The organism is Nisaea sp. (assembly GCF_017640745.1).
In the GTDB taxonomy this organism is placed as follows: Bacteria; Pseudomonadota; Alphaproteobacteria; order Thalassobaculales; family Thalassobaculaceae; genus Nisaea.
This window is the reverse complement of record NZ_JAEPQA010000028.1, coordinates 1-56,577: the sequence shown is the minus strand read 5'-3', so window position 1 is coordinate 56,577 and position 56,577 is coordinate 1. Positions and strand designations below refer to the sequence as shown.

The following is a 56,577-nucleotide window of genomic DNA, read 5'->3' as shown; positions in this document are numbered from 1 at the left end:
CGGCAGCCAGCTCGTGATCGAGGCGAACCACATCTCGAAATCCTTCCCGCTGCCGGACGGCGGCGAGAAGAAGATCACCTCGGACTTCTCCACCATCGTCCGGCGCGGCGACCGCATCGGGCTCGTTGGCGCCAACGGCGCGGGCAAGACGACGCTGCTGAAGATGCTGATCGGCGAGGAGAAGCCGGACAAAGGGCGGGTCCGCGTCGGTTTCGGCGTCGAGACGGTTTATTTCGACCAGTACCGGGAGACGCTCGACGGCGAGGCGACACTCTGGTCGACGCTCTGTCCGGGTGGCGGTGATACCATCTTCGTGCATGGCAAGCCGAAGCATGTGGTCTCCTATCTCCGCGACTTCCTCTTCGAGGAACGCCAGGCCCGTGCGCATGTGAAGAACCTCTCCGGCGGCGAACGCAACCGGCTGCTGCTGGCGAAGCTGTTTGCCGCCCCGCACAACCTGCTGGTGCTCGACGAGCCGACCAACGACCTCGACATCGAGACCCTCGACCTGCTGCAGGAGGTGCTTGCCGACTATGACGGCACCATCATCCTGGTCAGCCACGACCGCGACTTTCTCGACCGGGTGGTGACCTCGATCATCGCCGTCGAGGGCGACGGCAGGATCGAGGAGTTCGTCGGCGGCTTCAGCGACTACGCCGCGCTGCGCAGCCGGGAGGAGCCCGAGGCCGCATCCGCGCCGAAGAAGAAAGACAGCAAACCCGCCGCCCAGCCCGAGAAACCGGCACAGGCGAAGACGAAACTGAGCTACAAGGATCAGCGCGCGCTCGAAATGTTGCCCGGCAAGATCGAAAAGCTGGGCGAGGAGATCGCGGCGCTGGGAGCCAAACTCGCCGATCCGGATCTCTTCACCAAGGACCCCGGCAGCTTCCAGAAGACAAGCGAACGGCTCGCGGCGGCCCAGGCCGAGCTCGACGATGCCGAAACACAATGGCTCGAGTTGGAGGAAATGCGCGAAGATCTGGAGAAAGCACGCGCTTCATGAAGCCACTCGACATTCTGATCGGCGTCATCGTCATGGTCGTCTGGGGGATGAATTTCGCCATCGGCAAACTGGCGATGGCCGAGTTTCCCCCGATGATGCTTGTCGGCCTGCGCTACCTGCTGACCGCGATCCTGCTGATCCCATTCCTCAAACCGCAGGGAATGAAGTTCGCGCATATCTTCGCGCTCTCGATCTCCCTCGGCGTTTTGCATTTCGCCTTCATGTTCACCGGACTCGAGGGCACAGACGCCTCGCTCGCGGCGATCGCGGCGCAGATCCAGGTGCCTTTTGCCGTGATCCTTGCCGTCATCTTCTTCCGCGAGCGGCCGAGCAAGAAGCAGATCCTCGGCATCGCCATCGCTTTCGCGGGTGTCGCCATGCTCGCCGGCGCGCCGAAGACCTCGAGCAGCCTGTTCCATCTTGGCCTCGTCATCATCGCCGCGCTGCTCTGGGGCCTCGCCCATATCCAGGTCAAATGGATGGGCGCGGTGAACCCATTCGTGCTGAACGCCTGGATGGCCGTGCTGGCCGCCCCGATGATCCTTTCGGCCTCTCTGGTCATCGAGGACGGTCATTGGGACGCTCTCCAGAATGCCGGGCTCGCGGGCTGGGGCGGGGTCGTCTACATGGCGGTCGGCGTCACCGTCTTCGGTTACGGGCTCTGGTACCGGATCCTGCAGAAATACGACGTTTCGCAGACCATGCCGCTGACCATCCTGGCTCCGCTCGTCGGGGCCGCCTCCGGGATCGTCTTTCTCGGCGAGCATATGGACGCCTTCCAGCTGACCGGCGCGGCGCTTACAATCGTCGGGGTCGGTGCCGTGACCACGGGCGGTAAGACCAAGGCGAAAGTGGAAGCCGAAAGCTAGGGGCCGCATGACGGACGCTCTTTCCATTGCCGAACGGCCGTCTCCCAACCACGATGCGCGTCCCGACGGAACCGGCGTCGATATCCTGCTGCTGCATTATACCGGGATGCAGAACGCCGAAGCCGCGCTCGACCGGCTGACGGACGCGAATGCAAAGGTCAGCGCGCATTACCTGATCGCCGAGGACGGCACCTGCTGGCGCATGGTCGCGGAGGACCGCCGGGCCTGGCATGCCGGCGTCGCCTCCTGGGCGGGCGCATCGGACATCAATGCCCGTTCGATCGGCATCGAGCTGGTCAATCCGGGCCACCAGTTTGGCTACAGGCCGTTTCCAGAACCGCAGATGGAAAGCCTGAAAGCGCTCTGCCATGACATCCTCGCGCATCATCCGATCCCGCCGTCGCGCGTGCTTGGCCATTCCGACGTGGCGCCTGAGCGCAAGGAGGACCCGGGCGAGTTGTTCGACTGGGCCGGACTCGCGAAGAACGGCATCGGGCTCTGGCCGGAACCGGAACAGACCGGCGATCCGGAGATGCCATTCGGGGAAGCAATGCGTCTGCTAACTGAGATCGGCTACGCGGCGCCGGAGACAACGGTCATGACCGGCCCCGCGCGCAATGTCCTGCTCGCCTTCCAGCGGCGCTGGCTGCCGTCGGATCTTTGCGGGGCGCTGACGCCAGGGACGGCGGCCCGTATTCTTGAGGTTCACGCGGCGCTGACGCGCACTTAGTGAACCACCCTCCTTTCGAATTCTCCACTTCCGCCGTCATTCCGGCCGCAGAGCCTGGACCTTTTCGAGCAAAGGTCCGCACTCTTCATAGGAAAGTCCCGGATCAAGGTCCGGAATGATGAATTATCTGATCACTCCATCACCGCGAGCACCACCGGCTGGGTCGCGCGGCCGAGATAGCCCTTCGTATCGTAGAGGTCGCTCGTCGTGATCCCGAGACCGCTTGGGTTCCAGTGCGGTTGCGAATCCACCGCCAGCCACTCCCCCTCGATCGGCCGTTGCAGATGGATGGTGATCTCGGGGTTCGGGAACATCACCTTGTTCCGGTCGACCCAGTCCGGACGCGATAGTCCGGTCGCCCAGTCAGCGAGAGAGAGCACGCGTGCGAGACCACCCATATCCTCGACCACGGGATTGCGGTGCCGCATCCAGATCCGCCCGCTCTCCTCCCGGCGCATCTCGCAGGCCTCGAAGAACCAGGGCGCGTCGGTGACGCGGCCGACATGGAAGGGCTCGCCGCCGACCTCGGCCGGGATCAGGTCCCGCTCGGGAATGAACGGGAGCAGCTCCTCGGTCAGGAACAGGCCGGACGCGACGGCGCAGAGCTTGCCCTCCGAAGTCAGCTCCGCCGAGAGCTGGAGCGAGCGCCGCCCCTGACGGAGCGTGCGGACGGAGACCTGGATCGGCGCCATCGGGGTCGGGCGCAGGAGCGACAGCGACATCTGCAGGCCGTCACCGGCGCCGAGCTCGGCGGCCTGCCGTTCCATCGCCGCCGCGAGCAATCCGCCGGAAACGCCGCCATGCAGGCCAGGGAACGGCCCCTTGGCGAGCGGGCCCGGGATCCAGTTATCACCGTCGAAAATACAAACGGGGGAAGCTTTCATGGCGAAAGCTTCCCCCGCTTTAAGTCTTCAAGTCCAGTGCCCGGACGGAACGGTATCTATCGACTGAAACGCCATACCGGCGAAGGCCGGTACCCAGAAGATCGCGGATATCGTCCTACGATCCCTGGGCCCCGGCTTCCGCCGGGGTGACGATCCAGATTCTTACTCGGCCGCGACAGCGACCTCGGCCGCATGGGCGCGGACGGTCTTCTCATAAGCCTCAACCAGCGTCCGGGTCATGTCGCCCGGCGTGAAGCTGTAGGTGCCGATCTTGCCGACCGGGGTCACTTCCGCGGCCGTGCCGGTGAGGAAGCATTCGGTGGCGCGGGTCATGTCTTCCGGACGGATGTGCCGTTCGACCACTTCGTAACCGTTGTCCTTGGCGAGCTGGATCACCGTGCGGCGGGTGATGCCGTCGAGGAAGCAGTCCGGCTTCGGCGTGTGCAGGCGACCGTCATCCATCAGGAAGAAGATGTTGGCACCGGTCGCCTCGGCGACATAGCCGCGATAGTCGAGCATCAGCGCATCGTGGAAGCCGCGCGCCTCGGCGTCGTGCTTGCACATGGTGGCGATCATGTAGAGACCGGCCGCCTTGCTGTTGGTCGGCGCCGTGTCGGGGGCCGGGCGGCGCCATTTTCCGATGTCGAGGTTGATCCCCTTCATCTTGGCTTCCGGATCGAAATAGGACGGCCATTCCCAGGCTGCGATGGCGAGGTGAATGGTGTTCTTCTGTGCGGAGACCCCCATCATCTCGCTGCCGCGCCAGGCGACCGGACGGACATAGCCGTCGACGATGCCCATGGAGTCGATCACGGCCTGCTTCGCGGCCTCGATGGCATCGACGTCGTAGGGGATCGTGAAGCCGAGAATACCGGCGGAGCGATGCAGGCGCTCGGTATGTTCGCGGGACTTGAAAATGCGCCCGCTATAAACCCGTTCGCCCTCGAAGACCGAACTGGCATAATGCAGCCCGTGGCTCAGTACATGAAGTTTGGCATCGCGCCAGTCAAGCAGCGCACCATCCATCCAGATGGCGCCGTCCCGATCGTCAAAAGGAAGCAGGCTCATGAGGTTTCATCCCGGCAAGCTCCAAAGTCTAACCCGTTCGATTTATTCAACTTGACGGGCCCTTTGGATAGATTGTTACCCAAACATGGCCTGAGAACTAACATTCAGAAGGAAATATGTCAACATGGTTGACGTAAAAAGCATGGCGAACCCGCTCTTCCTGCGGGAGGAGGAATTGAGGCAGGGCATCGAGATGCTGTTTTTCGCCTATCGCGACTTCACCGGGGAGCCGGACGCGATCCTCGGCGAGCTCGGTCTCGGGCGGGCGCATCACCGGGTGATCTATTTCGTCGGGCGCAATCCCGAGATCACCGTCACCGACCTTCTGAAGATCCTCAAGATCACAAAGCAGAGCCTCTCGCGGGTGCTGAGCCAGCTCGTCAGCGAGGGCTATATCAACCAGGAGACGGACCAGGCGGACCGGCGCAAGAAGCTGCTGACCCTGACCGAAAAAGGTGTCGATCTCGAACGCAGCCTGACGGCGAACCAGCGGGCACGGATCGCCCGCGCCTACAGGGCCGCGGGCGCGGAGGCGGTGCAGGGCTTCCGCGAGGTGCTGCGCGGCATCATCGATCCGGCGGACCAGGAACGCTTCGAGATCGCCAGCCCGACCATGCCGGTGCCGCGGCGCAGCAAGGGACGCGGCTGACCGTGACCGAGGGCGACGATCTCGCGCATATCCTCGTCGTCGACGACGACAGCCGGTTGCGCGACCTGTTGACCCGTTTCCTCAGCGAGAACGGCTTCCGTGTGACCGCCGCGGGCGACGCCGCTGACGCGCGGCGCAAGCTGGCCGCAATCGAATACGACCTGATCGTCCTCGACGTCATGATGCCGGGCGAAACCGGGTTCGAGCTGACCCGCGCCCTCCGCAAGACACGCGAACTGCCGATCCTCCTGCTGACCGCGATGGGCGAGGTCGAAAACCGGATCGAGGGGCTGGAGACCGGCGCCGACGATTACCTGACCAAACCGTTCGAGCCGCGCGAACTGCTGCTCCGCATCCGCACCATCCTGCGCCGGACCCGCTCCGTGCCCGAGATCGCCGAGACGGGCAACGAGGTCACCTTCGGCCCCTACAGCTACAACCGGGCCCAGGGCGAGCTGACCAAGGGCGGACAGACCGTGCATCTGACGGAATCGGAAGCCCTGCTGCTCGGCTGCTTCGCGCAGGTGCCGGGGCGTACCCTCAGCCGTGAGGATCTCGTCGCCCGCAACGCGGTGAACGGGCACGAGCGCGCGGTCGACGTGCAGATCAACCGGCTGCGCCGCAAGATCGAGAAGGATCCGAAATTCCCGCGCTTCCTGCAGACGGTGCGCGGCAAGGGCTATGTCCTGAAAGCCACACCGCCAGGCACGTAAGCGCTTGATGGCGGGCCGGTTCCTATCCGCGGGCCGGAATTTCGCCTAATATGCGCCCCGTCCGGCCCAACCGGACCGTGCGAACAGAAAGAGCTGCAATCGCCTCATGGCAACGCTTGCCGAAAACCCTCCCAGAACCCGCAAACAGTCCTGGCTGAAACGCCACTTGCCGAAAACGCTGTTCGGTCGGGCGCTGGCGATTTTTCTGACGCCGCTGATCCTGATGCAGGCGATCTCGACCTTCGTCTTCTACGACCGGCACTGGGACACCATGGTGCGGCGTCTGGCCAGCTCGCTTGCCGGCGAGGTCGCGATGCTGGTCGACGAGGTCGAGGAGGATTCGAGCCCGGCCGCGCTGGCGCGGATCGACCGCAAGGCCCGCAACAGTCTCGCCCTGGTGGTCACCTACAGGGCCGGGGCGATCCTGGAGAACCGAACGAGCGATCCGCTGTTCGATCCGACGCTGCGCCAGATGCTCCGCTCCATGGAGGAACAGGTCCGCCGGCCCTTCGTCGTCAACCTGGATACGGACGAACGGCAGATCGCAATCGAGGTCCAGCTGCCGGACGGGGTCCTCGAGGTCCTCGCGCACGAGAAACGGCTCTACAGTTCGACGACCTATATCTTCGTCATGTGGATGCTCGGCAGCGCGCTGATCCTTTTCGCCATCGCGCTGATCTTCATGCGCAACCAGATCCGGCCGATCCGGAGGCTGGCGATCGCAGCCCGCGCCTTCGGTCTCGGACGCGAGGTCCCGGACTTCAAGCCGGAAGGCGCCAAGGAAGTTCGGCAGGCGGCCGAGGCCTTCCAGCAGATGCGGGCGCGGATCCGTCGCCAGATCAAGCAGCGCACCGACATGCTGAGCGGCGTATCGCACGATCTTCGGACCCCGCTTACGCGCATGAAGCTGCAACTCGCGATGCTCGGCGACGACACAGCGGTGCGGGAACTGCAGGCCGACGTGCAGGACATGGAGCGGATGGTCGAGGGTTACCTCGCCTTCGCGCGCGGCGAAGGGACGGAAGCCACCGTCACGACCGACATCAAGTCCCTGCTCGGCGATTTCGCCATCGGCGAACGGCGGGGCGGCGCACCTTTGGAACTCGAACTGACGACCCAGCCGCTTGCCCCCGTCGAACTCAAACCGCAATCGGTGAAACGGGCGCTTGCGAACCTGGTCTCCAATGCAAGGCGGCATGCGAAGACGGTACGGATCACGCTCGAAGCGAGCGAGGACGCCTTCGAAATCTTCGTCGACGACGACGGTCCGGGCATCCCGGAAGAGGACCGCGGCCGCGTCTTCAAACCTTTCTACCGCGGTGATCCCTCGCGCAATCCGGAGACCGGCGGTACCGGCCTTGGCCTCACCATCGCGCGCGACATAGTGCACAGCCATGGCGGCGAGATCGGTCTGGAAGACTCGCCCCTCGGCGGGCTAAGGGTGCGGATCCGGATTCCGGTCTGATCCGGCGCTAGAACAGGCGCCCGCCGTTCGGCACTTTCAGATCAGGACCAAGCAGGACGACGCCCCCCTCCTCGTCCGGAAAACCGACGACCAGGCATTCGCTCATGAACTTGCCGATCTGCTTCGGCGGGAAATTCACCACGCCCGCGACCTGTCGGCCTATGAGCGCTTCCGGCTGGTAATGCTTGGTGATCTGGGCGGAGGTCTTGCGCGTGCCGATTTCCGGGCCGAAATCGACCCAGAGCTTGATCGCCGGATTGCGTGCTTCCGGGAAAGGCTGGGCGTCGATCACGGTGCCGACGCGGATGTCGACCTTGAGAAAATCGGAATAGTCGATGGTCATGCTCTGCTCCCTTTTGGAGCGGACCTTAAGCGGCTGGCGCCGGCAGGTGAAGAGGAATTGCCGCCGCACAAACAAAGAGCCGCCGGCGCGAACACGCCGGCGGCTCTTGGTCAGATCCCTGGAAGAAGGATTACTTCTTCGAGGAGAGGCTCTGCACTTCGTCGAGGCTTTCGGCGATGCGCTTGTTGATCACGTCGAAGGCTTCCTGGTTCGACTTGGCGAGCATCTCGGAGATCTCGCGAATGTTCGCGACGGTCCGCTCGATGGTCGTCTTGACGGTCTCGGCCTGCTTGGCGACCCGATCTTCCGGCGCACCCTGGGCCATCAGCTCGCCGAGCGCCTTCTGGGATTCGGCAATCGCCTGCTGGAACAGTTCGGCCTGACGCTTGCCGATCGCCTGCATGCCTTCGGCAGCCAGCTGGTTCGCGGCAGTGATCGCCTCGATGTTCTTCTGCTGCGCGTTCATCAGCGCGTCGGCGTCGATGCCCGGCATCTTGAATTCGGTCATGATTTTCTGGAAATCGATATTGAGGAAGGGGTTTTCCTGCTTAGCCATTGGACGTCTCCACTTTTGCGCTTTGCCGGCCGCCCATTGCGAGAGGCCAGACTGTTGACCCGGCATTTTCTTACTGCATTGCAGCGCAGCTGCCGCACGTTGTGATTGGCGGTATATCGGGATATTTACTGAAAATGTCAAGAATAAATGTTGCACCGCAACAAAACCGTCGCGTGCAAAAAGGCACTTAATGCATACGGGATTTCTTCACCCCGAAAGGCGCGGAAGCGACCAACTCGTCGAGCTTCCTGAGACGCTTGTCGAGCGCCGCCATGGTGGGGCCGAGATCTTCACTCTTGTCTTCCAGCCACACGTTGAGAACGGAAATATAGAGTGCAGCCAAAACCTTGCGGCGCAGGCATCCGACCGGGCCCCGCGCGCGAAGGCCGCTCAGATGGAGCACATCCCCCATCGCTGAGTACAATCGTGGCAGCCCACCGAGCGCCATGCAGGGGTCCCGGCGCGCAGCTTTGAGCAGCGCCGCATAGCCGTCGCGATGTTCCTGAAGCAGTTCGAAGCGGGTCATCAGCGCGTCAAAAAGCCGCTCCGGCGCCGGCAGGTCAGGGTCTTCGGCATCAGGATCGACAGCGGCCACCGCTTCACGGTCGAACCGGTCCGCGATCCCATCCAGCAAGGCACGCTTGGTCCGGAAACTGCGCTCAAGTTCGACCGGCGGCAACCCCGCATGTTCGGCGACATCGTGCAGGGTCAGAGCGAACCAGCCACGCGCGCCGGCGACTTCAAGCGCCGCGTCGAGGATCTTGTCGGTATCTGCAGAGGACATCATCCGCTCTCTTGCCGGTTACCCCCTCGATATGGGCCGGCAAGAGACGGAAGCAAGATCGCCGGAGCTAGCCGGCCAGCTCGCGCGACCGGTCGGCGGCGGCCTTCAGGGCGCGCTCGAAGACCGGGCCGATGCCGTCCTCTGCCATCAGAACCTTCAGGGCCTCGGCCGTGGTTCCGCCGGGGCTGGTCACGTTCTGCCGAAGCTGCGCCGCCGGCTCGTCCGAGAGCCGTGCGAGCTCACCCGCTCCGGAAACCGTGGCCGAGGCGAGGCGCATCGCGAGATCGGCCGGCAGACCAAGCTTTTCGCCCGCCGCCGCCATCACCTCGATAAGAAGGAAGACATAGGCCGGGCCGCTACCCGAGACGGCCGTCACGGCATCGATCAGATCCTCGCTCGGCACCTCAAGCGCCTCGCCGACGGAGGAGAGCAGGTCGCCCGCGAGATCCATCTGAGCCTGGTTTGCCGCCTTGTTGCCGACATAGGCGGTAATCCCGCGCCCGACAGCGGCAGGCGTGTTCGGCATCGAGCGGATGATCGCGGCATCCGCCCCGAGCAATTTTTCGAAGTAGGAAATGGTCTTGCCGGCGGCAATCGAGAGGAACGCCGTTTCCGGGCCGACATAGCGCGAAAGAGGCGCCGCCTCGTCCATGACCTGCGGCTTCAGCGCGAGAATGACCATACCCGGATGGAAATCAGCCGGGATTTGCTCCTGGTCGCGGACAATCGTCACGCCGTCGATATTCACGAATTTTTTCGTCGCGGCCTCTGCGCGCTCGACCACGCAGACTCCGTGGGCGGCGTAGCCTTTTTCAAGCCAGCCTTGAAGAAGGGCACCGCCCATTTTGCCGCATCCAAGCAGCAGGAGAGATTTGTTCATTGGGAGCTCAAGCTTCTCCGACAACATCCAGCAGGGAGGCCTGCATGGCCTCTTCCGCCGATTTACCGCCCCAGATCACGAACTGGAACGCGGGGAAGAAACGTTCGCATTCGGTCAGGGCCACATCAACCAGATCCTCGAGCTGCTCGACGCTCGCGGAATGGGCACCGCGCAGCAGGCTGGTCTGACGGAACATCGGCGTTCCGTCCTCGGTCGAAAGATCGAAATGACCGAGCCAGAGCTTCTCGTTGATCATCGCCAGGAGGGAATGCACCTCGCGCCGCTTCTCGACCGGCACCCGGCTTTCGAAGATGCAGGAAAAGTGAAGCGCCCCCATATCCTCCTGCCAGAGGAAAAAGAGCCTGTAGTCCGCCCAGCGGCCCTGGATTTCGACTGCAAGTTCGTCGCTGCTCGCGCGCTCATGAGCCCAGTCGTTGGCTCCGACTATCTCCTCCATCAGATCTAACGGATTACGGGGAACTTCAACCGTTTCGACGTAAGTCAGAGACATACTATCTAACCCCCCTCTGAGAGGTGCGCTGTCCGGCGCTCCGGGGCGATCGTAGACAGGAAGGCTTGGTCTCGCGGACCGCCGAACACAGCCCGACTAGATCTAGCGTGGTGCCAATCGCCAAGCACCACGACAAGTAGACTCTCAAATGAGAGTCACGCGATCAACCTATATTTCGTGGGTCGTTCCTGAAAACTAGGTATATTTAGTTTTCATTACAAAACAGTAGGTTATTTCTCTTTTGTCGCATTCTGGGTTGCCGCCTTCGCGGAAGCCGCTGTTTTGGCCTGCTTAGGCGCCCTGCGCGCGGTTTTCGCCTTGCCGTCCTTCAGCGCCGCGATTTCCTTCTCCAGCGCGGAAATCCGCTTGGCGAGAGCCTCCTGCTCCTTGCGGGCGGCCGCGGCCTGATCCCGCACCGCGGCGAACTCCTCGTAGGTGACAAGGTCGTGCTCGCCGAGGAATCGCTCGAACTGCTGACGAATCATCTGCTCGAATTCCTCGCGGACGCCCGCCGCCGCCGACATCGCGCCGCTCGCCATCTTGGCGAGATCGTCAAAAAACCTGTTGCTCGTCTGCATCGGCGGCTCCTTCCGTCCGGCTTCGGCACCGTTCGGACCCAGACCTACTACTTTCGGGCTTGCGAAAGCAATCGGCGTCGGGCCAGAACAGCCATATGGTGTCATGCGCCGCGGTGGAAAAGGCAGAGGGCCGATTGCCGCGGCCGGGAAGGAAGCGCTCATGATTGTTGTCACCGGCGGCGCCGGCTTCATCGGATCGAACCTGGTCGCGGCGCTCAGCGAGCGCGAGGATACCGCCCGCGACCTCGTGGTCTGCGACACCCTCGGCAGCGGCGAGAAGTGGCGCAACATTGCGAAGCGCGAACTTGCCGACCTGATCCCGCCGGAAGACCTCTTCAGCTTCCTGGACGAACACAAGGACATGGTAAAGACCGTGTTCCATCTCGGGGCCAGTTCCTCGACCACCGAGCGGGACGCGGACTTCATCGTCAAACAGAACTTCCGCACTTCGATCGATCTCTGGAAATGGTGCGCCGAGAACGACGCCAGCTTGATCTATGCGTCTTCAGCGGCGACCTACGGCGACGGCACCGAGGGCTTCGACGACGATGCCAGCCTGGACGGGCTCGCGCGGCTGCAGCCGCTCAATCCATACGGCTGGAGCAAGCACCTCTTCGACCGCCGCATCGCCCGGCTCGTCTCAGAAGGACGCAAGACACCGAAGCAGTGGGCCGGCCTGAAGTTCTTCAATGTCTACGGCCCCAACGAGGCTCACAAGGGCGGGCAGAAAAGCGTCGTCGCGCAGATCTATCCGCGCGCCGCGGCGAACCTTCCTGCCACCCTGTTCCGCTCGCACCATCCGGATTACAAGGATGGCGGGCAGCTCCGCGATTTCGTCTGGGTCGGCGACTGCGTCGACGTGATGATGTGGCTGCACGATACACCGGAGGTCTCCGGCCTGTTCAATCTCGGCACCGGCCAGGCGCGTTCCTTCGCCGATCTCGCCCGCGCCGTCTATGTCGCGCTCGGCAAGGATCCGCGGATCGATTTCGTCGATACCCCGGTCGAGATCCGTGACCGCTACCAGTATTTCACCCAAGCCAACATGGACAAGCTGCGCAACGCCGGGTACCCGGGCCAGTTCACCTCGCTCGAGGAAGGCGTCCGGCGCTACGTGCAGGACTTCCTGGATTCCGACGATCCCTATCGCTGACCGCGGGAGCCCGGCCACATGGAGCAGAGTTTTCTGCAGTTCCCGAACATCGACCCGGTGATCTTCTCCATCGGTCCCTTCGCGGTCCGCTGGTACGCTCTCGCCTATATCGCCGGGCTGCTTCTCGGCTGGCGCTACTGCGTCCATCTCTGCCGGCAGGCGCCGCGTTTCATGGAACCGCAGGCGCTCGACGACCTGCTCGTCTATGCCACCCTCGGCGTCGTGCTCGGCGGGCGGATCGGCTACGTGCTGTTCTACAATCCGGCCTATTATTTCGAGAATCCGGCGCAGATCCTCCAGGTCTGGCAGGGCGGCATGGCCTTTCACGGCGGCATGCTCGGCACCGTCCTCGGCCTCGTCGTCTTCGCCCTGCGCCGGGGGATCAATCCGCTCGCCGTCGGCGACATGGTCGCCGCGGCGGCGCCGATCGGGCTGTTCTTCGGGCGCATCGCCAACTTCATCAATGGCGAGCTGTTCGGCCGGCCGGGCGACGTGCCCTGGGCGATGGTGTTCCCGAACGGCGGGCCGGAACCGCGGCATCCGAGCCAGCTCTACGAAGCGGCGCTTGAAGGTGCCCTGCTCTTCGGCCTGCTCGCCTTCCTGATCTGGCGCACGGACATCAGGCGCTATCCGGGTGCGGTCGGCGGCCTCTTCCTTGCCGGCTACGGGATCGCACGCTTCACCGTCGAATTCTTCCGCGAACCGGATGCCCAGCTCGGATACCTCTTCGCCGGCGCCACGATGGGCCAGCTTCTCTCCCTGCCGATGATCGTCGTCGGAATCGGCATCGCGCTCTGGGCCCGGCGCCGACCGGCCATGACCGAGGGCGCATGACGGACGGACCGCTCGTCCCGTATCTGAAAGACCTGATTGCCGCCGAAGGACCGCTGAGCCTCGCGCGCTACATGCGAGAGGCCCTGCTGCATCCGGAGCATGGCTACTATACCGGCCGGGAGCCTTTCGGAACGCAAGGCGACTTCATAACAGCGCCGGAAATTTCCCAGGTCTTCGGTGAGCTGATCGGGCTTTGGTGCGCCGCGGTCTGGCAGCAGATCGGATCGCCGGAACGCGTGGCGCTCGTCGAATTCGGGCCCGGGCGCGGCACCCTGATGGCGGATGCTCTGAGGGCGGCCCGCATCGTCCCAGGATTTGCCGAGGCCATCGAGGTGCATCTGGTCGAGGCCAGCCCGCGCCTTCGGGAGATCCAGCGTACGGCGCTTCCCGGCATCCGGGTGACCTGGCACTCCGCCCCAGACACGCTCCCCGCCTGCCCCACGCTCATGATCGGCAACGAGTTCTTCGATGCCCTTCCGATCAATCAGCTCGTCTATCGATCCGGCATGTGGCAGGAGCGCTGCATCGGATGGAACGAGGAGAAAAGCGCGTTGAGCTGGGTCGAGAAGCAGGCCACGGACGATCTTGAAGCATGCGTTCCGGCCGCGGCCGGAGCGCCGGACGAAGGCGACATATTCGAGATCTCGGCGGAGGGGCGTGCGCGTATGGATGAGATCGCCCGGCACATCCGCCGGCACGGCGGCGCCGGGCTGTTCATCGATTACGGCCACGGCAGCAGCGCTTTCGGGGATACATTCCAGGCGGTGAAGGCGCACAAGCCGGTCGACCCGCTTTCCGCGCCGGGCACGGCGGACCTTACGGCCCATGTCGATTTCGACGCCCTTCTCGATACCGCCGCAGCAACCGGCTGCAACGGATTCGGAACCGTCACGCAGGTCGCCTTCCTGACGGCGCTCGGGATCGAACAAAGGGTGGAGCGGCTGCTCGCTCAGGCTTCGGAGACGCAGGCTGCGACGCTACGCAGCGGTGCACGCCGCTTGATCGATCCGGCCGAAATGGGCACGCTGTTCAAGGTTGTTGCGGTTGCCGCCCGGGAGATCGAGGAATTGCCCGGGTTCGGTCCGCCGAGGGACCAGGCACGGACCTGAAGGAGACGCGAGAGCGTGATCCAGCTTGACGAGTTGAACACGGACAAGATCCGCCATGCTTTCTATACACGGCGCGGCGGCGTCAGCCAGGGGATATACCGCTCGCTGAATTGCGGATTCGGGTCCGGAGACCAGCGGAAGTCCGTCGCCGCGAATCGCGCCCGCACGATGGCCGCCCTCGACTGCGAACCGGAAATCCTCATCACCTGCAACCAGATCCATTCCAGCATCGTGCATGTCATCGACAGCGACGAGCGGCCGGCGGAGCCGCCGCGTGCCGACGGCCTGGTGACCATGCGCAAGAACGTCGCGCTCGGCATTCTGACCGCCGATTGCGCGCCGGTCCTGTTCTCAGATCCGGCGGACGGGATCATCGGCGCCTGCCATGCAGGCTGGCGCGGCGCGCTGAACGGCGTCATCGAGGCGACCGTCGATGCAATGATCGAACTCGGTGCCAGGCCGGACAATATCCAGGCCGCCGTCGGCCCCTGCATCGGCCGCGCCTCCTACGAGGTCGGTCCCGAATTCCCGCAACCCTTCCTCGAGCAGGACCGCAACAACGCCGAATTCTTCTCGCCGGGCGATCGCGAGGGTCACTTCCAGTTCGATCTCTCGAACTATTGCGCCTCGCGCCTTTCCCGCCTCGGGCTCGGCGAGATCTACCGTCTCGACTGCGACACCTGCCGCGACGAGCCGAACTTCTTCAGCTACCGGCGCTCCCGCCTGCGCGAGGAGCCGGATTACGGGCGCCAGCTCTCGACCATCGTCATCGCGGAGTAGCATCGTGCTGCACTTCACCGAGGAAGAACTCGCGGACCGCCGTGCGCGCGCAATCGCACTCATGGAAGAGCGCGGCCTCGACGGGCTGCTGATGTTCCGTCAGGAGAGCATGTTCTACCTGACCGGCTACGACACTTTCGGCTTCTGTTTCTTCCAGTGCCTCTATCTCGGCGCCGACGGACGGCTCGCACTGATCACCCGGGCACCCGATCTGCGGCAGGCGCAGAACACCAGCATGATCGGCGACATCCGGATCTGGGTCGACCGTGACGGCGCAACGCCGGCGAGCGAGCTCAAGGCGATGCTGAGCGAGTTCGGCTGTGCCGGAAAGACTCTCGGGATCGAGTACGACGCCTACGGTCTGACCGCCCGCAACGGCATGGCGGTGAACGCGGAGCTCGACGGATTCTGTGGCCTGAAAGACGCGTCAGAACTGGTCTCGGAACTCCGGGTGGTCAAGTCGCCGGCCGAACTCGCCTATGTGCGCCGCGCGGCCGAGTTGGCGGACGACGCGCTGCTCGCTGCGCATGAAGTGACCGCGCCCGGCGTCTTCGAGGGCGACATTCTCGCCGCCATGCAGGGCGCGGTCTTCAAGGGCGGCGGCGACTATCCCGGCAATGAGTTCATCATCGGATCCGGCTCTGACGCCCTGCTCTGCCGCTATTTCACCGGGCGGCGGACGCTGGCGGCGCAGGACCAACTCACGCTGGAGTTCGCCGGGGCCTACCGGCACTACCATGCCTGCATGATGCGGACGATCCCGGTCGGGCCCGTCAGGGACGGACATGTCGACATGCACAGCGCCTGCGTCGAGGCGCTGGAGGCCTGCCGCAACGCTCTGCGCCCCGGCGGGACCGTGGGCTCGGTCTTCGACGCCCATGCGGCGGTGATGGATCGGCGCGGCTACCGCCATGCCCGGATGAATGCCTGCGGCTACTCGCTGGGCGCGGTCTTCGCCCCGATCTGGATGGACTACCCGATGTTCTATCACGCAAACCCGGTCGTGATCCGGCCGGGCATGGTGTTCTTCGCGCATATGATCCTGATGGATAGCGACAAGGACCTTGCGATGAATGTCGGCGAGACCTTTATTGTCACAGACGACGGCAACGAGCGGCTCTCAAAACTCCCGCTCGATCTGGTTTGCCGATAACCGAAGACGCGGAGCGCCGCGGCGATGCCTCACCTGCAGATCCTCTTCGCGGCAACCCTCCTCGGGTTGCTTGTCAGCTGCATTCTGGTCGTCTAAAGCGGCGCCCATGAGAAAAGCAGTCCGGTTCCGTTCCGGCCGCTCCTTCCCGGGTGCGGTCCTCGTCCTCCTGATGGTGCTCGTGCTCGCGTCCTGCGGCGAGATCCCGCGCCCTTTCGCCCCGCAAGTCGACAAGAAATCCCACAACGCGTTCCTCTTCGTCCCGGAGACCGCCGGCATCCATGTCGAACCGGTCGAAGGACCGGTGCCGTGGGTCGGCGCGGCGATGGCACATGCCATGGCCGGTGCACTGGTCGATCACAATGTCGTCGCCAGCGACAGGACCCGCAACCGCCGCAGCTTCATCCTGAAGAGCAAGGGGTACCAGCAGCTCCGCAATGACGGGCCGGCGGAGCTCGTGATGGACTGGGCACTGGTCTCCCCGGAAGGCGAAAAAGTCGGCGAGAAAACCGTTGTTTCCGTCCCGCCACCCGCCTTCTGGGAAGAACCGGTAGACGCGCACTTCGCGGAGATTGCGGAAGCAACGGCGCCGCAGGTCGCCGCCTGGCTGGTCCCGGAGATCGGTCCTCGCGCAGCGGCCGCCCTGCCATCCGTACAGCTCGATCTGATCGACGGCCCCGACCAGCACGGCAACGCGGTTCTGCGCCAGACCATGCTTCTCAGACTGCAGTCGCGCGGCATCGAGATCGTCGACAGCAGCGCCATTCCCGACGGCGCTCTCTCTCTCAAGGGCAGGATCGACATCAAGCCGCTGAACGGCGAGACCGACCTTGTCGCGATTTCCTGGCGCCTCGCCGATCCCGGCGAACGCGAGATCGGCGTGATCGACCAGAACAATACCGTGCCTGCCGGGAGCATGGAGAAAAACTGGCTCAGCGCCGCGCCCCTGATCGCCGACGGCGCGCTCGAAGGGCTGCTGCCGCTGCTGGAAGCCTACGAGCGCCAAAGGATAGGCGGTAGTGGTGTCACAAAGCGGCAATAACCCTTGCACCTTTTCGACCCGCGCTGATATGGTCCGCCCGCTTTCAAAGACGCCGCACCGCTGGGCATCCGGCTCAGTTTGATAGGGACTTCGCCGCCTCCTTCCCAACTTGCGACCACAGGGCACGAATGTCAGACGTTCGTATGAAGATCTTGGCCTGCAACAGCAACAGGCCGCTGGCGGAAACCATCGCCGCCTACCTGAACATGCCGTTGACGAAAGCCGATGTCAGGCGCTTCTCCGACATGGAAGTGTTCGTCGAGATCCAGGAAAACGTGCGCGGCGAGGACGTCTTCGTCATCCAGCCGACCTCCTATCCGGCAAACGACAACCTGATGGAACTGCTGGTGACGCTCGATGCGCTGAAACGCGCGTCGGCCCGGCGCATCACGGCGGTCATTCCCTATTACGGCTATGCCCGTCAGGACCGGAAGTCCGGCTCCCGCACGCCGATCTCCGCCAAACTTGTCGCGAACCTGATCACCGTCGCGGGCGCGGACCGGGTCCTGACGATCGATCTGCATGCGGGTCAGATCCAGGGCTTCTTCGATATCCCGACCGACAACCTCTTCGCCGCGCCTGTGTTCCACAAGGACATCACCGAGCGTTATGGCGACGAGCAGATCACCATCGTCTCGCCGGACGTCGGCGGCGTGGTCCGGGCCCGGGCGCTCGCCAAGCCGCTGAATGCCGATCTCGCGATCATCGACAAGCGGCGCGAACGCGCCGGAGTCTCCGAGGTGATGAACATCATCGGCGACGTGAAGGACAAGCGCTGCATCCTGGTCGACGATATCGTCGACAGCGGCGGCACGCTCTGCAACGCGGCCGAGGCCCTGATCGAGTCCGGTGCGGTCTCCGTCGACGCCTATATCACCCACGGTGTTCTCTCCGGCGGTGCCGTCGCGCGCATCACCTCCTCGCCGCTGCAGTCGCTGGTGACCACGGACAGCATCGCGACAACGGAAGCTGTCCGCGTCGCGCGCAATATCCGGCAGATTTCGGTTGCGCCGCTGCTTGGCGAGTCGATCCGGCGCATCGCCGAGGAACGCTCGGTTTCCAGCCTCTTCAATTTCTGACCGGGTCCTGGCAGGACCCAGTATCAGGCGCGGCGTAAAAGGCTGGCTTTTTCCCGAGAAAGCCACTAAAACGCCCCGCTCATCCGTTCCGCTTGACGGGTCGGCACCCCTGGAGGTCGGCCGTGGGCGGGACTTTTCTATTGGAGATACAAAATGTCTGACGTGATCGAACTGAGCGCCCAGACGCGTGACCGGGTCGGTAAGGGGTCCGCCCGCGCTGCCCGTCGTGCGGGGCTCGTCCCGGCCGTTATCTACGGCGACAAGAAAGACCCGGTTTCCATCACCCTGGAAGAACGGGTGCTGGTGAAGCAGCTGCATCAGGCCGGCTTCTTCTCGACCCTGATCGACCTCGATATCGAGGGCAAGAAGCACCGCGTGCTCGCACGTGACGTGCAGCTCCATCCGGTCACCGACCGTCCGGAGCATGTCGACTTCCTGCGCATCAGCGCGACCTCGACGATCCACGTCGAAGTGCCGGTCGAGTTCATAAACGAAGAGAAGTGCCCGGGCCTCAAGGCCGGCGGCGTTCTCAACGTCGTGCGCCACGAAGTCGAGGTGAGCTGCCGTCCGGACCAGATGCCGCACTCGCTCGTCATCAACCTCGAAGGCTACAAGGTCGGCGACAGCATCCATATCAGCGCCGTCGACATGCCGGAAGGCGTCGCCCCGACCATCACCGACCGCGACTTCACCGTCGCCACCATCGCCGCCCCGTCGGCGCTCCGTGGCAAGTCCGACGATGAGGATGCGGAAGAGGCGGACGAAGCCGACGAGTCCGAGGAAGACGAAGAGTAATCCACCTAGCGACGCCGCGCTGACTCCGGCGCGGCGTTTCGGGAAGGGACCGTGCGATGTTTCTGTTCGTTGGCCTAGGCAATCCCGGGCCGAAATACGAGCTGACGCGCCATAATATCGGGTTCCTCGTCGCCGACGAGATTGCCTCGAGCTACGGTTTCGGCCCCTTCCGCGCCCGTTTCCAGGCCCTCACCGCCGACGGCACCGTCGGCGGTGAGAAGGTCCTGCTGATGAAGCCGACCACCTTCATGAACGAATCCGGCCGCGCGGTCGGCGAGGCGGTCCGGTTCTTCAAGATCCCGCTCGAAAACATCATCGTCTTCTATGACGAGATCGACCTCGCGCCCGGCAAGATCCGCGTGAAACGCGGCGGCGGCGCGGGCGGTCACAACGGCATCCGCAGCATCGATGCGCATGTCGGCAAGGACTACTGGCGCGTGCGCCTCGGGGTCGGCCATCCGGGCGACAAGAACCGGGTGAAGGACTACGTGCTGAACGATTTCGCCAAGGCGGAACGCGAGGGTTGGCTCTCCAAGCTGATCCCGGCGGTCGCCGACGAGGCGGACCTTCTCGTGCGCGGCGAGGATGGCAGCTTCATGAGCCGGGTGAGCCAGGCCGTGTTCCCGCAGCGCCCGAAGCCGCCAAAACCGAAGAACCTGCCGAAAGCCGAAACGGCCGAAGGCACAGAAGATAACAGTCAGGATCGTTAGTCATGGGCTTCAAGTGCGGCATCGTCGGTCTGCCGAATGTCGGCAAATCCACTCTTTTCAACGCCCTGACACAGACGGCGGCGGCCGAGGCGGCGAATTATCCCTTCTGCACCATCGAGCCGAACACCGGCCGCGTCGCCGTGCCCGATCCGCGTCTCGACAAACTCGCGGCGCTCGCGGGCTCGAAGCAGATCCTGCCGACCCAGCTTGAGTTCGTCGACATTGCCGGCCTGGTGCGCGGCGCCAGCAAGGGCGAAGGCCTCGGCAACCAGTTCCTCGCCAATATCCGCGAGGTCGACGCTATTGTGCATGTCCTGCGCTGCTTCGAATCCGACGATATCACCCATGTCGAGGGTTCGGTCGATCCGCTGCGCGACGCCGAGACCATCGATACCGAGCTGATGCTCTCCGACCTCGAGAGCCTCGAGCGCCGGGTCGCGCCGCTGGAGAAGAAGGCGAAGTCCGGCGACAAGGACGCGAAGGTCCAGGTCGCGATCATGAGCAAGATCCTCGATGCGCTGCGCGACGGCAAGCCGGGGCGCTCCATCAAGGACTGGAGCCCGGAAGAAAAGAAGATCGTCGACACGCTGCAGCTCCTGACCACCAAGCCGGTGCTCTATGTCTGCAACGTCGAAGAAGAGAACTCCGCCGAGGGCAATGAGAATTCCGCCAAGGTCTTCAAGATGGCCGAGGCCGAAGGGGCCGTCGCGGTTGTGATTTCCGCCGCCATCGAGGCCGAGATCGCGCAGCTCGGCAGCGCCGAGGAGAAGAAGGAGTTCCTGGAGACGCTCGGTCTCGAGGAAACCGGCCTCGCCCGCGTCATTCGCGCCGGCTACAGCCTGCTCGACTTGCTCACCTTCTTCACCGTCGGCCCGAAGGAGGCCCGCGCCTGGACCGTCGGCCGCGGCGCCAAGGCGCCGAACGCGGCGGGCGTGATCCATACCGATTTCGAACGCGGCTTCATCCGCGCCGAGACAATTTCCTACGACGATTTCGTCGCCTGCGGCGGCGAACAGGGCGCCAAGGAAGCGGGCAAGATGCGAGTCGAGGGCTCCGAATATCTGGTGAAGGACGGCGACGTCTTCCACTTCCGCTTCAACGTCTGACCTCCAACTTCCGACCTCGCGAGAGCATTCACGCCGTTCCCGGCGCGGGCGCCAGCTTGCCCCGCGCCAGCGCCAGGAAGAGCAGCCCGGTCCCGAACATGATCAGGCTGTAGGTCGCGGCCGGAATCACGTAGGCGCCGCCTCCGAAGAGCAGCACGCCCACCGCGATGGCGAGCGTCCCGTTCTGCAGCCCGCATTCGATGCAGATCGAGATGCGCTGCGCCGGCCCGCTCCCGAGCGCCAGTGCGCCGAGAAAGGCAAGCAGCATCATGGTGACGTTGAGCGCGAGCGTCACCAGACCGGCCTCCGCGAAATAGGCTGCGACATTGGCGCGTTCCTGGAGGATCGCCCCCGCCAGCACCAGAACGAAGAAGGCAGTCGAGAGCTTCGTCGCATAGGGCATGCACCGCTCCGCCGCCCCGGGGGCGAAGCGCCGGACCAGCATGCCGAGCAGCACCGGAACCGTCACGATCAGGAAAATGCCGATCGCGGTCCTGCCGATGGAGACCTCGCCCGCCAGCGCCTCTCCGACGATGTGCTCGTGAGACATCGCGAGGACCAACGGAACCGTCACCACGCTCAACAGACTGGCGATGGCGGTCAGCGATACCGAGAGCGCCACATCCCCCCGGGCGAGAGATGTCAGGTAGTTCGAGGTGACGCCGCCGGGTGCCACCGCGATCAGCATCACGCCCATCGCGATCTCTGGCGTCAGGGGCCACATGCTGACGAGCAGGAACCCGGCTGCCGGCAGCAACAGCATCTGGAATGCAATTCCGGTGAGCACATCCCGCGGCTGCGTCAGCAGACGGCCAAAATCCCGGACCCGGAGGCCGAGCCCCAGGGTCAGCATCATGAAAGCGAGCACCAGAGGCAGGACGATATCCGTGACGGTTCCCATTTGAACTCCGGTTTGGGATCTGAGCGCCGGCCTCCCGGTGACGGGACGCATGCCTTGCGAAGGTACCGCCATTCGGAGCGTGTTCGTCAATGCCGCAAATAGAACCGGGAGATCACGGCCCGCCATGCACGACGACCGGCAGACCCTCCGCCGGGACGGGTACCTCGAAATACCCCGAGATCAGGTCGAACTCCGCGTCTGTCGGCGCGAAGGCATGCTCACCCGTCGCATTGCGACCCCGCAGCCGCGCCTTGCAGGACGCCTCCGGCAAATCGAGATAATGCAGAAGAGCGGGCACCTCCGCCTCCTCGGCGATGCCGCGCATCCAGCCGCGCAGCTTCCGCGTGTTTGCCGGAAAGTCGAGCGCAATGGAATTGCCTGCTCTGAGCAATCCCACCAGATGCGGCGAGAGCGTCGCCCGCAGGCGCGCGGAGTACCGGACGTAGTCTGCAATACTCTCCATCTCGGGCCCGAACAGACCGCTCATCAGATCGTCTTCCGAGACCAGAAGGGCGCCAGATTGGTCGGCGAGACGTTTGGCGAGAGTCGATTTACCGGCGGCGATCTTGCCGCAGAACAGATGCAAAATAGTGGTCATGGCGCTTTTCCAGGACCGGGCGGCATCGGCCCGGATGCGGGTCTTCCCGCACGAGTTAAACAGGGAGTGTGACGACCCGGCCTGAACCTTCAGACCGGGCCGCTAATAACTCGGCGCACCGTTCCGGCCGCCGTCCTGTTTACCAGCGCATGCATACCTCATGATTACCCGCGCTGGAGCGCCCCGTCACGCGGAATCCGGTTTGCGCGCATCCGCCTCGGGCACTAGAGTCCGCGCCGAGCAATTCATCCAGGGAGGGACTGATGGGCGATTTCATCCAATTGACGGCGTCGGACGGTCACAAGTTCGATGCCTATCTGGCGCAGCCGACCGGGAAGGCGCGCGGCGGTATCGTGATCGTGCAGGAGATCTTCGGCATCAACGCGCATATCCGCAGCGTCGCCGACGATTACGCCTCCGAAGGCTATCTGGCCGTCGCACCGGCACTGTTCGACCGGATAGAGCCGAAGATCGAGCTCGGCTACGAGGCCGAGGACATCGAGAAAGGCCGGGACTTCAAGGGCCGCTGCGCGGATGATGCCGCGCTGCTCGATATTCAGGCGGCGCAAGGCACGGCGGCGGCCGCGGGCAAGGTCGGGGTGGTCGGTTATTGCTGGGGCGGCTATCTCGCCTGGCTGGCGACGACGCGGCTTGAGGGCTTCGACGCCGGGGCGAGCTATTACGGCGGCGGGATCGGTTCGGTGGCGGCCGAGAAGCCGAAATGCCCGGTGATCTTCCATTTCGGCGAAAAGGACCACGCGATCCCGATGGAGGACGTGAACAAGGTCAAGGCCGCGCATCCGGAACTGACGGTCAACCTCTACCCCGCAGGTCACGGCTTCAACTGCGATCATCGTGGCAGCTTTGATGCCACCAGCGCGAAGATCGCCCGCGAACGCACTCTGGAACTATTCGCCGACAAGATCGGCTAATTCGGGGTCTCCTGCCCCATAGAAGGCCGTGCTATCCATTGCCGCGCGCGACTTAGAAGGGATTATGTGCCCTCTTGGGTCGCGCGCGAATAGATTGCTTGGCATCGTTTCTTGAGCCGCGAACGAAGCGACATGGAAGCCCTCGATATCTCCATCAACTACCGTGATCCGGCTTGGATCGCCGTGGCGTTCATGTTCGGTTTGCTGGTACGGCAGATCAACCTGCCGCCGATGGTTGGCTTCCTGATCGCAGGCTTCGTCCTACACCTGCTCGGCGCCGAAGACAGCCCGTTCCTGCGCGCAGTTGCCGATATGGGCGTGACGCTCCTGCTCTTCACCATCGGCCTGAAACTCCGGGTCAACACGCTGTTCCGGCCGGAAATCTGGGCGACGACGACCATTCACATGGCGCTCACCGTCGGTCTTGCGCTCGGTTTCATACTGAGCCTCGGCTGGGCCGGTTTTCTGCTGTTCAGCGCGGTCGATTTCACCAGCGCCCTCATCGCGGCGTTCGCCCTGTCCTTTTCCAGTACGGTTTTCGCCGTCAAGACACTGGAAGACCGCGGCTCGCTGATGTCGCGCTACGGCCAGGCGGCCGTCGGCATCCTGATCATGCAGGATATTGCCGCCGTGGTGTTCCTGGCGTTCTCGTCGGGGAAATTACCTTCCCTCTGGACTTTCGCCCTTCTCGCGCTGATTCCGGCCCGTCACCTGTTGGCCTACATCATGGACCGGACAGGTCATGGGGAGTTGCTGGCGATCTTCGGCTTCAGCATGGCGCTCGGCGGTGCGGCGCTGTTTGAACTGGTGGGCATGAAAGGCGACCTCGGCGCGCTCGCCGTGGGCGTCCTGTTGTCTCACCACGCAAAGGCCAAGCAGCTCGCAAACAACCTGATGACTTTCAAGGACGTGTTTCTCGTCGGTTTCTTTCTCACCATCGGACTGACCGGCCTTCCGACTTGGGAAACGGCGGCAACCGCGCTCGTCCTGATGGTCCTGATTCCGGTCAAGGCCGCTCTGTTCGTCATACTGCTCCAACGTTTCCGGGTGCGGTCGCACGGGGCGGCATTCGGCGGCCTGGTACTCGGCAACGATTCAGAGTTCGGGCTGATTGTCGTTGCGATCGCGATCGGGACCGGCTGGTTGCAACCGGAATGGATGACCGTGGTCGCCATTTCGCTCTGCGCCTCGCTCATTCTCTCGTCGCTGTTCAACGTCTATGCAAACGCGATCTACAACCACTTCCGTTCCAGTCTGACCAGACTGGAGACCGTTCGGCGCCTTCCCGGCGACGAGGATATCGACCTCGGCGGGCACCGCATGCTGATTTTCGGCATGGGCCGCGTCGGGCGGGCGGCCTACGACGAAATGCGCTCTTACGCACAGGATCAGATCGTCGGCATCGATCTGGATGAAGCTCAGGTCGCGCGCAACCTGAAGGAAGGCCGCAACGTCGTGCTGGGCGACGCAACCAATCCGGAATTCTGGTCCCGCCTGATTACGCCCCACGAGGATATCGAGATGATCCTAATCGCCACACCGAACCACAGAACCAATATCGAGGCGGCGATCAGGATGCGCGAGCGCGGCTACACAGGTCCGATCGTCTCCACGGCCCTCTATCCGGATCAGGTCCAGGAACTGCGCGACAATGGCGTCGACGAGGTCTTCAACATCTATGAAGAAGCTGGCAGCGGCGCCGCAAAGCGCATGCACGCGCTGCTGGGAAATACGGAAAACTGAGATCAACCGAAACCAAACAGCATCCTAGGCACCCGGCAGTTCGTAATCCCGAAACTGCTCACGGAGCTCGCGCTTCGAGAGCTTGCCCGTAGCGGTGTGCGGTAGCTCGTCAACGAAGACGACATCGTCCGGCAGCCAGAGCTTCGCGACCTTGTCCGCGAGGAAGGCCTTCATTTCCGCCGCCGTCAGCTGGGCCCCGTCCTTCAGCACGGCAACCAGCAGCGGTCGCTCCCCCCATTTCGGATGTGCCGCCGCGATCACCGCGCATTCGGCGAGCGCCGGATGGGCGAGCGCCGCGCTCTCAAGGTCGATCGAGCTGATCCATTCGCCGCCGGACTTGATGACGTCCTTCGTCCGGTCGACGAGGAAGAGGAAGCCTTCCGGATCGATCCGGGCCACGTCCCCGGTCTTCAGCCAGCCCTCCTCGTCGAAAGCTCCCTCGGAAGCCTCCTCGTCATTGAAATAGGCGTTCATGATCGCCGCGCCGCGGACATGCAGCTCGCCAAAGGCGACACCGTCATGGGGCAGACGCTTGCCGTCGGTATCGACGATCTTGAACTCGACCCCGAACATGCGCCGGCCCTGGGCGGTCTTCAGGTGCATCCGCTCGGCCTCGGGCAGCGCGCGGTGGCGCGGGGTGAAGGCACCGACGGCGCCGACCGGGCTCATCTCGGTCATGCCCCAGCCGTGGATGACATTGACGCCAAAATCGCGCTCGAACTCCTCGATCATCGGCTTCGGCGCGGCCGATCCGCCGATCAGCACATTCTCGAAGCCGTCCGGCTTCCGGCCCTGCTTGCGCATCTCCGCGAGGAGGCCGAACCAGACCGTCGGCACGCCCCAGCTCGTGTTGACCTTTTCCCGATCCATGAAGGCGAAGAGACCGGGCCCGTCGAGCCTTGGGCCGGGCAGGATGAAATCCGTTCCGACCAGCGGCGCGGCGAAGGGCAGCCCCCAGGCATTCACGTGGAAAAGCGGGACCACCGGCAGCAGGGACCGCTCGGGCCGGAGCCCGATTTTCTCCGCCACCGCGAGCAGCCCCATGGTGTGGATCAGGGTCGAGCGGTGCGAATAGAGCACGCCCTTCGGGTTGCCTGTGGTTCCCGAGGTGTAGCAGAGGCCGGAGGCCTGCCGCTCGTCCAGCTCCGGCCAAGTGATGCTGTCCGGCTGGCCGTCCAGCAGCTCCTCATAGACGAGCACGTCGAGCCCGGTCTCCGGCAGATCCCCCCGCGCGCAGAGAACCACATAGCGCAGATCCTTCGGCAGACGGTCGGCCAGCTTCTCGACCAGCGGCAGGAAGCTCGTCTCCAGGAACAGGATCCGGTCCGCGGCATGACCGACGATGTAGAGAATCTGATCCTCGAACAGACGCGGATTGATCGTGTGGCAGACGGCGCCGATCCCTGAGATCGCGTAATAGAGCTCGAAATGCCGGTAACCGTTCCAGGCGAGGGTCGCCACCCGGTCGCCGTCGGCGACCCCAAGCTCTTTCAGCGCATGGGCGAGCCGGCTGACCCGCTTGTGCGCGTCGGCATAGCTGTAGCGGTGCACGTCACCCTCGACCCGCGCCGAGACGACCGACGCGTCACCGTGAATCTCCGCGGCAAAATCGAGGATGCTCGGAACCGTCAGCGGACGGTCCATCATGTTCCCTGGCAGCATTCATTTCCTCCGGCAGAGGCCGGGCTCTCCGGCCCGGTCCGATGCGTGTCGGCGCCGAGTCTAGCAAGCGTCGCGGAGACTTGAACAGGGGCCCGCATTGCCGCCCGGGGCGCGTGGCCCCATAGTTCCGTCAAACGAAGGGAAACGGGAGGGACCGGAATGGAACATAAGGCATTCGCCGCTGGAAATGTCGCGCTGGTGACGGGCGCCGCCCTCGGGATCGGCCGCGCCGCGGCGCTGAAATTCGCGCGTATGGGTCTCAGGGTCTGCATGGTGGATCTGCCGTCCGACGATCTCGACGCGAGCTTCGAGGAGGTCAGCGCGGCGGCGTCCGACGAGGTCGCCGCGGTCCCGGCCGACGTCTCGGATCTGAAGGCGATGGAGACCCTCAGGGACTCGGTCAGGCGCCATTTCGGCGGGGTCGACGTTCTGATGAATAACGCGGCCTCCCGCGTCGGGCGCGGTTTCGATGCCGATCTCGCGGACTGGCGCCGGCTGGTCGAGGTCAATCTCTGGGGCGTGATCCACGGCGTCAAATGCTTCCTGCCGGAGATGGGCACGGGCGGGAAACCGGGCGTGATCGTCAATGTCGGCTCGAAGCAGGGCATCACCAACCCGCCAGGCCACCCGGTCTACAATCTGAGCAAGGCGGCGGTGAAATCCTATACGGAAAGCCTCGCCCACGAGCTGAGGACCAACGGTCCTTCATCCGTGACCGCACATCTTCTGGTGCCGGGCTGGACCACCACCGGCAAGAACGAACACCGGCACGGCGCCTGGCTTCCGGAGCAAGTGGTCGATTACATGTTGACGGGGATCGAGGCCGGCGCTTTCTACATCATCTGTCCGGACGACGAGACCTCGAAGGAAGAGGACCGCCGCCGCATCCTCTGGGGCGCCGGCGATATCACCGAAAACCGCCCCGCCCTTTCCCGCTGGCACCCGGATTTCAAGAACGCGTTCGAGACCTACATTCCATGAGCATTGCCTATCTCGCCGTCTGTGCGATCTTCCGGAACGAAGCACGCCATCTTGCGGAATGGATGACTTTCTACGAACTGCAGGGCGTCGAGCATTTCTTTCTCTACGACGACCAAAGCGATGACAACGGTGCTGCCGAGCTGAAGCCATGGCTCGAGCGCGGGATGGTGACCTATCTGCGCGTCGCTGGCGGCCTCCGACGGCAAGCCGGCGCTTACCAGCACTGCCTCAAGCACCACAGGCAGAAGGCGCGCTGGATCGGCTTTTTCGATTTAGACGAATTCGCCTTCAGCCTCGACCACCGGCCGCTCCGCGAAATCCTTGAAGGCCACGAGAACGTCCCCGGCCTCGGTCTCAACTGGGCGATGTACGGCTCTTCGGGATTCGATCAACAGCCAACCAGCCTGACCATGACCTCCTACCAGCTCCGGGCACCGATCAACGTGAGGGTCACCGATCGCGAAATGCTGATCCCCGGCATGCCGCCCGAACAGCCATCGAGCTACCGTTACCTCTGTTCGCATATCAAGAGCATCGTGAACACGGACGAGGTCGAGGCTTACGTCTCGCCGCACAGTTTCGCCTACCGGAACAACGCCTTTGCCGTCGATGCAGAGGGACGGGAGATCCGCGACACACTCTACAATGCCTTTACGCAGGAACCGCTGGCGGGCCCGATCAGGGTCAACCACTACTGGTCGCGCTCGCTGGGAGAATTTGCGGGCAAGCTGGACTCCCTGCGCGCGGATTCCGACACCCGCAGAGACGCGCAAATGGCGCGCTACAAGGAAACATGGATGAACAAAGCCTATGACCCGGCAATCCTGCCGGCTGCCCGCACAGTCGCGGACCGGCTGGGTCGTCCGTTCGAGCCTGGCACTGAGGCGGACTGGCAGGAACGTCTGGAGGAGCTCAAGGCGCGAGAATTCGACGCGGGCGCCAATTAGCGCCCGCCAACCTCGATCACGGTCCGCCCGCGCACGCCGCCCTCAAGGATCTTCTTCCCGAGCGCCGGAAGGTCCTCCAGCGTGTGCCGCTCGATCATATGATGCAGCTTCTGCATCGGCAGGTCCGTGGCGATCCGCTTCCAGATCTCGAGCCGCCGCTCTTTCGGACACATGACGGAATCGATGCCGAGAATGCTGACGCCGCGGAGCAGGAAAGGCAGGACAGTGGTGTGCAACTCGTTCCCGCCGGCAAGCCCCACGGCGGCTACTGCGCTGCCGTATTTCATCTGCGTCAGGACGTTCGAGAGCGTCGGCCCCGCGACATTGTCGATGCACCCGGCGAAGCGCTCGCCCGCGAGCGGCCGCGACGGCGCCTGCGCCAGTTCTGCACGATCGATTACCTGCGCGGCCCCGAGATCGGTCAGATAGCTGGCCTGCTCCGGGCGCCCGGTGGAGCCTGCCACCGAATAACCGAGATTGGCGAGGATCGCGGTCGCCACGCTGCCGACGCCGCCGGCGGCCCCGGTGACCAGCACGTCGCCCTGATCCTTCTTGAGGCCGTGCCGCTCGAGCGTGTCGACGGACAGCATCGCGGTGAAACCGGCGGTGCCGATCGCCATCGCGTCGTCGAGTGCGATCCTGTCCGGCAGCTTAACCAGCCAGTCGCCGCGGACACGGGCGAGTTCGCCATAACCGCCCCAGTGGATCTCGCCGACCCGCCAGCCGGTCAGCACGACCTTGTCGCCCGCGGTGTAATCGGGATGTTCGGAGCTTTCGACGATGCCGGAGAAATCGACGCCGGGGATATGCGGATAGTCGCGCACCAGCCGGCCGATGCCGTTCATCACCATGCCGTCCTTGTAGTTCAGCGTGGTGTAGGCGACTCGGACCGTGACGTCGCCCTCCGGCAGATCCTCGACCGGGACCTGCTCGATGGCGGCGGTCACCTTCTTGTCGGCCTCGCGCAGCAGAATGGCTTTGAACGTCTCGGTCATTCCCCGATCCCCCCTCAGAAATCAAATCTCATCGCGACCCGGCTGGAGACCGGATATCCGCCAGCCTCCGCCGCGAGCGCGTTTTTCAGTGTCTCCGTCAGACCGTCGCCGGAAAGCGGCCGGAAGCCGATGCGCTCGTAATAGGGCGCATTCCACGGCACATCGGCGAAGGTCGTCAATGTCAGATGGCCGAGCCCCCGTCCGGCGAAGAACCGGCCGAGCGCGCGCACCATGCCGGCGGCCCGCTTCGCGCCGGCAAAGTCCGGATCGACATCGAGCTGCCGCACGTGCAGCCCGTCTCCCGACGGAACGACACGGAGCGCGCCCACCGTCCGGTCCTTATCGTCGACCGAGACCCAGAGCCACCATCGGTCCTGCGCCGTGGCGAGATCCTCGGCGCTGTCGGGCTCGTGATCGGCGATCTCGGGATAGGGACTGTCGAGAAACAGGCGGCCCGCCGCCCGCTGGATCTCCCGGATGCGTTCGATCTCGTCCGGGCGCGCCAGCCGGCTGGGGCCGCCATACATCGCCGCCATGGGACGCCGCTTAGCGCAGCGGCTCGAGGATGGAGACGTAGTTCGCCACCGCGGCCCCGCCCATGTTGAAGATGCCGCCGATCCTGGCATTCTTGACCTGCATGTCGCCGGCATCGCCGCGCAGCTGCATCGAGGTCATGACATGCATCGAGACACCGGTCGCACCGATCGGGTGGCCCTTGGCCTTCAGCCCGCCGGACGGGTTCACCGGCAGCTTGCCGTCCTTGAAGGTCCAGCCCTCCTTGACCGCCCGCGCGCCTTCGCCCGGCGCCGTCAGGCCCATGGCCTCGTATTCCAGCAGCTCGGCGATGGTGAAGCAGTCATGGGTCTCGACGAAGCTGAGATCGTCGAGCGAGAGGTTCGCCGCGCCCAGCGCCTGCTTCCAGGCCTGGCCGCAGCCCTCGAACTTGATGATGTCGCGCTTCGACATCGGCAGGAAGTCGTTCACCTGCGCCGCCGCCCGGAAGGCGATCGCCTTGTCGCGACCGAGCGCGGTTTCGACATCGGTCAGCACCAGCGCCGCCGCGCCGTCGGAGACGAGCGAGCAGTCGGTGCGCTTCAGCGGGCCGGCGACAAACGGATTCTTTTCGGATTCGTTGCGGCAGAACTCGTAGCCGAGATCCTTGCGCATCTGGGCATAGGGGTTGTGCACGCCGTTCGCGTGGTTCTTCGACGCGATCAGGGCCAGCGCGTCGGACTGGTCGCCGTGGCGCTGGTAGTAGGCCTGGGCGATCTGACCGAAGACGCCGGCGAAACCACCCTCGATGCCGGCCTCTTCCTTCAGATAGCTCGCCTTCAGCAGCGTCTCGCCGATCTGCTTGCCCGGCAGCTTGGTCATCTGCTCGACACCGACGCAGAGCACGACGCGCGCCTTCTTCGCGGCGATCAGGTTCAGGCCCTGATGCACGGCGGCACTGCCCGTGGCGCAGGCGTTCTCGACCCGGGTCGCCGGTTTGAAACGGAAATCGTCGGAGCTCTGGAACACCAGGCTGGCGGTGAAATCCTGCGGCGAGAAACCGCCGTTGAAATGGCCGAGATAGACCGCATCCACGTCCTTCGGCTCGAAGCCGGCATCGGCGACGGCCTCGGCCGCGACCTTGACGATCATGCTCTCGACATCATGGTCCTCATGCTTGCCGAAGGGCATATGGGACCAGCCGACAATACATCCGGTCATGAGACTTTCTCCCTGAGTTTCTGGGCCGCAGACGCGGCTTTGCTTTTCCCTAGCAGAAATCGGGGGGCGAGTCCCAGACTACAATGCTGCGGTGCGGGACGGGATCAGTGACGAGCCGGAACGGCAGGTGGCCCTAGAGCGTTTCGACGAAGCGGACCGGCTTGCCGGACGGGCCGCCGACCAGTTCGTCCTCGCGCATGACGAACCTGCCCCGCACAAGGGTCGCCATGACCCAGCCGTTGACCTGCTTGCCGTCGAACGGGGTCCAGCCGCACTTGCTGGCGATCCAGTCGTTGGTGATGGTGCGCTTGGCCTTGAGATCGACGATGGCGAAATCGGCATCGTAGCCGCGCGCGATCCGGCCCTTGCAGGCGATGTTGTAGACCCGCTGCGGGCCGGCGGAGGTCAGCTCGACCAGACGGCGCAGCGAGAGCCGGCCCTCGTGCACATGGTTCAGCATATTGACCAGCAGGGTCTGCACCCCGGTCATGCCGCTCGGGCTCTGCGGATAGGGCTTCGCCTTCTCCTCAAGCGTGTGCGGCGCATGGTCGGAGCCGATCACGTCGACCACGCCTTCCTCGATGGCGCGCCAGAGGGCGGCGCGGTGCCGCTCCTCGCGCACCGGGGGGTTCATCTGGGCGCGGCTGCCGAGCTCCTCGTAACAGTCGGGCGCGGTCAGGGTCAGGTGGTTCGGCGTGACCTCGACGGTCGCGACATCCTTGTTGGCGGCGAGGATTTCCATCTCCTCCGCCGTCGTCACATGCAGGATATGCACGGGCCGGCCAGCCTCGCGGGAGAGTTTCAGGATCCGTTTGGTCGCCCGGACCGCCGTTTCCTCGTCGCGCCAGATATTGTGGACGCGCGGATGGCCCTCCTCGACCGCGATATGCTTGCGCTCCTCCAGCCGGTACTCGTCCTCGGCATGGACCGCAAAACGGCGGCGGCCGTCGGCGAGGATCTTCGCCAGGGTCTCGTCGTCCTTCGCCAAGAGCGAGCCCGTCGAGGAGCCCATGAAGATCTTGATACCGGGGCAGCCCGGCAGGTTTTCGTATTCGTGCAGCTTGCCGACATTCTCCGCCGAACCGCCGACGAAGAAGGCGAAGTCGACCCAGCCGCCCTTCTCGCCGCGCGCGATCTTGTCCGCATGAGTTTCCGGCGAGAGGGTCAGGGGCGTGGTGTTCGGCATCTCGAAGATCGCCGTAACCCCGCCCATCGCGGCCGCCATGGTGCCGTGCGCGATGTCTTCCTTGTGCTCGGCGCCCGGCTCGCGGAAATGCACCTGGGTGTCGATCACACCGGGCAGAATGTGGAGGCCGCTGGCGTCGAACACTTCCGGCGCCGAGTCCGGATCGAAACTGCCGAGCCCCGCGATCTTGCCGTCCTTCACCGCGATATCCATGACCTCGATCGCGCCGGGCGTGGCGACGGTGCCGTTCTTCAGGATCAGATCATAGTGGGACATGGAGCGGGCCTTTCGGGCGGTTCGGTCACGGGAGCGCTAGCGATACCCTCCAATCGCCATCGGACACAAGTCCGCGGCTGCGCAGACGAGACAAGTGACGTGCGGCGCACAAACGGTTACGACATTCCACGGAAACACAATGCCGAATGCGTTTGGGGAGCATCCATGACGTTCGAAAGCAGCGGGGCCGGCAGCATCGGACAAGCCGGCGAGAAAGAACTCGCCACGCACAAGCTGAGCTTCGACACAACCGGCGCGGGCGGGCTGATCGGCCTGCATATCGTGAACCTGATCTTCATGGCGCTGACCCTCCTGGTATACCGCTTCTGGGCCCTCACCCGCATCCGGCGGGCGGTCTGGCCGCGGATGCGGCTCGACGGATCCCCGCTCGAATATACCGGGTCCGGGCTGGAGATCTTCATCGGCTTCCTGAAAGTCTTCGTTCTGATCCTCTTGCCCTACCTCTTCGCATCGAATTGGATCAATTCGAATTTGATCGACCGGGAGCTGGGCCTCAACCCGACGTTCATGGCGCTTTCGCTCCTGCTCGGCATCGGTGCGGTCTTCCTGCTCTCCGCCGCGCGCTTTCTCGCCTACCGCTACCGGGTGAACCGGACGCAATGGCGCGGCATCCGCGGCTCTGTTGGGGGTGCGGCCTATCTCTATGGTCTCAGGGTGCTTTTTTATTATTTCCTGACGGTCATCTCGCTCGGCATTCTGAAACCATGGGCGGACATCAGGCTCCTGCAGTACCGGATAGAGAATACGAAGTTCGGCGGACGCACTCTGGCCTTCGACGCAACCGCGCGCGGCCTCTGGCTGCCATACGTCGTGTTCCTCGCGTTGTACCTTTGTTTCCTTGGTAGCTTTTTCGTGCCCTACCTTACTCTATTCGGGGATTTCCTCGTCGCTCTGTTCTCCGGCAACTTGAACGGTGCCAATCTTGAGCTCAATGACGAGGACCTCAAATCCGCCGCTATCGGAACGTCTTTCGGTCTGGCGCTCGTCTTCGTCCTCGGCGCCGGGCTCGCCTATCTGAACTATCTGGTGGTGTTCTGGAAGAACGTGGTCGGCAAGATCCGGTTCGGCCGCGCCCGCTTCAGTTTCCAGCCGACCCGCTGGCAGATATTCTGTCTCTTTCTCGGCAATGCGCTGATCGTTCAGCTCACCTTCTGGCTGCTGCTTCCGATCGCCTGGCTGCGCAAGGGCAAGTTCCTCGCGAAGCATCTCGTGATCGTCGGTGACCTCGACGAGAACGAGCTGGTTCAGGCGGAGTTCGATACCGGCACAACCGGCGAGGGTTTCCTCGGCGATTTCGATCTGGCCTAGACGCATGGGGTCGCACTTTTTCGACGGCGCCACTCCGAAGCGCCACGATATCGAGCCTGACATCGGCCCCGAAGGCATCGCGTTTGAGACTGAACGCGGCGCTCTTGCCTGGCGCCACGAGGATCTGATCCGGCTCTGGGACTACCGGCCCCAGGAGCATCTCGCCTTCACCCACAGACGTCATCAGGACAGCCGCCTGATCATCGAAGAAGCCTGGGCGGTGGAAGCCATCGGACGACAGGCCCCGCAACTGCTTGAGCGCGGCCGCGAGCGCTGGCGCCATACCGGTATCGCGGCGGGGCTAAGCCTCGGCGTTCTCACCCTGATCGCCGGGCTCTATTTCTTCGTGCCGCCGGTTACGGACCGCCTCGCACGGGCGATGCCCTGGTCCTTCGAGGCCGTGGACCGGCCGGAGCTGGACAAGCTCGCTTTGATGATCGGCAAGCGATGCGCCGCAGAGGAACCGAACCGGATCCTGCGCGGTCTGGTCGAGGATCTGCTTAAGACGGCGGCATTCCCGCATCCGATCACCGTCGATGTCACCAGCTCGAAGATGGTGAACGCCCTGACCTTCGCGGGCGGACGCATCGTCCTGCTGCGGGGCCTGATAGACAAGGCCCGCAGCCCGAACGAACTGGCCGCCGTGATCGGGCATGAGATCGGCCATGTCGTGCATCGCGACCATACGGAGCGCTGGATGCGGGAGAACGCGCTCAGCGCGGCGTCGGTCCTGCTCTTCGGCTTCGACGGGACGAACACGATCGGGCAAACCGTCTTTGAGACCGGCCTCTCCCTCTCCTATTCCCGCGGCAGCGAGCAGGACGCGGACCGCTATGCCCTACGTCTGCTCAACCGCCTGGATCTGGATCCCGCCGGCGGTGCCGAGTTCTTCGAGCGGATGCGGGGCAAGGGCGATCTCTCGGGCCTGTTGCCCGGATATCTCAGCACCCATCCCGACAGCGATGGCCGGGCGGTGTTCTTCCGCGAACAGGGAACCGGAACGAAGCAGGCGCTGTCTCCGGAAGACTGGCTGATCCTGAAACGGATCTGTGACAAGACGGATTAGAGCGGCTTGCCCGCCTTCGCTTCCATGAGCATGTCCAGCCGCTCCTTGATGTGCGGCATATGCGGATTGATATCGAGCGCGGCACGGAAGGCCTTGATGGCGCCGTCGGGGCTCTCCAGCTGCTGGTAGATCAGACCGAGCCCGGAGAGCGCACCGAAATGGCGCGGTTCGAGAGCCAGCGTCCGTTCGATATCCCTGACAGAACCGGCATAATCGCCGGTGAAATAGAGCAAGGTCGCGCGCTTGTTCCAGGCCTCGGCGAATTCGGGGGCCACATCGATGACGATGCTGAAGAGCCGGATCGCCTGTTCGAGCTGCCCGGCATTCATCAGCAGCAGCCCCTCGTTGAAGCGCATCTCGGCTTCGACATCCGCGCCGTGCTCCGACCAGATGCCCCAGATCTCGCGCTCGATATAGCGAGCGTCGGTAACCGAGGCGGCCGTTTTCAGCTCCTCGAAGAGCGGATCCAGACGCGGATCGCGCTGATCCGCCATCGCCAGGAAGACGAACGTAAGAGCGATAATCGTGGCACCGAGAAAACTGCGCATTTTTCTAACCTAGCGCAGCCTGCTCCCGGGCCAAGTCTCAACCCATCACATATGGTCGAGCGCGTCCGGCTTCGGCCCGCCCGTCGCCCAGTCCAGAAGCTCGACCGTATGGACGATTGGCACCTCGGTTCCGGAGGCGATCTGGGTGATGCAGCCGAGATTTCCGGCGGCGATCACCTCCGGCCTGGTCTTGGCGATATTCGCCACCTTGCGGTCGCGGAGCCGGGTCGCGAGCTGCGGCTGCAGCATGTTGTAGGTACCGGCGGAACCGCAGCAAAGATGGCCTTCCGGCACGTCGCTGACGGTGAAGCCGGCCTTCCGCAGCAATGCCTGCGGCAGGCTCTTGATCTTCTGCCCGTGCTGCATGGAGCAGGCGGAATGGTAGGTCACCCGCATGCCTTCGCCGACCGCCGTTTCGGGCAGGCCGACCTCTGTCAGGAGTTCGGTCACGTCCTTCGCCTTGGCGGCGATCCGTGCCGCCTTCTCCGCATAGACCTTATCCTCGCGCAACAGGAAGCCGTAGTCCTTCACCGTGGTGCCGCAGCCCGACGCATTGATCACCACCGCGTCGAGACCGCCCTCCTCCGCCTCCAGCTCCGCCCAGGCGTCGATATTGGCGCGGGCGGAGGCCATGGCGCTCTCCTCCTTGCCCATGTGATGGGTCAGCGCACCGCAGCAGCCGGCGCTCTTCGGCACCACCACCTCGATGCCGAGACGGGTCAGCAGACGGATCGTCGCATCGTTGATCGAGGGCGCAAGCGCCCGCTGGGCGCAACCGGCCAGCATCGCGACCCGCATCTTCCGGGCGCCGGCGGCGGCGTGCGTGCCCGGCTTGTCGAGCGGGCTGCGCACCGGGAAGCGTTTCGGCGCGAGCGAGAGCATTGCCTTGATCCGCCCGCCGAGCGCGTCGCCGAAGAGACCCGCAAAGGGCCGCGCCATGGAGGCGCCGAGCAGGGCGAAACGGAAACGGTTCGGATAGGGCAGCAGGAAGGCCAGCAGCGCGCGCAGGGCGCGGTCGAGCAGCGGACGGCTGTAGGTCTCCTCGATATGCGCTCGGGCATGATCGACCAGGTGCATGTAGTTCACGCCGGAGGGGCAGGTCGTCATGCAGGAAAGACAGGAGAGACAGCGGTCGACATGGCGCACGACCTCGTCGTTTGCCGGCTTGCCGTTCTCCAGCATGTCCTTGATCAGGTAGATCCGCCCGCGCGGACTGTCGAGCTCGTCGCCGAGCAGGACGAAGGTCGGGCAGGTCGCGGTACAGAAGCCGCAATGCACGCATTTGCGCAGGATGGACTCGGATTCCCTGACAGCGGGATCGGCGAGCTGGGCGAGGGTGAAATTGGTCTGCATCTCTCTTCGCCCCCTCAGATACCCGCATACATGCGGCCGGGGTTGAGGATCTGCTTCGGATCGAAACTCTCCTTTACCCGGCGGCTGAGCGCAGCGATCGGTGCCGGCTGCGGATGAAAGACCGGAACCGCGGCGCGCACATCCTTTGACGCACGCACGAGTGTCGCGTGTCCACCCGCCGCATCGACCGTAGCGCGGACCTCGGCGGACGAAGCATCGTTGGAGGCCGGAAGCTGCAGCCAGATCAGACCGCCCGACCAGTCGGAGAACCAGGCCGCACCGTCGAGCTTCGAAAGGTCCGCGGCGACCGTCGCTCCGGACGCCGGGGGCACGGAAATGCGCCAGACCGGATCCTGCATCGGTGCGACGAGATAATGCACGTCGCGCACCTCGAGCCAGAAGCTGAGGCTGTTCATCGTGTGCAGCTCTTCGATGGTGCCGAAGGATGCGAGCTCCTCACGGAGCTCGGCGCAGCGCCGCTCGACGGAGGGGCCGAACCCCTCGATGCGCAGCGCCGTCACCGAGGCGCCGGCCTCCCGGATGTAGGAGACAGCGGATTTGGCGGTGAGGTTCGCCGGAACGTGCGCCGCCGCGGAGACCTCGTGCGCACTGTTCATCGCCGCGCCCATCGCCCTGACGGCCTGTTCCGCGTCGAGACCGAGCACGAGGACGGTATAGACCTTCTCCGGCCGGGGCAGCACCTTCACGTCGATCTTCGTTACGGCCGCAAGCGTGCCGTAGGAGCCGCAGATCACCTTCGGCAGATCGTAGCCGGTGACGTTCTTCACCACACGCGCGCCGGACTTGAAGCTCTCCGCCCGGCCGCTCACCGCCTCGAATCCCAGCAGATGATCGCGGGCCGCCCCGGACTTGATCCGCCGCGGTCCGCCGCTGTTGATCATCAGCGACCCGCCGAGGCTGCCTTCGGAGCTGGCACCGCCGAGAAGGGCCGTCAGATCCATCGGCTCGAAGGCGAGCATCTGGTTGTTTTCGGCAAGAAGCTTCTCGATCTCGGCCATCGGCGTGGCGGGACCGGCGGTCAGGACAAGCTCCGCTGGCTCGTAGTCGATCACGCCCGAAAGCGCGGAGAGGTCGAGCATGGTCTCGACCTGAAACGGGCGGCCGAGCGCCCGCTTGCTTCCTCTCCCGATCAGTTCGAGCGGCTCTCCGTTCGCAACCGCCCAGGCAATCGCTTCCTCGACCTGCCGTGCATCATCCGGCTTCAGTGTAGACGCCATATCTCTCCACGCTCACGCTGAGGCCGTTTCGCCGGCCCTAGTTGGTAGTTTCAGGTGCGGCATCGCCGCCATTCGCCCGGCCCCGCTTCAGGTCCGGATGCAGCGACTTGCCGAGAATATGATCGTCATGGCCGAAGACATGCGCGCTGGAGCCGACGATCAGCGGATCCGGACCGCGGACCACCCTCCGGTCCTTATTGTCATAGGGAAGGGACGAGAGAAAGTGCTGCATGCAGGCAAGCCGCGCCCGTTTCTTGTCGTCCGACTTCACGATCGTCCAGGGCGCGTCAGCGGTGTCCGTGTAGAAGAACATCGCTTCCTTGGCTTCGGTGTAATCGTCCCATTTGTTGAGCGACGCCAGATCGATCGGAGAGAGCTTCCACTGCTTCAGCGGATCGGATTCCCGCGCCTTGAAGCGGCGCCGCTGCTCGTCCTGGGTGACCGAGAACCAGTATTTAAACAGACGGATGCCCGAGCGGGTCAGCATCTGCTCTAGCACAGGGGTCTGGCGCATGAACTCGAGATATTCGGTCGGCGAACAGAAACCCATGACGCGCTCGACACCGGCGCGGTTGTACCAGGAGCGGTCGAACATCACCAATTCGCCGGCGGACGGCAGATGCTCGATATAGCGTTGGAAGAACCACTGGCTCTTTTCGCGGTCGGACGGCTTGTTGAGCGCCACGACATGCGCACCGCGCGGGTTCATGTGCTCCATGAAGCGTTTGATCGTTCCACCCTTGCCGGCAGCGTCCCGCCCCTCGAACAGGATCACAACCTTCTGCCCTGTCTCCTCGATCCAGCGCTGCGCCTTGAGGAGTTCGGCCTGAAGATTGGCCTTCTGTCGCTCGTAGACCGCGCGCTTCATTTTCTCGTGGTAGGGATATTCGCCGGTCTCGAAGATCCTGCGGATCTCCTCGGGAGAGTGCCGCATCTCCGCCAGATGATGCAGCGATGCCGCCGCCTCTGCATGGCCCTCGTCCTTGTAGACAGGCTGCGCAACGGCCGTTGTCGCCGGTTTCGCTCTGCTTCGTCTCGGCGCCGCCGGTTTCGCGGCAGCGGCCGGGTCTTTGGAAGCTTCAGTCATCTCACTTCTCCTTGCCAGTCCGGTCCCCATGAACGTTCCAGTAGACGTCTCGGAACCCGAACCGGCATTGATGAAGATCAAAAACGCGGAATGTCCGGAAACGGCAGTTGCCCGCCCGATACGTGCATGCGGCCAAGCTCGGCGCAGCGGTGCAATTGCGGGAAGACCTTGCCCGGGTTCAGCAGGCCGTCGGGATCAAAGGCGCATTTCACACGCTGCTGCTGCTTCAGGTCGATTTCGGTGAACATCTCGCCCATCAGGTCGCGTTTCTCGATGCCGACCCCGTGCTCGCCGGTCAGCACGCCGCCGAGCTCGACACAGGCGGTCAGAATATCGGCGCCGAAAGCTTCCGCCCGCTCCAGCTCGCCTTCCTGGTTGGCGTCGAACAGGATCAGCGGATGCAGGTTGCCGTCGCCGGCATGGAACACGTTGGCGACCCGCAAACGGTGCTTCTTCGACATCTCGCTCATGCGGCTGAGGATCTCGGGCAGCTTCTTGCGCGGTATCGTGCCGTCCATGCAGATATAGTCGGGGGAGATCCGTCCGACGGCGGGGAATGCCGCCTTGCGGCCGGCCCAGAAGTTGTTCCGCTCCTCCTCGCTTTCGCTGATCCGCACCTCGGTCGCGCCATTGGCCTCGGCAATCTCCTTCACCCGGCCGATCAGATAGTCGACCTCGACCTCGGGACCGTCCAGCTCGACGATCAGCAGCGCCCCGGCATCGCGCGGATACCCGGCATTGACGAAATCCTCGGCGGCGTTGATTGCCGGATTGTCCATCATCTCCATGCCGCCCGGGATGATTCCGTTCGCGATCACCGCGGCGACGCAGGCGCCCGCCTCTTCGGGGGTCGGGAAACCGACCAGCAGGGCGCGCGCCGTCGACGGCTTCCTCAGGATGCGGACCGTGACCTCGGTGACCACGCCGAGCAGCCCCTCGGAGCCGGTGATCAGACCAAGGAAATCGTACCCGTCCGCCTCGAGATGCTTGCCGCCGAAACGCAGGATCTCGCCATCCATGGTGACGAACTCGACGCCGAGCACGTTGTTGGTGGTCAGCCCGTATTTCAGGCAATGCACGCCGCCGGAATTCTCCGCGATGTTGCCGCCGATCGAACAGGCGATCTGGCTGGAGGGATCGGGCGCGTAATAGAAGCCGTCATCCTGAACGGCGTGAGTGATCCCGAGATTGGTGACGCCCGGCTGGGTGACGACGGCACGATTCTCGTAATCGATCTCAAGGATCCGGTTGAACTTGCCGAGCCCCAGCAAAACACCATCGGCGAGCGGCAGGGCGCCGCCGGAAAGACCGGTGCCGGCCCCGCGCGGCACGACCTTCACGCCTGCCTGCTTGCAATAGCGCAGGATCGCGGCGACCTGCTCCGTCGTCTCCGGCAGGACGACGATCATCGGAAGCTGGCGGTAGACGGAGAGACCGTCGGTCTCGTAGACGCGCATCTCGTCGGTCGCGGTGATCACGCCTTCGCCCGGTACGATACCCCGCAAAGCCGCCGCGATCTCCTCGCGGCGCTCCATCACCGAACGGTCCGGTTCCGGCATCAGCATGTCGCTCTCCTCGGGTCTTTTCCGGCCACAATAGGACCGTCGCGTCCGAGGAGCAATCTGACGTCCGATTTCCGGATGGAAAGATCGTATCCCACGATGCGGAAAGCAAGATCCGAACATGAAAAAGGCGGCGGTCCTTGCGGACGGCCGCCTTGATCGGATCAGACCGGGGCTATCAGCCCTGGCGTGCCTTGAAGCGCGGATTCTGCTTGTTGATCACGTACGTCCGGCCCTTACGGCGAATGACGCGACAATTGCGGTCCCGCTTCTTCAGCGTTTTGATCGAATTCGCGATTTTCATGACACGAGTCCAAAAAACCTGTCGGGAGGACCTTCCGGCCCTCGGGAAGCGCGGAACATATGGTGGTGGATGGCGGATGTCAACGCCTGATCCCGGAAATTTCCCGGCTTTCTTCAGGACCCGCGCACTGCCCCGAAAATCAGGCTTTGACCGGCTTCAGCGCGAAATAACGGTGCAGCTTCACCTCGCCCGATTCCAGCAGGGCCGCGAGCCGGGCCCAGCGCTCCACCTCCCCCATCAGAATGGGAAGCTGATTCTTGGAGGCCCTGATCTTGCCGTCCTGATAGCGGTCGATAAAGCTCTGGAACGCGCGCGTCATGTACAGGTGATATTCCTTGCTGATGTTCTCCGAGACGCGGACATCGAGCCCGAGGGCTTCGATTTCCTGCTCGTACCGGTCGACGCTCCAGAGATGGATCGGGAACGGGTCCGACTCGATCCATTTCTTGAGCGACGGCGACGGTTCCTTGTTCGAATCCAGCATGAAATCGGTGAGCGAAAGCTGACCGTACATCCGCATCGCCCGCTTGATCGTCTGCAGCATGCGGGTCTTGTCCTCGACGCGGAACAGGAACTCGCGGGTCAGGATGCAATCGAAACTGTTCGCCTTGAGCACGATCTTTGCGGGGTCGAATTCCTGCAGTTTGATCTTCGAGCGCACCTCGGACATGTCGATGTTGCGCTGGGAGATTTCCGCGAGTTCAGGAACGTTCTCGAGCAGGGTCGCGTAACAGCCGAACTGGCTGGAAACGGCGATGGTGCCTCCGCCCATGCCGCTGCTGATGTCGAGCAGGTTCATCTGGTTGTCGAGGGCGAACGGCTTGGCCAGCGTCAACACGTGCTGGGGGCCGCCCGGCATGTTGAAGCCCTTGCCCCAGATCGTCTCGATCATCTCGATGGCTTTCGGATGCCAAGGACCGAGAACCTCTTCCTGGACGACTTCCTCTTCCTCGGGCTCGTAGTCGACCTGGAATTTCGGCTCGTCAACGGACAGGGCGCGCAGGATTATATACCACGCGCGCCGCACATTCCGGACTATGCGTTTCCCTTGAGTCGCTAAGGCCAAATGGTCCCCCACCAGGAAGTATCAGGGCGTCTTTGCGGACGTTTATATACCCTGAATTTTTAACAACCTATTGAGACCAAGGCGAGCCGGTCCAAACTTACATACATTTTTGCTCCCCACTCCCAAACCTTAACTAATACATTGAAAGACTTCGGCATAGGATTTTTACAGTCATATAAAAGGACTCAGGCGGGAGGCCCCGGCGCCCGGCGATTGACCTCAAGCACGGATGTCCGTTTATTCTCCGCTGCCGATTCCCCGATAGCGGACAGGAAGAATGACATCCGATTTCCAAGAGACTTACCGCGGCGACGTGAAGGCCTGGGAATGCGACGTGGTCGAGCATTTCACGGTGGCCTATTACTACGAGAAGTTTGAGGCGGCGGCCTGGCGCTATCTACGAGAAAGCGGCGTCGATCCGCGCACGGCACGGACGACCGATTGCTACACGCGGTATCATGCCGAACTCAGGAAAGGCGATCTGTTCCATATCGAGACCGGTCTTATTGAGACCGGACTCCGACCCGTGATCGCGCACCGCCTGTTCAACTCCGACACGGGCATGCTCTGCACCACCATGGAGCAAACCCTCGACGGCATCCCCCTCAAAGGCTCACCCGCCGAATGGGACGGACCGGCGAGAGAAGAGAGGGCGCCGGCGCCCAAATCCGCGAAATGGGTTCGCGCCGGCACCGACGTGGTGCGGCCGAGCGATCTCGACTGGACCGGAAAACTCGGCCTCGGCGGTCTGATCCACCAGTTCTCGGGTTCGGGTTTCCACGCTCTTGCGACGATCGGCATGAGCCCGAGCTACCTGAGGGAGAACCGGCGCGGTTTCTCGACCTTCGAATTCCAGATCGAGATGGACCACTGGCCGGAAGGCGGCGATCTCGTTCATGTCGAGAGCACCGTCGCCCATGTCGGCTCCTCTTCGATCCGCATGGTCCACCGGCTCGTCGATACGACCCGCAAGAAGCGCCTCGCGGAGCTGAGCCAGTTCGGCGTGCATCTCGATCTCGACGCGCGCAAGCCGACACGCCTGCCCGAGAACATCCTCGAACAGGCACGCGCCCTGCTCGGCGGCTGATCGCTCAGGACTTCAGAAACGCCGCTTCGGCTCTCACTTCGATGAGGGTAGGCCCGGACGCGACGAAAGCATCGGAAAGCGCACTGGAGAGATCGCCGGCGCTTTCCGGTGCGGCATATCCGCAGCGATATCCTTTCGCCAGCGCGGAGAAATCCGGCACCAGAAGGTCGGTTCCGAGCGGCTGTACGCCCGCTTCGACCATGGAGTCGCGGATCTGCCGGTAGCCGCCATTGTTCCAGACCAGGACCGGAAGCGGCAGGCCGAGCTCGGCCGCGACGATCAGTTCTTCCGCCGTGAACAGCAGACCGCCGTCGCCCGCGATCGCCATCGCCGGGCGATCCGGGGCCCCGAGCTTCGCGCCGATCGCCGTCGGCACGCCGGTCCCGAGCGTTCCGAAACCGTTCGGGAAATGCCAGCCGTTCGGATGGCCGATCCGGAAATAGGAGGCCCCGGTATAGGCCACCTGGGTCGAGTCGAGGGAAATGAAACAATCCGCTGGCAGGTATTCCATAAGCAGATCGAGCAGCCGGCAGCGGTTGGCGGTCTCCGGCGTGTCGCTTGCGTTCCGGATCTCCGGCCAGAGCGACGCGGCCAGGGCCGCTCCGCCAGCAGGTTCGCTCCGTTCCATCAGGGTGGCGAGCGCGGAAAGCGTGAGCGTGGCATCGCCGAGAATGGCGAGGTCCGGACGGAAGCTGCGCACCAGCTGAGCCGGGTCGATGTCCACCCGGATGAGTTTTGCGCCGAGACGCAGGTCCGGCGCGGGCGTCCAGAAGGAGGTCTCGGCAAGTTCGCTGCCCACCGCGAGCACGACATCCGCTTTGGCGAGCGCCCGCTGCGTTGCTTCATGCTCAAGCGATGAGCCCGCGCTTTGCGGGTGCGTTTCCGGAATGACGCCCTTGGCCGCATTCGTGGTCACGACCAGAGCACCCAGTTTCTCCGCGAGCGCCAAGGCCTCCGCACCCGCCCATTTGGCACCGCCGCCGAGCAGCAGGACCGGGCGTGCCGCTTCGCTCAGCAGCGCCGCCGCGCGTTGGAGCATCGCCGGATGCGGCGCTGGTTTCGGCGTCCTCGGCCATGCCGTCGTTTCAGCCTGACAGGTTGTTCCAAACAGATCGCGCGGCACTTCGATCCCGACCGGCCTCGGGCGTCCACTGTCGAACACAGCATAAGCCTGGGCGAAGATTTCCGGCAGGTTATCCGGCGCTATCAAGACGTGATTGAACGCCGTCACGGTGCGCGCCGCCTCGTGCTGGTTCGGCATCTCGTGCAGGAAACCCTGCCCCATCGCCACCTCGTGGCTCTGGTTGGTCGCGGCAAGGACCAGCATCGGCACGGAATCGGAATAGGCCTGCCCGATCGCCGTCGCCGCATTCAGCAGCCCCGGCCCGGTGATGACGGAAATGGCCGCCGGACTCCCAGTCGCAAGTCCGTAACCGTAGGCCATCAGCCCCGCCCCCTGCTCGTGCCGCGGTGTCACGTGGCGCAGGCCGCTCGCGGTCAGCGCCCGGTAGAACTCGACCGTATGCACGCCGGGAATCCCGAAAATCGTATCGATCCCGTAGCTTTCCATCAGCCCGACGATCACGTCGGCGCAGCTCTTCCCGGACATTCCGCCCCCGCCCTGTTCTCCGATTGGCGCCACGCCGGGCCTGAACCCGTTCGCAGCCGGACACTTCACGCGACCCTAGCCGCCGGTCTATCTTCGGCAAAACAACAATTTCTTATGTCCGCATAAGCCGGCCAGCAGGGAGAGCACCGCATGAGTACCGACATCCGCCAAGCCCGTATCGACCTTGCCTGTTCTCTGCGCTGGGCTGCGCGCTATGGCCTCAACGAGGGTGTCGACAACCATTTCTCCCTCGCCCTGCCGGACGATGACGGCGTGATGCGCGGCAACCGCTTCCTGATCAACCCGTTTGGCTGGCACTGGTCGGAAGTCACCGCCTCCTCGATGGTGCTCTGCGACGGCGACGGAAACATCCTGGAAGGCAAGGAGACGGTCGAGGACACCGCCTTCTTCATCCATAGCGAAATGCACAAAGCGGTGCCGAGCGCGGTCTGCATCATGCACACGCACCAGCCCTATGCGACGGCGCTGACCCTGCTCGAGGGCGGGCGCCTTGAGATGTGCGAGCAAAACGCGCTGATGTTCGACGGCCGGATCGCCTATGACGACGAATATGGCGGCCTCGCCCTCGACGAGAACGAGGGCGCGCGGATGGCAAGCAAGATCGGCAACCATTCAGTGCTCTTCCTCGCCTGCCACGGCGTCATCACCACCGGCCCGACGGTGCAGGACACCTTCAACGATCTCTATTACCTAGAGCGCGCGGCGAAGTTCCAGGTACTGGCGAAGTCGACCGGCCAGAAGCTGCGCTCGATCCCGGAAGAGACCCGCGCCCATACCCGCCAGCAGGCGTCGACGGAGAATGCCCGCGTCGCAGACCGGCACTTCAAGGCGCTGCGGCGGATGCTGGAAAAGGAAGAGCCCGACTTCCTGAACTAGGCGCAACCCCTTCTGAGTACAGGTTTATTTAGAAGATAAAATTCCTTTTACCCTCTTTCGTTGCATACCGAATGGTGGCACGATCCCGTTTCCTCTTGAGCCGAAAGGCTCATCGGCATGGAGCCGGGAACGATGGACGGGCACGGGAAAATCGGGGGGAAACGGGCCGAGCCGCTGGTTGCGGGCCCGCCGCCATATCTTGAAGCGCTGCGAGCGAACGCCGGGCTACGCAGCTTCTATTCCTCACCTGAAGATCGCGCGGCCCTTCTCGATGCTATTGCCGAAAAGGTGACCGAACACCGGATCACGCTGCTGTCGATCGACATCTTCGACACGGCCCTGCTGCGCAGACAAAGATCCGAACTTGCCAGGTTCAGATGCGCCGCCAAGCGCTTCCACCGGACCGTCTTCGAGACGGGCGGCACTCCGGATTTCTCCATCGAAGACGCATTGCTCGCCCGTATCGCCGCCGCCAGAGCGGCTTACAGCGTGAACGGCAGCAAAGCAGAAGGCGGCGACCCCGCATTCCGTGAGATCGCAAAGACCGTCTGCAGTCTGCTCCGCCGGCCTGAACTCACGAGGCTCTACATCGAAAGCGAGCTTGCCTCGGAAATCGACGATGTTCAGGTCAATCCCCTACTCGAAGCGGTCCGGTCCCGTTTTCCGGCACTGCGGACGATTTTCCTGACGGACACCTACCTTGAAGGCCCTCAGGTACGAAAAATCTTCAGCGCCGCTCATGGGAAAGTCAGACGTCCGACAATTCTGTCCTCCGCCGACGGTTTCGGCAGCAAAGCCGCGGGAACTCTCTTTGCCCACGCCGAACGGACTTTCCAGGTCCCGCCGAAACGCGCATTGCACATCGGCGACAATCTCGAGACCGACTATCTCAGTCCGAAACGCCGGGGCTGGCAGGCGTTGCATGTCCCCCTGCCCGTAGCGGAACTGGCCGCCCGGCGTACCAGTTTCGAGAGGATCTTCCGCGGAGGACGCGGCCTGCCGACCGCTTTCCGCCGGGATATTGCATTCGCACCATGAGCAACGATCGAGCAATACCGGCAGAGCTGAGAAAACTCGGGCGCGACCTGCTCGGTCCGATTGTGAATTTCTATTTCGTGAAGCTGCATGCACATCTCCTGCAGACCGATCCATCGGCGGATCGGATCCTTTTCGCGATGAGGGCCGGTTTGAGGCTCAGATCCCTCTACCAGGGCTGGCTCCGGCGACGAGGAGCGCCGCTACCGGGACACGCACACCTCTTCCGCTCCTCGCGCCTGATGGCGATCAAGGCCGCCTTCGGGAAAGCCCCGGCGACCGCCATGACGGCTCTCGGGACGGAACTCGACGGCGAGTCCCTGGACACGATCGTTCGCGCCGTACTCCGCGCCGAGCACAAGGGCAATAGCGGTCCCGCCATCCCCTTCGTTCCGCAGCAGCCCTTGCATGAGTTCCTGAGGTCGGACACAGAGCTCGCCGAGCGTGTGCGCCGCCATCTCCGCCAGCAGGCCCGGATCTTCAGGGATTATGTCGAAACGATCGCCGGATCCGCAGACCGCCTGATCCTTCTGGACACAGGTTGGCGCGGAACCCAGCAATTGCTGCTCGAACAGACCTTCGCCGACCGGGAGTGGAGCGGTCTCTATTTCGGCTGCATCGGCCGCGCCGAAATTCTCGGAAAGCGTCCGGCCGGAATGACAGGACTGCTCTTCGACAGCCCGCATCCCTGTCCCGAAGAGCCGGCAACGATCCTCGCCGGTCACCGGCACCTGATCGAGAGCCTGTTCGAGCCCAACCACCCGTCGGTAGAGCGCGTGGAGCATGCCGATATCGAGGCCGTCCGGAACGGCAACCACAACCGGACAAGAGAACGCAGGCTCGCGGATCCGGTCTATGACGGCCTCTCAGACCATATCCGCGAGCATGCCGGAGACGGCCTCTCGGAGATCGGCGGCGCTTTTGAGCAAGCGCTGACGAAGCTGTCACGGATGATCTCGTTTCCCGACCGGGGAACCGCGGCGCTGCTCGCCCACAAGCCGAGATCCCTCGACCTCGGGCGGAGCGGTTCGGTGGGCGTCATTCTGCCGGCGAAGGACCGCCACGCCGGCGACGGCGCCTCCCAGCGGATTGCAGATGCGCTTTGGCCAGCCGGTCAAGTCGCCCTCGAATTCGCCGGACCGCGCAGGGAGCGGATGCAAAGACGCCTGCTTAGGAATGCAGTGTCAGCGCCGGACCTCCAGCCGTCTGTCGCGATCATAACCCGGACCAAAGACCGCCCGCTGTTGCTGGCACGCGCCGCCCGCAGCGTCGCGGCGCAAAGCTACCGGAACTACTGCTGGGTCGTTGTAAATGACGGCGGCGACGCAGATTCGGTGCAGGATATTCTCGCGGCCGCTCCGATCGATCCGGCCCGCATCCTGTTCTGTTCCTTCGATGAGAGTCAGGGCATGGAGGCCGCTTCCAATGCAGGCATCGAAGCCAGCCGCTCCGACTTGATCGTCATTCATGACGACGATGACAGCTGGGAGCGCGATTTCCTCACCGAGACAGTCGCCTTCCTCGAGGAACACAAGGATCGGTATGCCGGGGTCATCGCGCACAGCACCTATATCGCCGAGGATATCCGGGACGGTGAGGTGCGGGAACGGGAACGCCGGCCATTCAACGCCTGGGTCAATTGCATCCACCTCGCCGAAATGGCAGTCGCCAATCTGTTTCCACCCATCGCCTTTCTCTACCGGCGCGCGCTCTGGGAAAAACTCGGAGGCTATGACGAGAGCCTGCCCGTCCTCGGAGACTGGGACTTCAATCTCCGCTTCCTCATGGAGGCGGATATCGGCGTGCTGGCGAAACCGCTGGCCAACTATCACCACCGCGCCGGAACCTCCGCCGGGGACGCCTATGCGAATTCCGACATCGCCGCGCGCAATCCGCATATCGCCTATAACGCGATCGTCCGGAACCGCTACATCCGGGCGGCGGAGTACAATCCGAATTTCCGGACGCTCGCGGCCCTCATGGGCCAGGCCTATGCGCAGGAAGACATCAGAGGCCGCTTCGACCGGATGGCCGGCATTCCGGATCTCGCCGCGTATCGCCAGAGCGAAGGGACCGGTCTGCGAAGCTCCGATTTCGATGACCTGCATCGCGAGCTGAACCATCGCTGGATACTGCTGCACATGGTCGTCTCCGAAATCATCGCCTCACGCGGCCTGCGGATCGGCGTGGACGAAATGATCAGTCAGCTGTCCGGTCTCGCGGACAAGTATGCGCGAACCGCCGACATCCGGTTTCCCGCATCTCCGGGCATGAGGGACAGCGGGAGGATCGGGAATGCCCGGCCCGCGACCGCCGGCAACGGTCCGCGCGCCAGGACGGATAAATCACGGTCACTGCATTTCGCGGTGTCCGAAGGACATCACGGGGACTGAAAGCCGGCAATAGACCGGCGCTGAATTGGGGGTAGATCAGGTGGCATCGCTTCCGGGCGGCTTCGATCCTGTGCTGAACAGGAACATCGACGCGGGCCAGAGCACGCTGATCCGGGATTTTCTGGACAATATCGGCGTTTCAGAGAGCTCGATCGAAACGTTCGATGCGCCGGCGTCCGACATCGCCGGCGGCGCCGGTGCCCTGACACCGTTCCTGCTCCCCGATACCATGTCCGCGGCCACGGCCACCGTGGCAAGAGGGCAGCAGATCTCGATCCTGCTCAATCCCGATGCGACCGACGGCACGGTCCTGATCATTCAGGGCGAAGGCAATGCCCGCATCCGGGGCGGTGGCGGGAGCGACAAGATCCAGGGCGGCAGCGGCGACGACACGATGACCGGTGGTCTCGGCGACGATCTCCTGCGCGGCGGCGGCGGCAACGACTCGATCTTCGGCGGCGCACATGACGACATCATCTACGGAAACATCGGCGACGACACGATCGCGTCCGACGACGGGGCAGACAGCTTCTTCGGCGGACAGGGGAACGACGAAATCGCCGGAGGTGTCGGCGACGACTTCCTGATGGGCAATCGCGACGCGGACGTGGCCTACGGCAATATCGGCGACGACATCCTCTACGGGAACCAGCAGGACGACACACTCTTCGGCGGCGCCGGCAACGATACGCTCTATGGCGGCCAGGACGCGGACATCCTCGAGGGGGGCAGAGGCGACGATGCCCTGCATGGCAATCTCGGAGGCGATCAGTTCGTCTTCCGGAACGACAGCGGGGTCGACGTGATCTACGACTTCGTCGGCGGCACGGACAGGATCCTCGTCGCAGCGAACATCAACGGGCTCCCGGTGACCGAAGCCGCCGATCTTGCCGTCCGTATCTCCAGCGACGCGACCGGCAACGCGGTGATCGATCTTGGAGGCGGCAATGTCGTCACCATCGACGGACTGAGCGCGACGGATCTGGTCCGCGATATCGCCTCCTACATCACGGTGACCTGACACATGCGCACCGAAACCGGCATAAGCTCGTCCGACGCTGCATACGATTGCAGGTCTCTTCTCGCCAGATGCCTGCCCGGGCTCGCCCTCGGCCTCGCGCTCAGCTTCGCCATCTCCCTGACCATGTTCATTCCCCCGCTATACATGCTGAAATTGTTCTCGGGCGTCACCATGAGCGGAAGCGTCGCGACGATCGTCGGCCTCTCCGTCCTCGCTCTCGGCGCCGTGCTGCTGTTCTGTGCGCTGGACTATCTGAGAAGCCTTACCTACCAGCGGCTCTCGGCATGGCTCGCGGGCAGGCTCGGCGACCGCGCGCTGGAGCCAATCGCGACCCGCACTCTCGGCGGCACCGCCGATCCTGCGGAGCTGCTGAAGGACATCGGTCAGATCCGCGATTTCATCGCCGGCGGAGCGCTGACCGCAGGGTTCGAACTGGTCTGGGCGCCGATGTTCTTTTTCGCCCTCTTTCTTCTGCATCCCTATTTCGGATGGCTCGGCCTCGCGGCCGGGGCGGTCCTGCTGCTCCTCGCGGCCGCAAACGATCTGCTGACCCGGCGCCCGGCGCGCGAGAGCGGCGAGCGGGCCGCGGCGGCCTACCGGGAAATCGGCAATGCCCTCAGGTTCGGGGAATCCCTGGAGGCGATGGGGATGCTGCGCCGCCTCGCCGGACGCTGGCACCGGCAGAACGCGGCGATGATCGAGGCATCAATGCAGGGCGCACACCGGCAGGCAATCTCCGCCAGCATAGCCAAGGGTCTTCGCATGAGCCTGCAACTGGCGGTGTTCGGCGGCGGCATGCTGCTGGTCGTCGAGCAATCCGCCGGGATCGGTTCGCTGCTGGCCGCCTCTATCATAATGGTCCGCGCCCTGGCTCCGCTGGAACAGATCCTTGACCGCTGGCGGCAATGGAATGCGGCGGCATCCGCATTGCGCCGTCTGACGGAGGCGCTCGAAGCGCCGCCACGGATCACGCGTGCCTCCGTCTCGCTGCCAAAACCACGTGAGACGCTGAATCTCGAGCGTGTGTTCTTCGTCCCGCCGGGTGCAAGTCAGCCCGTGATCAGAGGCGTTTCCCTGCATCTGGAATTCGGCAGGCTGGTCTGTATTGCCGGCGCGGCGGCGGCCGGAAAGACAACCCTGCTCCAACTCATCGCCGGTCTCTGGAAACCGACGGCAGGCGCCGTGACCGTTGACGGCCACGACGCGCACAGCTGGAACCGGGAGGATTTCGGCCACCATATCGGCTATCTGCCGCAATCCCTCGAACTGTTCGGTCCGACGGTGCACAGCGCGATCGCGCGGCTCACGGAAGGCCCGCCGGACGCCGTGATCAAGGCGGCGAAGCTTGCCGGCATCCACAAGACGATCGGCCGCCTTCCGAAAGGTTACGACACCGACCTCGAAACCTGCCGGACGCTGCTCAGCGGCGGACAGAAGCAGCAGCTCGCCATCGCCCGCGCCTTCTACGGCGATCCCTCCCTGATCCTGCTTGATGAGCCGGACGCCAGCCTCGACCGAACGTCGCTCCGATCTCTCGCGGCGACGCTCCGATGGCTGGCGGACCGTGGACGCCTCGTGGTCGCGACAAGCCACCGGATGGAGATGCTGCAAGCGGCCGACCAGGTGGCTTTGCTGGACCAGGGCGCGGTCGCGCGGATCGTGGCCCCACGCGTCGCCCCGGCAGCTCTGGAGACGGCAACGGCGGAGATACCGGTGGAGGTGGCGCGCCCATGACCCTCGCTCCCATCACCGATACAGCGGCGGGCCCGCGTATCGCGCCCATCGCCCTCCTGGCCCTGACGTCGATCGGCCTCTTTCTGCTCGGAGCCGCGCTGTGGAGCCGGCTCGTCCCGATCAATGCGGCGGTGCTCGCTGAGGGCCGGGTCACCGTTCTATCCTATCGCAAAGAGATCCAGACGCGAGAAGGCGGGCGGATCGCGCACATTCTGGTCGCCGAGGGCGAGAATGTCGCCGCGGGTCAACCGCTGCTCCGGCTCGATCCGGCCCAGGCCTGGAGCGAACACGACATCCTGCGCGATCGCCTGCTTCAGACCCTAGGACGCCGGGCGCGCCTCACCGCCAGCCTGCGCGGCGCGGAGAGCCCCGACTGGCCGGCGGAACTGACTGCAGCCGGGACGCCGCCGGAAGCAGCACGCGTCAAGGAAATCGAGGCCGCCCTGTTCACCGCCTCGGAGCGGGAGCGGGCGGGCAAGGAGCGCGTGCTGGAGCGCAGGATCGCCGAACTCCGAGAAGAAGCAGGCTCGCTGGTCGAGGAACTGCGCTCGGTCGACCGGCAATTGCCGATGATCGAGGAGGAAGCCGCCGACGTCGCGACTCTGCTCGGCAAGGGACTCGAACGCAAACCGCGGCTGCTCGCTCTGAAGCGCGCCCGCGAGAGCCTGATCGGAGAGCGCAACGCTCTGCGCAGGCGCATCGCGCAGGCGCAAGAGAACCTCGCCGCCGCCGAGCTCAATCTCGATGCCTTCCGCCATCAGTGGCAGAGCGGCCAGGCCGAAGCCCTGACGGAGGCTTCGAACGAGATCGCCATCCTCGGCCAGCAGCTGAAGAGCGCGCGGGACCGGCTGCGCAATACCGAACTGCGCGCGCCCGTCGCTGGCGAGGTGGTCGACCTCGCGTTTCACACGGTCGGCGGCGTGGTCGCGCCGGGAGAGACGGTGCTCAGCATCGTGCCGCGCGCAGACGAACTGGTGGTGGATGCAAGGGTGCGTGCCGGAGACATCGATTCCGTCTTTCGCGGACAGATCGCAGAGATCCGCATCGGCGCGTTCCACTGGCGCGACCGCCCGCCCCTGCCTGCCCGCGTCATCCGGGTCTCGGCCGATCTGCTGAACGATCCCCTCACGGGTCAGCAGTACTACGAAGCCCGGCTTCGCTTCGACGGCGCCCGCGACCGGGAAGACCTGAAGGTCGGCATGGCGGCCGACGTCGCGCTCCTGACCGAGGAGCGCACGGCCGCCGACTACGTTCTCGGACCCGTGACCCGCCAGCTCTTTCGCGGCTTTCGCGAGCGTTGATTCTCCCTCTCTTTCGATGGAAGCGCGAAGCCCCTCCGCAAGGGCGGAATAAGCTTCTATGCTTTCGGAGGGGAGAGAGCGATGACCGAAGAAATCGTGATCCTGCAATCCCGGCTCCAGCTGGTCGATCCGCAGGACTGTACCGACAATTCAGACACTCTGGCGCTGCTGGAAGCGCTGTTCGACGCGCTGATCCGGCGGGGCCCGGACGGGCGCTACATGCCCGCGCTCGCGGAGAGGTGGCAGCTGTCCGAGGATGCTCGGCACTGGACCTTCCGTCTCCGCCCAGGCCTCTGCTTTCACGACGGCAGCCCGCTCGACGCGGAGGCCATGCGCTTTTCGATCGCGCGCATGCAAAGACCTGACATCGGCGCCACGCTCGGCGCGCCGGCGGTCTGGGGCCAGTATCTCGGCGGCGCGACGATCGCGGCCCCGGATCCGCTGACCCTGACGATCGAGACCGTGGAACCCTGCGCCGACCTGCTCGACGTGCTGGTCTCCGGCTACGCGCTCCCGCCGCATCTCGCCGACAAAGCCGATTTCCTCGATCACCCGATCGGCAGCGGCCCCTTCGCGTTCGAAAGCCGCAAGGACGGGGGCGAGATCCGAATGACATCGAACCCGGACTGGTGGGGCGGGACGTCCGCCAGCCGGCGGCTGATCTGGCGGGAGGTTTCCCGTTCGGCGGACCGGGCGCGGGCCCTCGCCGAGGGCGCGGCACAGGTCGCGACACGGCTCTCTCCGGCCGATGCCGCAACGCTCGACGGGAAATTCAGCCGGCACGACTATATCGACCCGACCTCGATCATCTATCTGCTGAACGCCGCCAACGGCCCGTTCACGGATCCGAAGGTGCGGCGGGCGGTCAATCTCGCCATCGACCGCACGGCGCTGATCGAGGAAGTGCTAGGTGGCGCGGGCAGTCCGCTCGGTGGGTTCGTCAGCCACTTCCATCCGGGAGCGGCGCCGGAACCGGCGGATATCGAGCCGGACCCGGAGACCGCCTCGAAATTGCTTGCCGAGGCAGGCTACGGCACGGGGCTCGCGATCGAGGTCGACTGCCCGACCCGCCTGCCGGACGAGGCGGAGGCCCTGACGGCCGCGCTCGCGCGCCAACTCTCAAGAGTCGGGATCTCGCTGACCGCACACAGGGTCGAGGACCGGGTGGCTTATGCCGAGCAGGTCAGGGACAAGAAGATCCATGACATGTGCGTCTTCGATTCCAGTCCGATGAGCACCTTCCGGGTGCTCTACGAGAAAATCGACAGCCGCGTGCGCGGTTCCTGGTGGGAAGGGTACCGGAACGAGGAGGTGGAGAAGCTGCTGGACCGCTCGCGGACCACGGTCGATCCGGCCGCCCGCGAGGCCCTTCACCGGCAGAGCTACGAGGCCCTGCGCCGGGATCCGCCCTGGCTCACGCTCTATCACCACAGCTTCGTCGCCGCCCGCGCCGGCACTCATCCGGGCTGGCGGATGCGTGCCGACGGAGTGCTGGACGTGACGACCCTTTAGCGGCCCGAGCCAACGGCTCAGGCGTTGCCGGTGAGGTAATCCATCGCCGCCTGGGCGCCGCCCTTGTTGTGCGGAACGCCGGCTACCGCCAGGCCCATCTCGACGCCGGAAAGGGTGCCCATCAGCATCAGGTCGTTGAAATAGCCGAGATGGCCGATGCGGAAGACCTTGCCCTTCACCTTGCCAAGGCCGGAGCCGAGCGACATGTCGAACTTGTCGAGCACGATCTCGCGGTACTTGTCCGCGTCGTGGCCTTCCGGCATCAGAACGGCGGTCAGGACCGGACTGTACTCGTCGGCATTCTGGCAGAGCACCTCGAGGCCCCAGGTCTTTACCGCTCGGCGGGTCGCCTCGGCCCATCGCTCGTGGCGGGCGAAGACGTTCTCCAGCCCCTCCTCCATCATCATGTCGCAGGCCTCTTTCAGGCCGTAGAGCAGGTTGGTGGCGGGCGTGTAAGGGAACCAGCCGTCCTTGTTCATACCGATCTGGTGCTTCCAGTCCCAGTAAGAGCGGTTGGTCGTGGCCTTCTCGGACGCCTTCAGCGCTTTCGGACCGACCGCATTGAAGCTGAGGCCCGGCGGCAGCATCAGGCCCTTCTGCGAGCCGCTGATCGTGACGTCCGCGCCCCATTCGTCATGCCGGTAGTCGGCCGAACCGAGCCCGGAGATGCTGTCGACCAAAAGCAACGCCGGGTGGTTCGCCGCGTCGATCGCCTTGCGCACCGCCTTGATGTTGGAGGTGACGCCGGTCGAGGTCTCGTTATGGACGACGCAGACGCCCTTGATCTCGTGCGTCTTGTCCGCCTTCAGCCGCTCCTCGATCGCCGCCGCGTCGACGCCGTGGCGCCAGTCGCCCGGAATGACTTCCGGCTTCAGGCCGACGCGGGTCGCGAGCTCGCACCAGAGCGTGGAGAACTGGCCGGTCTCGAACATCAGCACCCGGTCGCCCGGGCTCATGGTGTTGACCAGAGCCGCTTCCCAGGCACCGGTGCCCGAGGAGGGGAAGATCACCACCGGGCACTCGGTCTTGAAGACCGGCTTCACCTTCGCCAGCACCTCGTTCGCGAGCTTCTGGAACTCCGGGCCGCGATGGTCGATGGTCGGCTGACCGATGGCATGGAGGATCCGGCCGGGGACGTGGCTCGGTCCCGGGATCTGCAGGAAGTGGGGGCCGGACTTGTAGGTCATTGCTCTTCTCCAGAGGATGGGATCACGCCAGCGCGCGGTCCAGGATGGTTGCGACATGCACCGCCTCGCGGGCGGCGCCGTCCTTGATCTGATGGCGGCAGGAGGTGCCGTCAGCGACGAGCACGGTGTCCCCGTCCGCGGCGCGCACGGCCGGCAGCAGGTCGCGCTCCGCCATGGCTATGGAGACCTCCAGGTTCTTCTTCTCGTAACCGAAGGCGCCGGCCATGCCGCAGCAGCTCGAATTGATCACCTCGACCTCCATGCCGGGCACGAGGCGGAGCGCGCTTTCGACCGCGCCCATGGCGGCGAAGGCCTTCTGGTGGCAGTGGCCGTGCACCAGCGCCTTCTTGGCCACCGGCTTGAAGTTGGCGGCGATCTTGCCGGCTTTTTGCTCGCGGGCGATGAATTCCTCGAACAGCAGCGCGTGCTCGGCGACGAGATCGGTCTCGGCGCCCGGCAGCATGGCCTTGAACTCGTCCCTGAGCGTGAAGAGGCAGGAAGGCTCCAGCCCGCCGCGATTCGC

54 protein-coding genes and 1 pseudogene (1 of these 55 only partly in view) are annotated in these 56,577 nt (G+C 64.3%); 30 read left to right on the top strand and 25 right to left on the bottom strand.

The window, feature by feature from the left end; translation table 11 throughout:
* The 3 genes in view from JJ959_RS17670 to JJ959_RS17660 are tightly spaced (at most 7 nt apart) and all read left to right on the top strand, a layout consistent with a single transcriptional unit that may run on beyond the window.
* A protein-coding gene (locus tag JJ959_RS17670; RefSeq protein ID WP_292886601.1) for an ATP-binding cassette domain-containing protein crosses the window boundary here: on the top strand, nt 1–1,003 show its 3' portion. The gene continues 857 nt to the left of window position 1, outside the view; the window shows 1,003 of its 1,860 coding nt (coding positions 858–1,860); its start codon lies beyond the left edge, outside the window; it ends in the stop codon at nt 1,001–1,003.
* On the top strand, nt 1,000–1,872 hold the full coding sequence (locus tag JJ959_RS17665) for an EamA family transporter (protein WP_292886598.1): 873 nt from the start codon (nt 1,000–1,002) through the stop codon (nt 1,870–1,872). The genes JJ959_RS17670 and JJ959_RS17665 overlap by 4 nt, the downstream gene beginning before the upstream one ends.
* 7 nt (nt 1,873–1,879) lie before the next feature.
* Nucleotides 1,880–2,602, top strand: coding sequence for an N-acetylmuramoyl-L-alanine amidase (locus JJ959_RS17660; RefSeq protein ID WP_292886596.1), 723 nt, complete (start codon nt 1,880–1,882; stop codon nt 2,600–2,602).
* Nucleotides 2,603–2,733: 131 nt separating this feature from the next.
* Here the strand turns inward: JJ959_RS17660 and JJ959_RS17655 are convergent, their stop codons facing one another.
* Nucleotides 2,734–3,486 carry a thioesterase family protein gene (locus tag JJ959_RS17655; RefSeq protein ID WP_292886593.1) on the bottom strand — a complete coding sequence of 251 codons (753 nt, stop codon included), beginning with the start codon at nt 3,484–3,486 and terminating at the stop codon, nt 2,734–2,736.
* 162 nt (nt 3,487–3,648) lie between these two features.
* Complete coding sequence (locus JJ959_RS17650) at nt 3,649–4,554, bottom strand: branched-chain amino acid aminotransferase (RefSeq protein ID WP_292886590.1); 906 nt, start codon at nt 4,552–4,554, stop codon at nt 3,649–3,651.
* Nucleotides 4,555–4,678: 124 nt separating this feature from the next.
* On the opposite strand from JJ959_RS17650, the gene JJ959_RS17645 reads away from it, so the two are divergent.
* From JJ959_RS17645 to JJ959_RS17635, 3 genes are all read left to right on the top strand, one after another.
* The gene (locus JJ959_RS17645) at nt 4,679–5,203 is read left to right on the top strand and encodes a MarR family transcriptional regulator (protein WP_193186737.1); all 525 of its coding nucleotides are present in this window, start codon (nt 4,679–4,681) and stop codon (nt 5,201–5,203) included.
* A gap of 2 nt (nt 5,204–5,205) precedes the next feature.
* Entirely contained in the window at nt 5,206–5,916 is a 711-nt protein-coding gene (locus JJ959_RS17640; protein WP_292886585.1) for a response regulator transcription factor, read from the top strand.
* 166 nt (nt 5,917–6,082) lie between these two features.
* Complete coding sequence (locus JJ959_RS17635) at nt 6,083–7,381, top strand: ATP-binding protein (RefSeq protein ID WP_292886582.1); 1,299 nt, start codon at nt 6,083–6,085, stop codon at nt 7,379–7,381.
* Nucleotides 7,382–7,388: 7 nt separating this feature from the next.
* On the opposite strand, the gene JJ959_RS17630 is transcribed toward JJ959_RS17635, so the two are convergent.
* The 6 genes from JJ959_RS17630 to JJ959_RS17605 all read right to left on the bottom strand — a co-directional run bounded on the left by JJ959_RS17630 (nt 7,389) and on the right by JJ959_RS17605 (nt 11,033).
* On the bottom strand, nt 7,389–7,724 hold the full coding sequence (locus JJ959_RS17630; protein ID WP_292886579.1) for a tRNA-binding protein: 336 nt from the start codon (nt 7,722–7,724) through the stop codon (nt 7,389–7,391).
* A gap of 130 nt (nt 7,725–7,854) precedes the next feature.
* A complete protein-coding gene (gene phaP / locus JJ959_RS17625; RefSeq protein WP_193186729.1) occupies nt 7,855–8,280 on the bottom strand; it encodes a phasin family protein in 426 nt (141 codons plus the stop codon).
* A gap of 187 nt (nt 8,281–8,467) precedes the next feature.
* Nucleotides 8,468–9,064 carry a TetR/AcrR family transcriptional regulator gene (locus JJ959_RS17620; protein WP_292886574.1) on the bottom strand — a complete coding sequence of 199 codons (597 nt, stop codon included), beginning with the start codon at nt 9,062–9,064 and terminating at the stop codon, nt 8,468–8,470.
* A 67-nt stretch (nt 9,065–9,131) separates the two neighbouring features.
* Nucleotides 9,132–9,944, bottom strand: a complete 813-nt coding sequence (proC, locus tag JJ959_RS17615; RefSeq protein ID WP_292886571.1) for a pyrroline-5-carboxylate reductase — start codon at nt 9,942–9,944, stop codon at nt 9,132–9,134.
* Nucleotides 9,945–9,951: 7 nt separating this feature from the next.
* Complete coding sequence (locus tag JJ959_RS17610; protein WP_292886568.1) at nt 9,952–10,401, bottom strand: YbjN domain-containing protein; 450 nt, start codon at nt 10,399–10,401, stop codon at nt 9,952–9,954.
* 284 nt (nt 10,402–10,685) lie between these two features.
* The gene (locus JJ959_RS17605) at nt 10,686–11,033 is read right to left on the bottom strand and encodes an accessory factor UbiK family protein (protein ID WP_292886566.1); all 348 of its coding nucleotides are present in this window, start codon (nt 11,031–11,033) and stop codon (nt 10,686–10,688) included.
* Between the two features lie 160 nt (nt 11,034–11,193).
* Between JJ959_RS17605 and rfaD the strand changes: the two genes are divergently transcribed.
* From rfaD to ychF, 10 genes are all read left to right on the top strand, one after another.
* Nucleotides 11,194–12,186 carry an ADP-glyceromanno-heptose 6-epimerase gene (rfaD, locus tag JJ959_RS17600; protein WP_292886563.1) on the top strand — a complete coding sequence of 331 codons (993 nt, stop codon included), beginning with the start codon at nt 11,194–11,196 and terminating at the stop codon, nt 12,184–12,186.
* Between the two features lie 18 nt (nt 12,187–12,204).
* Nucleotides 12,205–13,020, top strand: a complete 816-nt coding sequence (gene lgt, locus JJ959_RS17595) for a prolipoprotein diacylglyceryl transferase (RefSeq protein WP_292886561.1) — start codon at nt 12,205–12,207, stop codon at nt 13,018–13,020.
* The gene (locus JJ959_RS17590) at nt 13,017–14,129 is read left to right on the top strand and encodes an SAM-dependent methyltransferase (protein WP_292886558.1); all 1,113 of its coding nucleotides are present in this window, start codon (nt 13,017–13,019) and stop codon (nt 14,127–14,129) included. The genes lgt and JJ959_RS17590 overlap by 4 nt, the downstream gene beginning before the upstream one ends.
* A 15-nt stretch (nt 14,130–14,144) precedes the next feature.
* Nucleotides 14,145–14,909 (top strand): peptidoglycan editing factor PgeF, encoded by a 765-nt coding sequence (gene pgeF / locus JJ959_RS17585; protein WP_292886555.1) that lies wholly within the window; start codon nt 14,145–14,147, stop codon nt 14,907–14,909.
* Between the two features lie 4 nt (nt 14,910–14,913).
* Nucleotides 14,914–16,062 carry a Xaa-Pro peptidase family protein gene (locus tag JJ959_RS17580; RefSeq protein ID WP_292886552.1) on the top strand — a complete coding sequence of 383 codons (1,149 nt, stop codon included), beginning with the start codon at nt 14,914–14,916 and terminating at the stop codon, nt 16,060–16,062.
* Between the two features lie 106 nt (nt 16,063–16,168).
* Entirely contained in the window at nt 16,169–17,101 is a 933-nt protein-coding gene (locus JJ959_RS17575; RefSeq protein WP_292886549.1) for a hypothetical protein, read from the top strand.
* A 143-nt stretch (nt 17,102–17,244) separates the two neighbouring features.
* Nucleotides 17,245–18,180, top strand: coding sequence for a ribose-phosphate pyrophosphokinase (locus JJ959_RS17570; RefSeq protein WP_292886615.1), 936 nt, complete (start codon nt 17,245–17,247; stop codon nt 18,178–18,180).
* Nucleotides 18,181–18,333: 153 nt separating this feature from the next.
* Entirely contained in the window at nt 18,334–18,975 is a 642-nt protein-coding gene (locus JJ959_RS17565) for a 50S ribosomal protein L25/general stress protein Ctc (protein WP_292886546.1), read from the top strand.
* A 56-nt stretch (nt 18,976–19,031) separates the two neighbouring features.
* Complete coding sequence (gene pth / locus JJ959_RS17560; RefSeq protein WP_366817079.1) at nt 19,032–19,685, top strand: aminoacyl-tRNA hydrolase; 654 nt, start codon at nt 19,032–19,034, stop codon at nt 19,683–19,685.
* Between the two features lie 2 nt (nt 19,686–19,687).
* Nucleotides 19,688–20,791, top strand: a complete 1,104-nt coding sequence (gene ychF / locus JJ959_RS17555; protein WP_292886543.1) for a redox-regulated ATPase YchF — start codon at nt 19,688–19,690, stop codon at nt 20,789–20,791.
* A 28-nt stretch (nt 20,792–20,819) separates the two neighbouring features.
* Here the strand turns inward: ychF and JJ959_RS17550 are convergent, their stop codons facing one another.
* The gene (locus JJ959_RS17550) at nt 20,820–21,692 is read right to left on the bottom strand and encodes a bile acid:sodium symporter family protein (protein WP_292886540.1); all 873 of its coding nucleotides are present in this window, start codon (nt 21,690–21,692) and stop codon (nt 20,820–20,822) included.
* A gap of 112 nt (nt 21,693–21,804) precedes the next feature.
* Nucleotides 21,805–22,290, bottom strand: a complete 486-nt coding sequence (locus JJ959_RS17545) for an ATP-binding protein (protein WP_292886537.1) — start codon at nt 22,288–22,290, stop codon at nt 21,805–21,807.
* A 263-nt stretch (nt 22,291–22,553) separates the two neighbouring features.
* Here JJ959_RS17545 and JJ959_RS17540 point away from each other — a divergent pair, with 263 nt between their 5' ends.
* Both JJ959_RS17540 and JJ959_RS17535 read left to right on the top strand, forming a co-directional pair.
* A complete protein-coding gene (locus tag JJ959_RS17540) occupies nt 22,554–23,222 on the top strand; it encodes a dienelactone hydrolase family protein (RefSeq protein WP_292886535.1) in 669 nt (222 codons plus the stop codon).
* A gap of 111 nt (nt 23,223–23,333) precedes the next feature.
* Nucleotides 23,334–24,965, top strand: a complete 1,632-nt coding sequence (locus tag JJ959_RS17535; protein ID WP_292886532.1) for a cation:proton antiporter family protein — start codon at nt 23,334–23,336, stop codon at nt 24,963–24,965.
* Between the two features lie 24 nt (nt 24,966–24,989).
* Here the strand turns inward: JJ959_RS17535 and JJ959_RS17530 are convergent, their stop codons facing one another.
* On the bottom strand, nt 24,990–26,627 hold the full coding sequence (locus JJ959_RS17530) for a long-chain-fatty-acid--CoA ligase (RefSeq protein WP_292886529.1): 1,638 nt from the start codon (nt 26,625–26,627) through the stop codon (nt 24,990–24,992).
* Between the two features lie 159 nt (nt 26,628–26,786).
* On the opposite strand from JJ959_RS17530, the gene JJ959_RS17525 reads away from it, so the two are divergent.
* The gene (locus tag JJ959_RS17525; RefSeq protein ID WP_292886526.1) at nt 26,787–27,608 is read left to right on the top strand and encodes an SDR family NAD(P)-dependent oxidoreductase; all 822 of its coding nucleotides are present in this window, start codon (nt 26,787–26,789) and stop codon (nt 27,606–27,608) included.
* Nucleotides 27,605–28,555 (top strand): glycosyltransferase family 92 protein, encoded by a 951-nt coding sequence (locus JJ959_RS17520; protein WP_292886523.1) that lies wholly within the window; start codon nt 27,605–27,607, stop codon nt 28,553–28,555. Before JJ959_RS17525 ends, JJ959_RS17520 begins: the two co-directional genes overlap by 4 nt.
* Here the strand turns inward: JJ959_RS17520 and JJ959_RS17515 are convergent.
* The 4 genes from JJ959_RS17515 to JJ959_RS17500 form a co-directional block, all read right to left on the bottom strand.
* Nucleotides 28,552–29,550: an MDR family oxidoreductase gene (locus JJ959_RS17515; protein ID WP_292886520.1), complete on the bottom strand. Its 999-nt coding sequence runs from the start codon at nt 29,548–29,550 to the stop codon at nt 28,552–28,554. The two genes, JJ959_RS17520 and JJ959_RS17515, sit on opposite strands and share 4 nt — an antisense overlap.
* Before the next feature lie 14 nt (nt 29,551–29,564).
* Nucleotides 29,565–30,086, bottom strand: coding sequence for a GNAT family N-acetyltransferase (locus JJ959_RS17510; RefSeq protein ID WP_292886517.1), 522 nt, complete (start codon nt 30,084–30,086; stop codon nt 29,565–29,567).
* A gap of 10 nt (nt 30,087–30,096) precedes the next feature.
* Entirely contained in the window at nt 30,097–31,263 is a 1,167-nt protein-coding gene (locus tag JJ959_RS17505; protein WP_292886516.1) for an acetyl-CoA acetyltransferase, read from the bottom strand.
* A 133-nt stretch (nt 31,264–31,396) separates the two neighbouring features.
* On the bottom strand, nt 31,397–32,725 hold the full coding sequence (locus JJ959_RS17500; RefSeq protein ID WP_292886514.1) for a dihydroorotase: 1,329 nt from the start codon (nt 32,723–32,725) through the stop codon (nt 31,397–31,399).
* 165 nt (nt 32,726–32,890) lie between these two features.
* On the opposite strand from JJ959_RS17500, the gene JJ959_RS17495 reads away from it, so the two are divergent.
* Nucleotides 32,891–34,054 (top strand): DUF898 family protein, encoded by a 1,164-nt coding sequence (locus JJ959_RS17495; RefSeq protein WP_292886512.1) that lies wholly within the window; start codon nt 32,891–32,893, stop codon nt 34,052–34,054.
* A gap of 4 nt (nt 34,055–34,058) precedes the next feature.
* Entirely contained in the window at nt 34,059–35,120 is a 1,062-nt protein-coding gene (locus tag JJ959_RS17490; protein WP_292886509.1) for a M48 family metallopeptidase, read from the top strand.
* On the opposite strand, the gene JJ959_RS17485 is transcribed toward JJ959_RS17490, so the two are convergent.
* From JJ959_RS17485 to JJ959_RS17455, 7 genes are all read right to left on the bottom strand, one after another.
* On the bottom strand, nt 35,117–35,668 hold the full coding sequence (locus JJ959_RS17485; protein ID WP_292886507.1) for a tetratricopeptide repeat protein: 552 nt from the start codon (nt 35,666–35,668) through the stop codon (nt 35,117–35,119). The two genes, JJ959_RS17490 and JJ959_RS17485, sit on opposite strands and share 4 nt — an antisense overlap.
* 45 nt (nt 35,669–35,713) lie before the next feature.
* Nucleotides 35,714–37,021, bottom strand: a complete 1,308-nt coding sequence (glcF, locus tag JJ959_RS17480) for a glycolate oxidase subunit GlcF (RefSeq protein ID WP_292886505.1) — start codon at nt 37,019–37,021, stop codon at nt 35,714–35,716.
* A gap of 14 nt (nt 37,022–37,035) precedes the next feature.
* Nucleotides 37,036–38,259 (bottom strand): FAD-binding protein, encoded by a 1,224-nt coding sequence (locus tag JJ959_RS17475; RefSeq protein ID WP_292886502.1) that lies wholly within the window; start codon nt 38,257–38,259, stop codon nt 37,036–37,038.
* A gap of 37 nt (nt 38,260–38,296) precedes the next feature.
* Nucleotides 38,297–39,346, bottom strand: a complete 1,050-nt coding sequence (gene ppk2 / locus JJ959_RS17470; protein ID WP_292886499.1) for a polyphosphate kinase 2 — start codon at nt 39,344–39,346, stop codon at nt 38,297–38,299.
* A 77-nt stretch (nt 39,347–39,423) separates the two neighbouring features.
* On the bottom strand, nt 39,424–40,911 hold the full coding sequence (locus JJ959_RS17465) for an FAD-linked oxidase C-terminal domain-containing protein (RefSeq protein WP_292886497.1): 1,488 nt from the start codon (nt 40,909–40,911) through the stop codon (nt 39,424–39,426).
* Between the two features lie 175 nt (nt 40,912–41,086).
* Nucleotides 41,087–41,212 (bottom strand): type B 50S ribosomal protein L36, encoded by a 126-nt coding sequence (gene ykgO / locus JJ959_RS17460; protein ID WP_193186635.1) that lies wholly within the window; start codon nt 41,210–41,212, stop codon nt 41,087–41,089.
* A 139-nt stretch (nt 41,213–41,351) separates the two neighbouring features.
* On the bottom strand, nt 41,352–42,239 hold the full coding sequence (locus JJ959_RS17455; protein WP_292886494.1) for a methyltransferase domain-containing protein: 888 nt from the start codon (nt 42,237–42,239) through the stop codon (nt 41,352–41,354).
* A 316-nt stretch (nt 42,240–42,555) separates the two neighbouring features.
* Between JJ959_RS17455 and JJ959_RS17450 the strand changes: the two genes are divergently transcribed.
* A complete protein-coding gene (locus JJ959_RS17450; RefSeq protein ID WP_292886491.1) occupies nt 42,556–43,365 on the top strand; it encodes a thioesterase family protein in 810 nt (269 codons plus the stop codon).
* Nucleotides 43,366–43,369: 4 nt separating this feature from the next.
* On the opposite strand, the gene JJ959_RS17445 is transcribed toward JJ959_RS17450, so the two are convergent.
* Entirely contained in the window at nt 43,370–44,974 is a 1,605-nt protein-coding gene (locus tag JJ959_RS17445) for a 5-guanidino-2-oxopentanoate decarboxylase (RefSeq protein ID WP_292886488.1), read from the bottom strand.
* A 150-nt stretch (nt 44,975–45,124) separates the two neighbouring features.
* Between JJ959_RS17445 and JJ959_RS17440 the strand changes: the two genes are divergently transcribed.
* The 7 genes from JJ959_RS17440 (at nt 45,125) to JJ959_RS17410 (ending at nt 54,867) form a co-directional block, all read left to right on the top strand.
* A complete protein-coding gene (locus tag JJ959_RS17440; protein WP_292886485.1) occupies nt 45,125–45,871 on the top strand; it encodes an aldolase in 747 nt (248 codons plus the stop codon).
* A 117-nt stretch (nt 45,872–45,988) separates the two neighbouring features.
* Complete coding sequence (locus JJ959_RS17435; RefSeq protein WP_292886482.1) at nt 45,989–46,909, top strand: hypothetical protein; 921 nt, start codon at nt 45,989–45,991, stop codon at nt 46,907–46,909.
* Entirely contained in the window at nt 46,906–49,299 is a 2,394-nt protein-coding gene (locus tag JJ959_RS17430) for a glycosyltransferase (RefSeq protein WP_292886479.1), read from the top strand. The genes JJ959_RS17435 and JJ959_RS17430 overlap by 4 nt, the downstream gene beginning before the upstream one ends.
* A gap of 40 nt (nt 49,300–49,339) precedes the next feature.
* Nucleotides 49,340–50,320, top strand: a complete 981-nt coding sequence (locus tag JJ959_RS17425; protein ID WP_292886476.1) for a calcium-binding protein — start codon at nt 49,340–49,342, stop codon at nt 50,318–50,320.
* Nucleotides 50,321–50,323: 3 nt separating this feature from the next.
* Entirely contained in the window at nt 50,324–52,054 is a 1,731-nt protein-coding gene (locus JJ959_RS17420) for an ATP-binding cassette domain-containing protein (protein ID WP_292886473.1), read from the top strand.
* A complete protein-coding gene (locus JJ959_RS17415) occupies nt 52,051–53,355 on the top strand; it encodes an HlyD family type I secretion periplasmic adaptor subunit (RefSeq protein WP_292886470.1) in 1,305 nt (434 codons plus the stop codon). The genes JJ959_RS17420 and JJ959_RS17415 overlap by 4 nt, the downstream gene beginning before the upstream one ends.
* A gap of 81 nt (nt 53,356–53,436) precedes the next feature.
* Nucleotides 53,437–54,867: an ABC transporter substrate-binding protein gene (locus tag JJ959_RS17410; protein WP_292886467.1), complete on the top strand. Its 1,431-nt coding sequence runs from the start codon at nt 53,437–53,439 to the stop codon at nt 54,865–54,867.
* A 17-nt stretch (nt 54,868–54,884) separates the two neighbouring features.
* Here the strand turns inward: JJ959_RS17410 and JJ959_RS17405 are convergent, their stop codons facing one another.
* On the bottom strand, nt 54,885–56,054 hold the full coding sequence (locus JJ959_RS17405) for an aminotransferase class V-fold PLP-dependent enzyme (protein WP_292886464.1): 1,170 nt from the start codon (nt 56,052–56,054) through the stop codon (nt 54,885–54,887).
* A gap of 22 nt (nt 56,055–56,076) precedes the next feature.
* A pseudogene (locus tag JJ959_RS17400) lies at nt 56,077–56,577 on the bottom strand (FAD-binding oxidoreductase); the annotation flags it as partial.

Bases quoted from the DNA above. Each gene is read 5' to 3' on its own strand.
- JJ959_RS17665 (WP_292886598.1), top strand. From the start codon at position 1,000: ATGAAGCCACTCGACATTCTGATCGGCGTCATCGTCATGGTCGTCTGG.
- JJ959_RS17660 (WP_292886596.1), top strand. From the start codon at position 1,880: ATGACGGACGCTCTTTCCATTGCCGAACGGCCGTCTCCCAACCACGAT.
- JJ959_RS17655 (WP_292886593.1), bottom strand. From the start codon at position 3,486: ATGAAAGCTTCCCCCGTTTGTATTTTCGACGGTGATAACTGGATCCCG.
- JJ959_RS17650 (WP_292886590.1), bottom strand. From the start codon at position 4,554: ATGAGCCTGCTTCCTTTTGACGATCGGGACGGCGCCATCTGGATGGAT.
- JJ959_RS17645 (WP_193186737.1), top strand. From the start codon at position 4,679: ATGGTTGACGTAAAAAGCATGGCGAACCCGCTCTTCCTGCGGGAGGAG.
- JJ959_RS17630 (WP_292886579.1), bottom strand. From the start codon at position 7,724: ATGACCATCGACTATTCCGATTTTCTCAAGGTCGACATCCGCGTCGGC.
- phaP (WP_193186729.1), bottom strand. From the start codon at position 8,280: ATGGCTAAGCAGGAAAACCCCTTCCTCAATATCGATTTCCAGAAAATC.
- JJ959_RS17620 (WP_292886574.1), bottom strand. From the start codon at position 9,064: ATGTCCTCTGCAGATACCGACAAGATCCTCGACGCGGCGCTTGAAGTC.
- proC (WP_292886571.1), bottom strand. From the start codon at position 9,944: ATGAACAAATCTCTCCTGCTGCTTGGATGCGGCAAAATGGGCGGTGCC.
- JJ959_RS17610 (WP_292886568.1), bottom strand. From the start codon at position 10,401: ATGGAGGAGATAGTCGGAGCCAACGACTGGGCTCATGAGCGCGCGAGC.
- JJ959_RS17605 (WP_292886566.1), bottom strand. From the start codon at position 11,033: ATGCAGACGAGCAACAGGTTTTTTGACGATCTCGCCAAGATGGCGAGC.
- rfaD (WP_292886563.1), top strand. From the start codon at position 11,194: ATGATTGTTGTCACCGGCGGCGCCGGCTTCATCGGATCGAACCTGGTC.
- lgt (WP_292886561.1), top strand. From the start codon at position 12,205: ATGGAGCAGAGTTTTCTGCAGTTCCCGAACATCGACCCGGTGATCTTC.
- JJ959_RS17590 (WP_292886558.1), top strand. From the start codon at position 13,017: ATGACGGACGGACCGCTCGTCCCGTATCTGAAAGACCTGATTGCCGCC.
- JJ959_RS17575 (WP_292886549.1), top strand. From the start codon at position 16,169: ATGAGAAAAGCAGTCCGGTTCCGTTCCGGCCGCTCCTTCCCGGGTGCG.
- JJ959_RS17570 (WP_292886615.1), top strand. From the start codon at position 17,245: ATGAAGATCTTGGCCTGCAACAGCAACAGGCCGCTGGCGGAAACCATC.
- JJ959_RS17565 (WP_292886546.1), top strand. From the start codon at position 18,334: ATGTCTGACGTGATCGAACTGAGCGCCCAGACGCGTGACCGGGTCGGT.
- pth (WP_366817079.1), top strand. From the start codon at position 19,032: ATGTTTCTGTTCGTTGGCCTAGGCAATCCCGGGCCGAAATACGAGCTG.
- ychF (WP_292886543.1), top strand. From the start codon at position 19,688: ATGGGCTTCAAGTGCGGCATCGTCGGTCTGCCGAATGTCGGCAAATCC.
- JJ959_RS17550 (WP_292886540.1), bottom strand. From the start codon at position 21,692: ATGGGAACCGTCACGGATATCGTCCTGCCTCTGGTGCTCGCTTTCATG.
- JJ959_RS17545 (WP_292886537.1), bottom strand. From the start codon at position 22,290: ATGACCACTATTTTGCATCTGTTCTGCGGCAAGATCGCCGCCGGTAAA.
- JJ959_RS17540 (WP_292886535.1), top strand. From the start codon at position 22,554: ATGGGCGATTTCATCCAATTGACGGCGTCGGACGGTCACAAGTTCGAT.
- JJ959_RS17530 (WP_292886529.1), bottom strand. From the start codon at position 26,627: ATGCTGCCAGGGAACATGATGGACCGTCCGCTGACGGTTCCGAGCATC.
- JJ959_RS17525 (WP_292886526.1), top strand. From the start codon at position 26,787: ATGGAACATAAGGCATTCGCCGCTGGAAATGTCGCGCTGGTGACGGGC.
- JJ959_RS17520 (WP_292886523.1), top strand. From the start codon at position 27,605: ATGAGCATTGCCTATCTCGCCGTCTGTGCGATCTTCCGGAACGAAGCA.
- JJ959_RS17515 (WP_292886520.1), bottom strand. From the start codon at position 29,550: ATGACCGAGACGTTCAAAGCCATTCTGCTGCGCGAGGCCGACAAGAAG.
- JJ959_RS17510 (WP_292886517.1), bottom strand. From the start codon at position 30,086: ATGGCGGCGATGTATGGCGGCCCCAGCCGGCTGGCGCGCCCGGACGAG.
- JJ959_RS17505 (WP_292886516.1), bottom strand. From the start codon at position 31,263: ATGACCGGATGTATTGTCGGCTGGTCCCATATGCCCTTCGGCAAGCAT.
- JJ959_RS17500 (WP_292886514.1), bottom strand. From the start codon at position 32,725: ATGTCCCACTATGATCTGATCCTGAAGAACGGCACCGTCGCCACGCCC.
- JJ959_RS17495 (WP_292886512.1), top strand. From the start codon at position 32,891: ATGACGTTCGAAAGCAGCGGGGCCGGCAGCATCGGACAAGCCGGCGAG.
- JJ959_RS17490 (WP_292886509.1), top strand. From the start codon at position 34,059: ATGGGGTCGCACTTTTTCGACGGCGCCACTCCGAAGCGCCACGATATC.
- JJ959_RS17485 (WP_292886507.1), bottom strand. From the start codon at position 35,668: ATGCGCAGTTTTCTCGGTGCCACGATTATCGCTCTTACGTTCGTCTTC.
- glcF (WP_292886505.1), bottom strand. From the start codon at position 37,021: ATGCAGACCAATTTCACCCTCGCCCAGCTCGCCGATCCCGCTGTCAGG.
- JJ959_RS17475 (WP_292886502.1), bottom strand. From the start codon at position 38,259: ATGGCGTCTACACTGAAGCCGGATGATGCACGGCAGGTCGAGGAAGCG.
- ppk2 (WP_292886499.1), bottom strand. From the start codon at position 39,346: ATGACTGAAGCTTCCAAAGACCCGGCCGCTGCCGCGAAACCGGCGGCG.
- JJ959_RS17465 (WP_292886497.1), bottom strand. From the start codon at position 40,911: ATGCTGATGCCGGAACCGGACCGTTCGGTGATGGAGCGCCGCGAGGAG.
- ykgO (WP_193186635.1), bottom strand. From the start codon at position 41,212: ATGAAAATCGCGAATTCGATCAAAACGCTGAAGAAGCGGGACCGCAAT.
- JJ959_RS17450 (WP_292886491.1), top strand. From the start codon at position 42,556: ATGACATCCGATTTCCAAGAGACTTACCGCGGCGACGTGAAGGCCTGG.
- JJ959_RS17445 (WP_292886488.1), bottom strand. From the start codon at position 44,974: ATGTCCGGGAAGAGCTGCGCCGACGTGATCGTCGGGCTGATGGAAAGC.
- JJ959_RS17440 (WP_292886485.1), top strand. From the start codon at position 45,125: ATGAGTACCGACATCCGCCAAGCCCGTATCGACCTTGCCTGTTCTCTG.
- JJ959_RS17435 (WP_292886482.1), top strand. From the start codon at position 45,989: ATGGAGCCGGGAACGATGGACGGGCACGGGAAAATCGGGGGGAAACGG.
- JJ959_RS17430 (WP_292886479.1), top strand. From the start codon at position 46,906: ATGAGCAACGATCGAGCAATACCGGCAGAGCTGAGAAAACTCGGGCGC.
- JJ959_RS17420 (WP_292886473.1), top strand. From the start codon at position 50,324: ATGCGCACCGAAACCGGCATAAGCTCGTCCGACGCTGCATACGATTGC.
- JJ959_RS17415 (WP_292886470.1), top strand. From the start codon at position 52,051: ATGACCCTCGCTCCCATCACCGATACAGCGGCGGGCCCGCGTATCGCG.
- JJ959_RS17410 (WP_292886467.1), top strand. From the start codon at position 53,437: ATGACCGAAGAAATCGTGATCCTGCAATCCCGGCTCCAGCTGGTCGAT.
- JJ959_RS17405 (WP_292886464.1), bottom strand. From the start codon at position 56,054: ATGACCTACAAGTCCGGCCCCCACTTCCTGCAGATCCCGGGACCGAGC.